Origin of the sequence: uncultured Tenacibaculum sp., from assembly GCF_947494125.1 — a bacterium.
Taxonomy (GTDB): Bacteria; Bacteroidota; Bacteroidia; order Flavobacteriales; family Flavobacteriaceae; genus Polaribacter.
On record NZ_CANLTU010000001.1, the window covers coordinates 1 to 57,671 of the forward strand.

A 57,671-nucleotide genomic window follows, 5' to 3' on the forward strand; every position below is an offset into this window, starting at 1 on the left:
CTCCTTAGCTCAGTTGGTTAGAGCATCTGACTGTTAATCAGAGGGTCTTAGGTTCGAGTCCTAAAGGAGGAGCAAAATAAACAAAGGCAACGTAGAAGCCGATAATTTCTACAACATACATATTTGTTCTACATGAACATTCCTCCTTAGCTCAGTTGGTTAGAGCATCTGACTGTTAATCAGAGGGTCTTAGGTTCGAGTCCTAAAGGAGGAGCAAAAAAGGCTTACATTCGTGTAAGTCTTTTTTTATTTTTATACTATGCAATTTCCAAAAAAACTCTCTACTAAACTAGCGCAACGTAAAGAAAACAACTCTTTAAGAATTCTTGGAGAGCATACTAATTTGATTGATTTCTCGTCAAATGACTATTTAGGCTTTGCTAAATCTGAAGTTGTTTTTGATAAAACTCATCAATTTTTAATTGATAAAAACATAAAAATTAACGGAGCAACAGGCTCTCGATTACTTTCAGGAAATCATAATTTATATACTGAAGTTGAAAAAGAATTATCTGAATTCCACAATTCCGATGCCGCTTTAATTTTTAATTCTGGTTATGATGCTAATATTGGTTTTTTCTCTTCTGTTCCTCAACGCGGAGACATTATTCTATATGACGAATTAATTCATGCTTCTATTCGTGATGGAATTCAACTTTCAAAAGCTAAAGCTTATAAATTTAAACATAATAACCTTTTTGACTTAAAAGAAAAGATTGTTCGCTTTAAACCAAATGAAAACAACGATGTTTATGTAATTACAGAATCTATTTTTTCTATGGATGGAGACAGCCCTGATCTTAAGAAAATTGTTCAGGTTTGTGAAAAATATAAAGCTAATTTAATAGTTGATGAAGCTCATGCTATTGGTGTTTTTAACAATGGTTTAATTGAAGAACTAGGTTTAGAAAAAGGTGTTTTCGCTAGGATTATTACCTTTGGAAAAGCACTAGGCTGCCATGGAGCTGCTATTTTATGTTGCAACAGCTTAAAAGAGTACTTAATTAATTTTTCAAGAAGTTTTATTTATACTACTGGGTTATCTCCACACTCTATAGCTACCATTAGCTTTGCTTATAAAGAATTACAATTATCTAACTCAAGAGAAAAACTACAAACAAATATTTGTTTTTTTACTGAAGAAGCTAATCGATTAAATCTTAATTTTATAAAGAGTAAGTCGGCTATTCATTGTTGTATTATTCCTGGCAATGAAAACGTAAAAAATATTGCTAAAAAATTAGAGAAAATTGGATTTGATGTAAAACCTATTTTATCTCCTACTATAAACAAAGGAGAAGAAAGATTACGTTTTTGTTTACATTCTTATAATTCCCATCAAGAAATAACTTTTGTTTTAGAACAACTTGCTACTTTTGTTTCTTAAAAAATACATATGAGAGATGATTATACAATTTTAGCTGTTTTTGAATATTCTACAGAAGCTCAAGTAATAAAATCAAAACTGGATTCTGAAGATATTAGAACGATGTTAATGGATGAAAAAACTATTGATACTGATCCTTTATTAAGTCAAGCAATTGGTGGTGTAAAATTACTTGTTCATAATCAAGATCTAAATAAAGCATCAAATATTTATAATGAAGTAAGAGCTTATGAAAAAGATGAAAACGGAAATGCTTATCAATGTAGTAAATGTAAATCATCAAAAATATTAGTTGCTCCACCTCAACGTAAAAGCTTTTTCTTTATGTTATTTCCTTTTTTTGAAAGCAGAAAATTAATATGTAACGATTGTAAAACAATCTTTTAATGAAAAAATATTTTATAACAGGAATTTCCACTGAAGTAGGAAAAACAATAGCTTCTGCAATTATTACTGAAGCTTTAGAAGCTGACTACTGGAAACCTATACAAGCTGGTGAATTAGAAAATTCAGACGCTCATAAGGTTGAGCAATTAATTTCTAATTCTAAAACCATTATACATCCTAACTCATACGCTTTAAAAACTCCAATGAGTCCACATGCTGCTGCTGAAATAGATAATGTAGCTATAGAATTAACCAACATAACTGAACCAGAAACATCTAACAACTTAGTTATTGAAGGTGCTGGTGGTTTATTAGTTCCTCTGAATAATTCGGATACTATTTTAGATATTATAAAACCCGATTATAAAGTAATAGTAGTTTCTCGCCATTATTTAGGAAGTATTAATCATACTTTACTAACTGTACAGCTTCTAAAAGAAAAAGGATTTGATGTCTCAATACTTTTTTCTGGAGATGAGCATCCAACTACTGAAGCTATTATTAAAAAAATGGCCAATGTTCCTGTTATTGGACGAATTGATGAAGAACCTTATTTTGATCAAAACGTTATACGCGAATATGCCGACCTTTTTAAAGACAAATTATGACATTACAAGAAAGAGATAAAAAACATTTATGGCATCCTTTAAAACAACATCAAACACATCCAAATAGTTTAGGTATTGTAAAAGCAAAAGGCTGTATTTTAACTGATGAAAATGGTAATGAATATATTGATGCTATTTCCTCTTGGTACACCTGTATGTTTGGTCATTGCAATGACTTTATAACAACGAAGGTTTACAAACAAATGCAAACATTAGATCAAATAATGTTTAGCGATTTCACACATGAACCTGCAGTTAAACTATCAGAAGAACTGATTAAAATTCTACCAGAAAATCAGAATAGAATTTTCTTTAACGATAATGGCTCTACTGCTGTTGAAGCTGGAATTAAAATGGCACTTCAATACTATTTTAATAAAGGTGAAAAAAGAAATACGTTTGTTGCTTTTGAAAATGGTTTTCATGGAGATACTTTTGGTGCCATGTCTGTCTCTGGATTGTCTGTTTATAATGGTCCTTTTGAAGATTTTTTAATGGATATTAAACGTATTCCTGTTCCAAATGGAAATAATAGTCAAGTTATTTTGAAACAATTACAGCAAATTGTTTCTGAGAATAGCATTGCTGGATTTATATATGAACCTTTAATACAAGGCGCAGCTGGGATGAAAATTCATAATGCTGAAGATTTAAATCCTGTTTTACAATTTTTCAAAAATCACAATATTTTAACTATTGCTGATGAAGTTATGACTGGTTTTGGTAAAACTGGAAATAATTTTGCTTCAGATGAAATCACCACAAAACCAGATATTATTTGTTTAAGTAAAGCTTTAACTGCTGGTTTAGTCCCTATGGCTATTACATCTTGTACAGAAGATATTTATAATGAGTTTTTAAGCAATGATATTGCTAAAGGTTTTTTTCATTGCCATACATATTCTGCAAATCCGATAGCTTGTAGTGCTGCATTGGCTAGTATTGAATTATTACAAAGTGATGAAATTCAGAAAAACATTCAATACATTTCAGACTCTCATAAGTCGTTTACAAATAAAATAGCTAATCATCCTAAAGTAACAACTACTAGAAGCAAAGGTGTAATTTTAGCAATAGACTTAAAAACTAATGCTGGTAGATATGGAACTTTAAGAGATCAATTATTAAAATCATTTATGGGTAAAGGAGTATTTTTACGTCCGCTTGGAAATACTATTTATATTCAGCCACCTTATGTAATTACAAAACAACAATTACAAAAAATATATACTACTATTGAAGAGGTTTTAGATACTTTCTAAAACCTTTTCTTTTTTCAATAAATTTATCTCTTCTTGCGTTTCTTTTATACGCACATATAAATCTTCATAAATCCATTCACCGTTAGATTTAATTCCTTTTATTATTAAAGTACCTTCTCCTTTATCTCCACGTATTGGAATAGAAAAATCCACATCACCATCATTATTACTTAACGAGATATTTCCTGAAGGAATACCATATTTTTCAATTTCATCACCAAGTAAAAATTTTACTTTTTCATTATCTCTAACCTGCTCCATAGCATATTCTACAGGTGTTGCATTATCTATTAGTTTAGAGACTCCAAAAATAGCAGCTCCAATTCCAAATACAAAGAATAAAATAATTCCTATACAACCACAGCCACAGCCCCCTACAGGAACAGCCCACATCCAATTTCTACTAAACCAACTTTTTTGAGAAGCCTCTTCCATTTTTTTAAAATTTAATGAATACAAAATACAGCTTTTTTTAAATAATTTATCTATTTTTCAATAAGATAACTAATCAAGGGCTGTCTTTTTTTGTTCCTATTCTAAAAAAGTTGAAATTTGCACTTTAAAAGAAATAAAAAGTTGAATACAAGAATTTCTATTACAGCAATGGCTTCTGTTTCTTCTTTAGGGAGTACTCCTAATGAAGTTTGGAAAAACTACCTTAATACTAAACATTATTTAAGTACTAAGAATTTTGACAATTTTAAGGCTTATGTAGCCCAGTTGTCTGATGATATTAAAAATGAAATCAATCAACTAAAATATTCAGATAATAAGTATAAAAATCTAGATGAAACTGTTTTATACACCATCTATGTAGCTCGTAAAGCTATAAAAAACACAAACTGGAAACCTCAAGACAACTTTGGTATTAACATTGGTTCTTCTCGAGGAGCTACATCTTTATTTGAAAAATATTATAAAGAATTTTTAGAAACAGGTAAATCGTCAACATTAAGTTCTCCAACAACTACTTTAGGTAATATTTCATCGTGGATTGCTCACGATTTACAAACCAATGGCCCGGAAATTTCTCATTCAATTACTTGTTCTACAGGTTTACATTCTTTATTAAATGGAATTGCTTGGTTACAATCTGGAATGACTAATAAGTTTATGATTGGTGCCAGTGAAGCTTCTTTGACAGATTTTACTATTGCTCAAATGCAAGCTTTAAAAGTATATTCAAATGAAACTGAGGAATATCCTTGTAAAGCTTTTGACATGACAAAAACAAAAAACACCATGGTTTTAGGTGAAGGTGCAGCTGTTTTTTGTTTAGAAAATGATATTCAAGAAAACGCAATTGCTTTTATAGATGGTATTGGTTATGCTACCGAAGTTCTAAAACATAATACTTCGGTAACTGCAGATGCAGAATGTTTTCAAAAATCAATGAAAATGGCACTAAAAAACACATCTGTTAAAGAAGTAGATGCCATAGTTATGCATGCACCAGGAACCATAAAAGGTGACCAATCTGAAATAAATGCTATAAATGCAGTTTTTGGAAATCACACCCCATTTTTAACAACTAACAAATGGAAAGTGGGTCATACTTTTGCTACTTCTGGCTTATTAAGTTTAGAGCTAGCTATATTAATGTTGCAACATCAAAAAGCAATAGAAGTTCCTTTTGCAAGCAAGCAAGATCTTCCTAAAAAAATAAATAAAATATTAGTTAATGCAGTAGGTTTTGGAGGAAATGCAGTTTCTGTATTACTATCTAAATAATATCCTTATTTTTACCCCAACAAACAACTCGAATTTATGAGCGAAGTAAGACATAACTGGACGAAAGAAGAAATTCTAGAAATATATAACAAACCTATGATGGAGCTTTTATACGAAGCTGCTACAATTCATAGAAAAAGTCACGACCCCAACGTAGTACAAGTTTCTACATTACTATCTATAAAAACTGGTGGATGCTCTGAAGATTGTGGATATTGCCCACAAGCTGCACGTTACCACACGAATGTTGATGGAAATGATTTAATGTCTGTACAACAAGTAAAAGCACAAGCTTTAAGAGCAAAATCTGGTGGAAGTTCTCGCGTATGTATGGGTGCTGCTTGGAGAAATGTAAAAGACGGACCTGAATTTGATCAAGTATTAGAAATGGTTAGAACCATTAATAAACTAGACATGGAAGTTTGCTGTACTTTAGGTATGGTTACTGAAAATCAAGCACAACGTTTAGCTGAAGCAGGATTGTATGCTTATAACCACAATTTAGATTCTTCTGAAGAATATTATAAAGAAGTAATTTCTACTCGTGGGTACCAAGATAGATTAGATACCATTGATAATGTTCGTAAAACGAATGTGACAGTTTGTTCTGGAGGAATTATTGGTATGGGAGAATCTGCAGAAGATAGAGCTGGAATGTTAGTTGCTTTATCTACCCTAGATCCTCAACCTGAATCTACTCCAATTAACGCTTTAGTTGCAGTAGAAGGAACTCCATTAGAAGATGAGAAACCTGTTGAAATTTGGGATATGGTTCGTATGGTAGCAACCACTCGTATTGTATTACCTGAAACACAAGTGCGTTTATCCGCTGGTAGAACTCAAATGAGTAGAGAAGGGCAAGCAATGTGTTTTTTTGCTGGTGCTAACTCTATTTTTGCTGGTGATAAATTATTAACGACACCTAATCCTGATGTAGACGAAGACATGAAAATGTTTAAACTATTAGGATTAAATCCACAAAAACCTTTTACTAAAAAAGTTCAACCACAATCTGTTGAAGCAAAAGATTCTGAATTTGAAACTTTAGGTGAAAAGCCAAAATGGAGTCGACCTGATCATAAAATTGATCGTAACGAACAAAAGAAACAAGAGGCTAAAGAAATAAAAAAACAAACTCTTAATGTTAAGAGAATGCTTACAGAAGAACCTCAGAAAGAATCTGTAAAATAACACTAAAAAGAACTACTAAAAAGTAGTTCTTTTTTTTATTACATAATGTGCAAATTCTTATTTTTAAATCTAACTCATTTCTAAATATTTTTTAACAAGAATCTATCTAAATAATTTGGAAACGTTTTATTAACTTTGCTTCTTGAAAAAAAGGGTGCATGGGATTACAGTTACAACAAATAGACAGGGTTGAAACCATAACAAAAGAAGATTTTATTAAAAACTACTTCAAACCTCAAAAGCCAGTAGTTATTGAGCGTTTTATTGAAGATTGGCCTGCTTATGATAAATGGTCTTTAGAATACATGAAAGAAGTTGCGGGCGACAAAACCGTTCCTTTATATGATGATAGACCTGTAGATTACAAAGATGGTTTTAATGAACCGCATGCCACTATGAAAATGAGTGAGTATGTTGATTTATTAAAAAGAGAACCAACAAAATTTCGTATTTTTTTATGGAATGTATTAAAAGAAGTTCCTATTCTTCAAAAAGATTTTAAATTTCCTGATTTTGGTTTACGTTTAATGAAAGGGTTACCAATGTTGTTTTTTGGAGGTACAGATTCTTATACCTTTATGCATTACGATATTGATTTAGCTAACATTTTTCATTTTCATTTTGAAGGAAAAAAGAAGTGCATTTTATTTGACCAGAAACAAAATAAATTCTTATATAAAATACCACATTCTTTAATTACAAGAGAAGATATTGATTTTAATAATCCTGATTTTGATAAATGGCCTGCTCTTAAAAAAGCCCAAGGTCATGTTGCTGAGTTAGAACACGGTAATGTTTTATATATGCCTGAAGGTTATTGGCATTATATGCGTTATATAACTCCTGGTTTTTCTATGAGTTTACGTGCAATAGCTCGTAACCCTAAAAATTTAGGTAAAGCTATTTACAATGTATTTATTATGCGTACTGTTGATAATATAATGCGAAGGATAAAAGGTCAGAAATGGATTGATTGGAAGAACGAACAGGCTCTTGTAAGAACAAAAAAATAAAAAAAGCACCTTATTGGTGCCTTTTTTATTCTATTTCCCAAACAAACGTTGAAAGAAATTTTTTGTTTTTGTTGTAGCTTCCTTTAATTCTTCTTGTGCATCTTCTGCTAAATCTACTATGTGTTCAGTTGCTTCTCCTGCCAACTCAGATGCTTTTTCTGTTACGTTATCCAAAACTTCTTTTGCATCTTCTGCTAATTCAATTGCAGTTTCTTTCATTTTCTGCATTGACTCTTCTGATATTATTTCACTAGCTCTATCTTTAATACTTTCTACTGCATCAACAATATGCTCTCCTGTTTCTCCTGCTAGTTCTGACGCTTTTTCTGTTACTTTATCCATAACATCCTTTGCTTTATCTAAACCTTCATCTAAATTGTCTTTAAACTTCTTATTATCTTCTTCCATTTCTTATAAAATTAACTTAAAACCAACCTCTATCGTTTGTTTGATATGTATAAATAAATTCTTCATCTGATTTTGTTAGATAAATAATTCCTTCTACCAAACCTATTACAGCTACAACCCAAGCAGCTATACCACACGTAATAATACCTAATATAAAAGTACCTACTAACATTATTATTCCTTCTTTAGTATAACCTAATATAAATTTATGAATTCCTAAACCTCCTAAAACAATAGCTAAAATTCCAGCTAAAACTCGTTTACTTTCTTGATTTGGAATAGTATTTCCATTTTCATCAATTACATTCATTTTTTTGGTTTTAATTGTTAATTGCTATAAATTTATAAAAAAGCTTCGTCTTTTGGTTCCCATAGTTCAATTTTATTTCCATCTAAATCTACAATCCATCCAAACTTGCCATAATCATACTCTTCTACTTTATCCAATACGGTAACTCCTTTTGTTTTAAGCTCTTCTAATAACTCAACTAAATTTTCGACACGATAATTAAACATAAACTCCTTTTTTGAGGGTTCAAAATAATTTGTATTTTTTGTAAATGGACTCCATTGAGTTGAAGCTTTTTTTCCTTCTTTATCTTTCCACCAAAATGTACAACCCCAATCATCCGTATTAAATCCTAAATTGTTTTTGTACCAATCTTTCGTTTCTTTTGGGTTTTCTGTTTTAAAAAAAACACCCCCTATACCTGTTACTTTACCTTTCTTTTTCATTTATTTTCTTTTTACATTAGTTTCGTAAATATCAATCCATTCTTCAATTGACATTTTAGTAGTTAATTCAGCTATTAAATCAAAAGGGATTTCTTCTATTTTTTTAAATCGAATACAGCTTTTCCCCATATCCAGTTTTCTCTTAGAATACTTAGGGTATTCAGCAACAAACCAATCTAGCAATTCTTTCTTAGCGTAAATTCCACTATGGTATAAATTAATTGAATTCTTTTGTGAAGCAATATTCATAAAAGGTAAAGGTAAATTTGTATCGCAATGATATCCTTTTGGATATATTGAATGTGGTACATAATAACCAATCATATTATAATTCATCCCCTCTTCAAAACCTTTGGGAAGATTCTCTTTAATTGTTTTTCGTAACTTTTGCATAATTGCTTGTCGCTCTTCGGGAATTTGAGCAATATATTCTTCTGGTGAATTTGCTTTGTACTGCATACTAGTTTTATTTACGTTGTAAAAATAATCCTGATAATAAAGATATAATAAATCCAATAACACTAACTAAAACTACCATAAATAAAGCAGCTGTAGTACTAGTCATTTCAATTATTTCATCTTCTCTACCTTTTTCTATTAACATTTGCTCATAGTTTTTAAAAAAGTCAGGATCTATAAATTCCGTATAAATAAAATCTGCTATTCCAATACCAACTCCAACCATTAATGAAATAAGTGTACCTATAATTATAGCTTTACCTAATGATATTATTCCTTCATTTATATTATCTCTATAATGTTTGATTCCGAAATAAATAAACGATAATGAAATGAATATTGAAATATACCCTAATATCTCATTTGTAGAATAATCTAAGTTTTTTATTCCTAAAACAAGATGTAATATAAAAATTATAAAACCTGTAAAAAAACCATAAACACCATACCTTGTTATTGTGTTTTTCATTTGAGAATAATTTTAAAAATTAATGTAAGTTAAAACTAAAAAAAGTATCCTAAAAAGAAGTCATACTAAAGTACCAAAAGTATATTTCTATAAAATTTGTAGAGATTTTGCTATTTGAACAGCTTGTGTTCTTCGTTTAGAATCTAATTTCATTAGAATATTTGATACATGAGTTTTTATAGTGCTTTCAGATAAAAACAAAGATTCTGCTATTTCCTTATTCGATAAACCTTCAGCTATTTTTTGAAGAACTTCATACTCTCTTTTAGTTATATTAAGTTCTGCTATTTTTTTATAATTTATTTCTACTGATAAAACTTTTGGTTTACTTAAACTTTTTTTATTGATGTATATTCCTATAAAAAAGAAAATTACAGCAATAATTCCAATAACAATTTCTATTCTTAAATCATTAAAAACTAAAGCATATTTACTAATTTTAAAAAGAAAAAATAATGCTAAAATAAGTGCACTAAAAATGAAAATTGTTTTTCTCATTTTGAAAAATTAACAAAATTTTGCTTTAATTTTATCTACTATAGTTTGAGCCAATTTCTCTTTACTTTCAATTGTCCATCCTGCTACATGTGGTGAAAGAATTACATTTTTTGCATTAATTAAATATTTAAAAGCTTCTGGCATTTCTATATCATTTGATACACCTTTTTTTTGAAACAAATTTTCAAACGATTTTTTTTCATACTCTAAAACATCTAATCCTGCTCCTAAAACTTTTCCTTTTTTTAAAGCTTCAACTAAATCTGAAGTAATTACTGATTTTCCTCTCGCTGTATTAAGCATCCAAAAAGGCTTAGAAAAGCCATTAATAAATTCTGAACTTATCATATTCATCGTTAATTCAGTTTGTGGTGTATGCAAACTTAAAACATCTGCTTTTTCTTGTAATTCTTTTAAAGGTACTTGCTTACAGTTTTCATCTCCAACATTTGGTTGTATGTCATAACAAATAACTTCTACATCAAATCCTCGTAACTTTTTAGCAAAAGCCTTTCCCATGTTACCATAACCTATTAAACCAATGGTTTTACCATCTAACTCAACTCCTCGGTTATCTTCACGTAACCACTTTCCACTTCTAACTTCGGCACCTGCTTTATTAAGTTTATTAAATAAGGATAGTAACATACCCAATGTATGCTCTCCTACAGCATTCCTATTCCCTTCTGGTGCAGAAATTAAATAAACACCTTTTTTTGTAGCATAATCACAATCTATATTTTCTAAACCCGCACCTACTCTACCTATAAATTTCAGGTTTACTGCTTTATCTAAAAATTGTTGATCAATTGTAAATCTACTACGAATAATTACTCCATCATACTGATGAATTTTTGCCTCGATTTCTGTTTTTGTTGAAGTATAATCTTCTTCATTAGTAAATCCTAAATCTTTTAATCGATTTAGAAGTAATGAATGATTTGAATCTAAGTGAAGTATTTTCATTTTGAATATAAAAAAACCTTCTTATTTAGAAGGTTTATAATAATTAATATTGTTCTTTTTCGCTAGGAAAATCTTGCGATTTAACATCTGCTATATAATTTTGAAAAGCATCTGTCATTTCAGCGTATAAATCTAGATATCTACGTAAAAAACGAGGGTTAAATTCATGTGTCATCCCAAGCATATCGTGCGTTACTAAAACTTGACCATCAACTCCTCCTCCTGCTCCTATTCCAATAACAGGTATTGTTAAACTTTTAGCTACTCTTTCTGCTAAAACTGCTGGAACCTTTTCTAAAACTAGTGCAAAACAACCTAATTCTTCTAATAATTTTGCATCTTCTAATAATTTCTCAGCCTCTTCTTCTTCTTTAGCTCTTACAGTATAAGTTCCAAATTTATAAATAGATTGTGGAGTTAATCCTAAATGTCCCATAACAGGAATTCCTGCTGTTAATATTCTTGATATTGACTCAGCTATTTCACTTCCTCCTTCAAGTTTTACTGCATGTCCTCCTGACTCCTTCATTACTTTAATAGCTGACTCTAAAGCACTTTTAGAATTACCTTGATAAGTTCCAAAAGGTAAGTCAACAACTACTAAACAACGTTCAACAGCTCTTATTACAGAACTTGCATGATAAATCATTTGGTCTAATGTAATAGGTAAAGTAGTTTCGTGACCTGCCATTACATTCGATGCTGAATCTCCTACTAAAATGACGTCAATTCCTGCTCCATCAACAATCTTTGCCATGGTATAATCATATGCAGTTAGCATAGAGATTTTTTCTCCATTAGCTTTCATTTCTACTAATGATTTTGTGGTAATCCTTTTATATTGTTTTTTAGCTACTGACATTATTTTTAATTTTCTAGTTTGTAAAAATACACAATTATTCTGTTGATTAATTACTTAAATAAAGTTCAATCTCTACTTTTTAATCTTCCTAAAAGTCGTTAATCTTCTGTTAATTATCTTTTCTTCATTTACTTTTTTTATAGTTTTACTATTCATAACCAAACTAATATGCATAAAATAACCACTATTCTAATAGTTTTTATTCTCACGAGTATTTCTCATGCTCAAAACAAAAAAGAACATCCAATTATTAAGAAAACTATTACTACTTTTTTTGAAGGACTTCATAAAGGAGATAGTGCTATTGTTAGTGCAACTTTACACCCTTCTGTTAAAATACAAACAACTTTTACCAATAAAGAAGGTAAAAGAAAATTACTAACAGAAAGTAAAGAAAATCTTTTAACTAAGATTGCTGGTAAAAAACCTGAACATACATATTTTGAGAAACTTTTGTCTTATAACATTGAGGTTGATGGCAATTTAGCTTCTGTTTGGACACCTTATGAATTTTATTTTAATGATAAGTTTAGTCATTGTGGTGCCAACTCCTTTCAACTATTTAATAATAATGGAAAGTGGGAAATTATTTATTTAGTAGACATGAGGCGTAGAAATAATTGTAAAACGATAAAAAAATAACTCTATGAAAAAATATTTTCTGTTTTTTATATTAATAGCTAATATAAGTTTTGCTCAAAACCCAAAAATGTTTTTGCCTGAATTGTTTAAAGGACTACCTAATGTAAGAGACTTTTCAATGAATCAAGAAGGTGATGAGTTTTACTTTACTATAGAAAGTTTTGCAAAAAAGTATTCATTTATAGCTTTTTCAAAAAAAATAAATGGTGTTTGGACTACTCCAAAAGCAGTAAAGTTTTCTGGGCAGTATAAAGATTTAGAACCTTTTTTATCTCCAGATGGTTTAAAACTATTCTTTGCTTCAAACAGAAAAAACAACACCTCTTCCGAGATAAAAAAAGACATGGATATATGGTATGTTACAAGAAACAAAACATCTGATAGTTGGTCTGAACCTAAAAACGTTGGTCTTATTATAAACACTTCTAAGGATGAGTTTTATCCTTCTGTTACTAATAAAGGTGATTTATATTTTACCGCAGAATATGAAAACTCAAAAGGAAAAGAAGATATATATGTTAGCAGATTTATTAATAACACATATACCAAACCTATTTCTTTAAGTAATAATGTTAATTCAGAAAAATATGAGTTTAATGCTTTTGTTTCTCCTGATGAAAACTTTATCATATTTACATCTTATGGTAGAAAAGATGGTTTAGGACGTGGCGATTTATACATAAGCAAGAAAGACAAAAATAACAACTGGTTACCTGCTGAACATTTAAAAAATGGTATTAATTCTAAAAAATTAGATTACTGTCCATTTGTTGACATAAAACATAAGAAACTTTATTTTACCACAAATAAAAACACAATACCTAAAAGTTTTAAAAACAGAAAAGATTTAACAGAAATCATAGAATTTATAAATAGCAACCCTAATGGATTAAGTAGAATTTATCAGACATCTTTTAAATAAAAAATAGCTTATATTTGACGCGATGAACCGAACTGATAAATCCAACACTTTATCTCCAAACAAATGGGTAGATGACTATGCAGATTATTTATTTAATTATGCTATAGCTCGTGTAAATGATTCTAATATTGCTAAAGATTTAGTCCAAGAAACTTTTTTTGCTGGACTTAAATCTGCTAAAAACTTTGAAGGAAAATCAACCGAAAGAACGTGGTTAGTTTCTATTCTAAAGAGAAAAATAATTGATTATTATCGAAAGATTAATTCTAAAAAAGGTCAAGCTGAAGTAAGAATGAATTTTTATGATAATGGTGAAAATGAAGGTAATTGGATTGAAGAACGAGTACCCCAATCGTGGAATAATGAAGCTGAAAAGAGTATTGAGAATAAAGAATTGAAATCTCAAATAGATGAATGTATAGGTCATCTTCCTAAAAAATATGCTATGGTTTTTAGAATGAAAACTATTCAAGAGTTTGAGACTGAAGAAATTTGTAAGGAATTAGACATCACTCCGTCGAACCTATGGGTTATCATCCATAGAGCGAGAACTCAGCTGAGAAATTGTATGGAAAAGAACTGGTTTAATAAGTAAGAAACAATGTTTAAAAATTTTAAAATAACATGCGATGAAGCTACTGCTATTTGTGATAAAGCACAATATGGTGAAGCTTCATTTTACGAAAAATTACAACTTAATTGGCATATATTAATTTGCAAAATTTGTGCTTTGTATTCTAAACAGAATAAAAAGATGTCACATATTTTTAAAATGAAAGCTAGTGATTGTAAGAACGAAACAAAGTGTTTATCAAACAAAGATAAAGATGCTTTAAAAGAACAATTAAGTCAATTTAATTAACAAGTTTGGTCTGTTTAAGATCAATTTTTGATTTTTTGTTAGATTGAAACGGAATTTATTTAATAATAGATTCCGTTTTTTTATACCTTTGATTTAAAAATATATTCATGCATTTTCTTCCTGAAAAAATCGATGATTACGCAGTTAGTCATTCACAAAAAGAACCTAAAATACTTCAAGAATTAACAAAAGAAACTTGGCAAAAAATATTAAATCCAAGAATGTTAAGTGGTGCTTTTCAAGGTAGAGTACTATCTATGATATCTAAATTGATTCAACCGCAATCAATTTTAGAAATTGGGACCTATACAGGTTATTCTGCATTATGTTTAGCTGAAGGCTTGAAGAAAGATGGTATACTTTATACCCTTGATAAAAATGAAGAGTTAGAAGAACTTCAATATAAATACTTTCAAAAATCAGAATACGCTAATCAAATTAAACAAATTATAGGAAATGCTATAGATATTATTCCTTCTATAGATAATAAGTTCGATTTAGTATTTATTGATGCTGATAAATCTAATTACTTAAATTATTTTGATTTAATTATTAATAAAATGAATCCAGGTGGGGTTATCTTATCTGATAATGTACTATGGAGTGGAAAGGTAGTAGAGGCTCTAAATCCTAAAGATATTGACACTAAAATCCTTTTAGAATATAACAGGAAACTGAATGAAGATAATCGCTTAGAAACTGTTTTATTACCCATAAGAGATGGGTTGACTATCAGTAGAGTAAAATAAAATTACTATTTTCTTTTTATTGGCCCAGTAAAGTCATCAATATTATCTTTAACTTCATTAACTTCTTTATTAATGTCTCTTACAAAGTCGGTATCTATACCTTGATTTTTAGCACTATCGTTTATTTCTTTTTTAATATCATTAGTTGCATCCTTAATTTGTCGCATTCCTTTACCTAAGCCTCTTGCTATTTCTGGAATTTTGTCTGCTCCAAATAGCATAACAACTATTAGTAAGATTATAAAAATCTCTGGTCCTCCAATAAATAAAAATGTTCCATTCATAGGTACAAAGATAATTAAAATAGGTAGTTAAATTCTTTATATAATAAAAAAAGCCAAACGTTATGTTTGGCTTTTCAATATAATTTAAATCAATTAGTCTGCAAGAATAATTGCTTTATTATCTTTCATTTCTAAAGTACCAGATTTAATTGCTAAAGTTAAAACCTTATCATCTTCTGGTAAACTTACAATACTTCCATGTAAATCATCAAAAACTAAATGATCTTGAGTATGAACATGAACTTTTACTGTTCCTTTGTTTAAAATAGATACAACTGGTGCGTGATTATTTAAAATCTGAAATTCACCATTAATACCTGGTACAGTAACAGAATCTACTTTTGATGAAAACAAAATCGCTTCTGGTGTTACAATTTCTAAATACATAATTTCAATAGAATTAATTATTGTTAATTGTTATTTGAACTATGCTTCAGCTAACATTTTCTCACCAGCGTCAATTGCTTCCTGAATAGAACCTCTTAAGTTAAAAGCTGCTTCTGGATATTTATCCAATTCACCATCCATAATCATATTAAACCCTTTAATAGTGTCTTTAATATCTACTAAACATCCTGGTATCCCAGTAAATTGTTCAGCTACGTGGAATGGTTGCGATAAGAAACGTTGTACACGACGCGCTCTGTGAACTACTAATTTATCTTCTTCAGATAATTCTTCCATACCTAAAATTGCGATAATATCTTGTAATTCTTTATATCGTTGTAAAATTTCTTTTACTTTTTGTGCTGTATTATAATGCTCATCACCTAATACTTCAGCAGATAAAATTCTTGAAGTAGAATCTAAAGGATCTACTGCAGGATAAATACCTAACTCAGCAATCTTACGAGACAATACTGTAGTTGCATCTAAGTGAGCAAACGTTGTTGCCGGTGCTGGATCCGTTAGATCATCTGCAGGTACATAAACTGCTTGTACAGATGTAATAGAACCTTTTTTAGTAGAAGTAATACGCTCTTGCATTGCTCCCATCTCTGTTGCTAATGTTGGTTGATAACCTACTGCAGATGGCATACGACCTAATAATGCCGATACTTCAGAACCTGCTTGTGTAAAACGGAAAATATTATCTACGAAGAATAATACATCTTTCCCTTGTGCTTCCCCTGCTCCATCACGGAAATATTCAGCAATTGTTAAACCAGATAAGGCAACACGCGCACGTGCTCCAGGTGGTTCATTCATTTGACCAAATACAAATGTAGCTTTAGAGTTTCTCATTCCTGGTTTATCAACTTTTGATAAATCCCATCCTCCTTCTTCCATAGAGTGCATAAAATCATCTCCATATTTGATAATTCCAGACTCTAACATCTCTCTTAATAAATCGTTTCCTTCACGAGTTCTTTCACCAACTCCTGCAAATACAGATAAACCTCCGTGTCCTTTTGCAATGTTGTTAATTAATTCCTGAATTAATACCGTTTTACCTACTCCTGCTCCACCAAATAAACCAATTTTACCTCCTTTTGCATAAGGCTCAATTAAATCAATTACTTTAATACCAGTAAATAATACTTCTGTTGAAGTTGATAATTCGTCAAATTTTGGTGCTTGACGGTGAATAGACAATCCTGAATCACCAGTTTTAGGTAAATCTCCTAATCCATCAATAGCATCACCAGTTACGTTGAATAAACGACCGTAAATATCATTACCTATTGGCATCTGAATTGGATTCCCTGTAGCTACTACTTCTGTACCTCTACTTAATCCATCAGTTGCATCCATAGAGATTGTACGTACCGTATCTTCTCCAACATGCTGTTGTACTTCTAAAACTAAAATAGAACCATCAGCTTTTTTAATTTCTAATGAATCGTAAATTTTTGGTAATTCAGCATTTTCTGTATTAAACTCAACATCGATAACTGGACCAATAATTTGAGAAACTTTACCTGTTATTGTAGACATTACTATATGTAATTAAAGTTATTTAATTTGCTATGTGAGCTTTAGCTCCTTTTTTCAAGGTGCAAAGGTAATTTTTTTAAAGGAATTTAAAAAACGTTTTGCGCTATTTTTCATAAAAATATTATATAAAAAAAGCCTCGCAAACGCGAGGCTTTTAATATGTATGTTTTTGATAAATTATTTTACTAATTTAATCTCTACACGTCTGTTTTGAGCTCTACCAGCTCTAGTTTTGTTGTTTGCAATTGGATAGTCTTCACCAAATCCTTGAGATGATAATCTGTTTGCAGCAACTCCAGCTTTAGAAACTAAATAGTCTAGAACAGCTTTAGCTCTTCTTTCAGATAATTTCATGTTGTTAGCAGCTCTACCTTGACTATCTGTATGTCCTTGAATACTAAATTTAGCTTTAGGATAGTTCTTCATGATACCAGCAATTCTATCTAAATTATCAGTAACTCCAGCTTTAAAAGAAGTTCTTCCTGAATTAAAGTAAATAGCTCTTGCGAAATCATTTAATTGCTTCACAGCTTCTTCTTTAATAATAACTTCAGGACATCCGTTGTTAGATGCAACACCTGCAACTTTAGGACACTTATCGTCTTTGTCTAATACTCCGTCTCCGTCAGTATCAGGCCAAGGACATCCATTGTTTGCAGCAGGTCCTGCAGTGTTAGGACATTTATCTTTACTATCTACAACACCATCTCCGTCAGCATCAGGACATCCGTTGTTAGCTTTAGTTCCTTTTTCAGTTGGACAAGCATCATCTTTATCAGCAATACCATCTCCATCTGTATCAGGACATCCGTTTAATGCAGCTAAACCAGCAACTTCTGGACAAGCATCATCAGAATCTTTAATACCATCTCCATCAGTATCAGGACATCCATTAAATTCTTTTAATCCAGCAACTTCTGGACAAGCATCATCTTTGTCATAAACACCATCTCCATCAGTATCTTTTCCTCCAAATCTGAAAACTAATCCAGCAGAGTGTTGGAAGTGATCTTGTACTTTATCACCAAATTCTTTCTTAGCACCAGATTGGAAGTTTAATCCTAAGTTTTCATTAAACCAAGTATTAAAACCAACACCAGCATTTAACATACCTTCGCTGTTATCTCCTAAAGAAGTATAACCTCCACCTAAATATACATAAGGATCAAACCAAGAAGTGTCTCCAAATAAATTATTTAAGTCATATTTTACGTTTGCATCGATAGCCCAGTAAAGCTCATCCATATCATTTTTAGCAGCAAAATGCTCAATCTTGTTTATAGATCCAGCTAACTGTAACGTAAAACCATCGTTTAAATATCTATCAACAGTTATTCTTGATATTGAAGGTAAGACATTCCAGTCACTAGTACCGATATAATCTTTTGCATAATCTCCAAATTCAGTTGGGATTCTAACGTCAACAGCGTTAACTCCAAATCCAACCGCCCATGGGTTGTCTGAATCCTGTGCGTTTATCGTTCCTACAGTAGCGAACGTAAACAAAGCTATCACAGCTAATTTGATTTGTTTCATTATTAAAAATTTAAATTAAAAGTTCGTTTATATATAGCGCAAATGTAAGTTGTTAAAACTTATTTACAAAAGCAAATCTACAAAAACTTATAAGAATTCCAAGTTTTTGACTTAATATCTTTATATGACATTTAACTCTTTTCCTACTCTAATAAAAGCATTTACAGCTTTATCTATGTGTTCTTTTTCATGTGCTGCTGACAATTGCACTCGAATCCTAGCTTTCTCTTTTGGTACTACCGGGAAGAAAAAACCAATTACGTAAATTCCTTCTTCTAATAATTTATTAGCCATTATTTGCGATAATTTTGCATCATATAGCATTACTGGTACTATTGCAGCATCTGCTCCTACCAAATCAAAACCTGCTTTTTCCATTTCCTCTCTGAAATAATTGGTATTCCATTCCAATTTATCTCTTAGTGTGGTATCATTAGACAGTAAGTCAAATACTTTTAAGGATGCTCCAACAATTGCTGGTGCTAATGAGTTTGAAAATAAATAAGGACGTGAACGTTGACGTAGTATTTCAATAATTTCTTTTTTACCTGTAGTATAACCTCCCATTGCTCCTCCTAAAGCTTTCCCTAGAGTTCCTGTTACAATATCTACACGATCCATTACATTTTTAAGTTCCACGGTACCTCTTCCTGTCTTTCCTATAAATCCAGCTGCATGACACTCATCTACCATTACCAATGCATCGTATTTATCCGCTAAATCACAAATTTCATCAAGCTTAGCTACAATTCCATCCATAGAGAAAACTCCATCTGTTACTATAACTTTAAATCGATGATTCTGTTTATTTGCCTCTATTAATTGTTCTTCTAATGCTGCCATATCATTATTAGCGTAACGATATCTTGCTGCTTTACACAAACGAACACCATCTATAATTGATGCGTGGTTTAAACTATCTGAGATTATTGCATCCTCTTTTGTTAATAATGGTTCAAAAACACCTCCATTAGCATCGAAAGCTGCTGCATACAAAATAGTATCTTCTGTTGTATAGAAGTTGGCTATTTTCTGCTCTAAACTCTTATGTATATCTTGAGTACCACAAATAAAACGCACTGATGACATTCCAAAACCATGAGTATCCATAGTATCTTTTGCTGCTTGTATTACTTCTGGATGATTTGATAATCCTAAATAATTATTTGCGCAAAAATTGATTACCTCTTCTCCTGTTGAAACTTTAATTACCGCGTCTTGCGATGATGTTATAATTCTTTCTGATTTATACAACCCAGCATCTTTAATATCCTGAATTTCTTGTTGCAATTGATCTTTTATTTTTCCGTACATAATTTATGTTTGAAAGTTGTTTGCTTTTTAAAAAGCCAAAGTTAATTTTTAAACCTCTTCAATCAAATTTTTTTCATTAATATATATGAGCAGTTTTTTATTAACAACAAAATTCATAGACTTTAATACTCGTTCATATCTTAATAACTGTTGATGATAACTCTTAGATGGTTTTCCGGTTTTATAATCAATTATTATAATTTCTCCTTGCTTGTTAAAAACAAGTCGATCTGGAATCATAATTTGATTATCTACATCTACTATTTCTCTTTCATTATATACCACTACTTCTTTTGAATAATACTTTTCTAATTCTGGATGGCTTACAATTCTATTAATATCTTCCTTTATAAATTGTGACTCTTTATTATCTATAATTCCTTGTTGTGTATATTGTTTTATTATTTTTTCAACATCTGCTTTTGTTATTATTTTCGACATAATCTCATGAATAAGATTTCCGAATTTAATTGCTTTTTCTTGCTCTGTATTCCATAATCTAGAAGCACTTGCTAACATTTTTATATTATGTTCTTGCCAGGGTGTTGATATAAAAGCTTCTTGAATACTTGTTAAAGACTCTACCTCTTCTTTTTTTGAAATTCTTTCTTTATTTCCAAAACAATACTCCAAAACCTCATCTTCCCATTTATCAATTTTCTTTAAGTAATTAATAAAAATACCTGAATAGTAATTTGTATTCTCACCTGCTTTTGAAATTCTTTTTTCTGTTATAATATAAAGTTGCTCTACAGCTCTTGTTAAAGCAACATACAATAAGTTTAAATTATCTAATTCTAATTCTTCTCGTTGATTTCTATATATTTCTGCTCCTCTATCATTTAAATAATTGAGATCTTTATTAAACGGAACTAACAATTCTTTAAAATCTTTAAAGTTTTCTGGCAACTCATTTAACCAAACTTTTGGATTTAATTGTCGATAAATATCCAAATCATATGGAAAAATAACCACTGGAAATTCCAACCCTTTTGATTTGTGAATAGTCATTATTTGTACTGCATTTCCACTTTCTGGAACTACAATACTTAAATTATTTTTTTTCTCTTCCCAAAACTCTAAAAATTCTTGAATACTTGTACCTTTTCTTTGTTGCTCTAAAACTACATCTAAAAAAAATTGCACATAAGCATCCGAAGAATTTATCAATTTAAAACTTCGAATTATTTCTTCTACTTTTTCATAAAATGGTAATTGATGAAAGGTTGATAATTCAAACGATATTCCGTATTTTTTTAGCTCTTGAAATATTATTTCATTTGATTGATGAATAAACTCTGAAATAAATGAATGCCTATCTGTCTTTAATTGTAAATGGTTGTGTAAAAAATATAATACTTCTAACAATGTTTCCTTATCATTGGAATGTTGAAGCACTTGCAAAACGTTTATTACCAAATTAACTTTGGTACTATTTTGTAATAATAGTGTTTCTGAGGAAATAATGTTAATTCCATTTTCAGACAAATAATTTGCTACTGCTATTCCATCTTTTCTTTTTCTTACCAATACACAAATTTCATTCAACAAAAAATCATCTTGCAATCCTTTAATAGTTTCTAAAACTTTCTGAGGATACTTTACTAATTCATCTTCTTTCTCTTCTTCTTTTTCTAAAAAAGATATCGAAACAACTCCTCCTTTTTTTGCATTCACTATTTGTTTATTTCCTTCTATAAACAGTTGCTTATAGTTTTCATTTTGAAGGAAATTAGCTGTATGCTGAAAGAATGAATTATTAAAATTAATTACTTCAGAGAAGCTTCTGTAATTTGTTTCTAATGTTTTTATTTCTTTAGGTATATAAAATGGATTTTCCACTTCCGAACCTAAATTTATAAACTGTTCTGCTTTACCTCCTCTCCAACGATATATAGCCTGTTTACCATCTCCAACCAATAACAAATTAGCGTTTTCTTGCGACAATGCATTATCTATTAACGGAATAAGATTTTGCCATTGTAATACTGAAGTATCTTGCATTTCATCAATAAAATAATGCATAAATCGCTGTCCTATGCGCTCATAAATAAACGGTGCTGGCTGATCTTTTATATTATCTGATATCAATTGATTGAACTCTGCATTTAATCGAAGGTTATTTTCTTCTTTTATTTCTGTGAGTTCTATGTTTATATAATTTAAAACTGCTAATGGAATAATACTCTTTAACACCAGTTTGTTCATTAAATGCTGCTGATACATTTTTTCAGATTTCATGTACAGATTTAACAAATCTGGCAAAACTCCTTCTATAGCCATTTTTATAGCATCAGATTTTGATTTTGAATAGAAATTATTTTCTTCTATTCTTTCTCTAAGTTTTGAATCTTCAAAAAACTTTGCTTTCTCTGGAGTTTGAGACAATGCTACAAAATGATTTGGCAGCATTGATCTATAAAAATCTTTATGATTTAACTGAGCTTCTTCAATAATTTGCAATCCTTTATTGCCTATTTCTTGTAAACGTTCTTTTATTTCTTTTTGATGCTTGGACAACTTTACTTTTAACCCCGTGAAGTCTTCTAATTTTTTATTTGCTAATTCTCTAAAATGTTTGGTGTCATCTTCATTTAATAAAATTCTAGAAAATTCACTTAACTCTCTCGAAATATCCCAAGATTTATCATCATCAGCTTTATCTAAAGAAAAATCAATTAATAATTTCGTTAAATCTTTATCTGTTCCTATTTTAGAAATTAAAATATCCACTGCCTCATTCAATAAAGAAATTGCATCCATTTCGACTTCAAAATTTAAAGACAAACCTAAATCGTATGCAAAACTTTTAATTATTTTATGTGTAAAACTGTCAATAGTAGTAATTGAAAAAGCCGAGTAGTTTTGTAGTATTACTTCTATAATTTTTTTACTACGTTCTTGAATAACTGTTTTTTCAACTGGTATTTCTTTAATTATGAGTTTAAGCAAATCGTTTTCTAATCCTTCTGAAAAATCATGCAAATTTTCTAAGACACGTTCCTTCATTTCTCCAGCTGCTTTATTAGTAAAAGTTATTGCTAATACTTTTTGAAAACGAAAAATATCACTAGAGTTTAATAGCACTTTTAAATACTCTTTAACTAACGTAAAGGTCTTTCCGCTTCCAGCTGATGCGTTATATACTTGAAATGTTGACGTTTGTTGCACAATTATTTTTTTGATACTAATTGTACGAATTTACATAAAGTTACCTTGTTTTTATCCTCTAAATAAAAAGAAATCTTTTTTCATTGACTCTATCTTAGAGTCATCATTTGTAATAATATAATCTATTGCTTTCTCTGTAAAAACTTTCCCTTTTTGGGTTAATGATATTATTTGATCTTCTATAAATATCATATTATTTTTCTCGGCTAAATCTACAATCGATTTTGCTTTGACTTTATGCCAATTAATATGCTCATTTAAATGATTAATATGTCTTTCGTTTTCTTCTTTGTGATTATTTAAATGCAATAAAAAAGTAAGCAACTGTACTTCTTTTTGTTGTTGGTTATTACGGTAAAGAACAGAAAACAATCCTCTGTTAGGAGCAAACAAATACACCAAAAAGAATACGACTCCAAGCACCGTAATCATAGAACCAGAAATAGAAGCATCTAACCAGTGTGCTACCCAATAACCTGAAACCGCTGAAAACACTCCAAAAACCACTGAGAAAATCAACATTTTCTTCAAATCATTGGTTAATAAATATGCCGTAGCCGCTGGAGCTATCATTAACGCAACTACTAGAATTGCTCCTACAGCATCAAACGCTCCCACTGTTGTTATTGATGCGACACTCATTAATCCATAATGAATTACTACTGGAGAAAAACCTAAAGCTGTTGCCAAACCTGCATCGAATGTACTCACTTTTAACTCTTTAAAGAAAGCTATTAAAAGACTTAAAGTAATTAATAAAATTGTTCCGATAATCCATAATGATTTTGGTCCAATATCTGTTCCGTTAATCAATAATCTATCAAAAGGAGCAAAAGCTAATTCACCTAATAAAACAGCATCAACATCTAAATGAACATCGTTTGCGTTTTTAGCAATTAAAAGCACACCTATACTAAACAGTGCAGGAAAAACTAAACCAATTGCAGTATCTTCTTTTACTAATTTGGTTTTTTGAATATACTCAACCAACACAACAGTTAAAATTCCTGACAATGCTCCCATTAAAATTAATAATGGAGAATTTAAATCATGCGTAATAAAAAAACCAATTACCAAACCTGGCAAAATTGAATGACTAATTGCATCACTAATTAATGCCATTTTTCGTAACACCAAAAACACACCTGGTATTGCACAAGCTATTGCAACCAAACTCGCTATTAACTGTATTTCTATTTGAGCACTACTCATTTTCTATATTTTGATTATATAAATTACCCGAAAATTGATATCCTTCTTCTGTCATCGACCACATTTTTCCCTGCACCTTTATATATTCTTTCTCTTCTAACTTTTTTAAAGTACCTCTTGTATATCCTTGAAAGTTATTCAAGATTTTTACCGCATGCGGATGTGATTTATCTTCATGTGTCTTAACAAGGTCGAACATAAAAGACAATGTTTTGTGCAATTGTAAATCTCTTCGGTTCTTTAAAAAACGTATTTGACGAAAAAGTAATCCTCTTGAGGGTGAAAAAATAAATGAGAACAACACAAACACAGCTGCCACCAATACAATTACTGGCCCAGTAGATAAATTAGACTGACTTGCACTAATACCTGTACCAACAACACCTGAAAGTGATCCGAATACTGCTGCCAAAACTACCATAGTACTCAAACTATTTGTCCATTGTCGAGCTGCTGCTGCTGGTGCCAATAACATCGCACTCATTAAAACAACTCCTACTGTTTGTAAGCCTAATACAATTGCTAACACAATAAAACTTGTAATTAAAGCGTCTATAAATTTTATATTAAATCCTAACGTTTTTGCATAGTCTGCATCAAATAACAAGAGCTTAAATTCTTTCCAAAAAAGCAATAATACCGCTAAACAAATGGCTGTTACTATAGCCATAAACCATACATCTTTAATCAATAGTGTAGCTGCCTGACCAAACAGAAATTTATCTAAACCTGATTGATTTGCATTTGGCATTTTCTGAATAAACGTTAAAAGCAACATTCCGAATCCGAAGAAAACAGATAGAATAAGACCTAAAGCTGTATCTGTTTTTAAATGTGTGTTTTTTACAATTCCTCTAATCCAAAAAGCTCCGATTAATCCACTTATCAAAGCACCTAATAATAAAACATTGGTATCTTTTGTTCCTGTAATTAAAAAAGCAATTGCAATTCCCGGAAGCGATGCATGTGAAATTGCATCACCTAATAAACTTTGTTTTCTTAACACAGCAAAACTACCCAACATACCACAAATAGCACCTAAAATAGCAGTTCCAATTGTAATTGTTCGAAGTGTATAATCTGAAAAAACGAGTTTAAAATATTCTTGTAAATCCATTATTGTTGCACACTTACTTTATAATTAATTCCGTAAGTTTTAGTTAAATTATCATCATTGAAAATTTCTTTAACTGGTCCTGTTGCTATCTTTTTCACATTTAAAAAAGTTACCCAATCGAAATATTCAGGAACCGTTTGTAAATCATGATGTACCACAACCACAGTTTTTCCTGCTTTTCGTAATTCTTTTAAAATATTAATGATTGTTATTTCTGTAGTAGCATCAACTCCTTGAAATGGTTCATCCATAAAATAAATAGATGCATTTTGTGCCAAAGCTCTTGCTAAAAACACTCGTTGTTGTTGTCCTCCTGAAAGTTGGGAAATTTGCCTGTTTTTAAACGGTAACATTCCAACTTTTTCGAGTGCTTCTAACGCTGTTTTTTTCTGCCCACTTCCTGGGCGTTTTACCCAACCTAAACTTCCGTAAGTCCCCATCATAACAACATCTAAAGCTGTTGTAGGAAAATCCCAATCTACACTTCCTTTCTGAGGAACATAAGCTACTAACTTTCTTTGCTTGTCATATGGCTTCCCATATATCGAAACACTTCCTGCAATTGGATTTATGATTCCTAAAATAGATTTTATTAAGGTAGACTTTCCTGCTCCGTTTGGACCAACAATTGCCATTAAAACTCCTTCTGGAATTGCTAAATCAATGTCCCAAAGTACCGGTTTGTAATTATATGCTACCGTTAAATCATCAACAGTTACTGCGTATTTTGTTTCCATGTTATTTTAGTGCGTTAACAATCGTACTAACATTTGCTTTATACATTCCTATATAAGTTCCTTCTTCTGTTCCAGCACTTCCTAATGCATCAGAATATAACGTTCCGCCGATTACAACTTCTTGCCCTTTAGATTTTACTGCTTCCTGCAAAGCTTCAATAGTTCGTTTTGGAACCGAACTTTCTACAAAAATTGCTTTCACTTCATTTTCAATAATAAACTTCGCTAATTTTTGAACATCTTGAACACCCGCTTCAGTTGCTGTAGATAACCCTTGTAAACCAACTACGTTAAACTTATGTTGCCTTCCGAAATAATTGAATGCATCATGTGCTGTTACCAAAATTCTTTTTTCTTCTGGTAATTCATTTATTTTATTTTCAACTTGTTTATTCAATGCACTCAACTTATCTAAATATATTTTAGCATTTTTTTTATAGAAATCAGCGTTTTTTGCATCAATTTCCGCCAATTTACTAGCAACGTATGATGTTATTTTTGTCCAGTTACTAAGATCAAACCAAATATGAGGGTCGTAATTTGAAGCAAACAATTCTGAACTTATTAAGTTGTTCTTATCAATAGCATTAGAAGCTACAATCGTTTTTTTATTTTGATGTTCCATTTTCTCAAACACCTCTTCTAACTTACCTTCTAAATGCAATCCATTATATATAACTACATCGGCATTAAATAACTTCGATACATCTCCTTCGCTTGCTTTATACAAGTGCGGATCTACACCTGCTCCCATTAAACCTTTTACATCTAATTTATCTCCTCCAATATTCTTTACCAAATCGGTAATCATAGTAGTTGTTGTAACTACATTTAATTTTCCATTTGCCTTTTTTGCTTTTTTACCACAGCTTATTGCTAATGAAATTACAAATAGTACTATTACTTTTCTCATTTTAGTTTTTTTGTATATAAATATTGTTAGCTACTTTGTTTGATATTGTCATTTCTTTCCCGTTTATTTTCACTAAAAAAGAATCATCAAAAGGTTCTTTATCTAGGACTTCTATATTTTTTCCTAAGCCTATTTCTTGTTTATCCAAAAAACGTAAAAATTCAGAAGAGGTATCGTTTACTCCAACACACACTCCTTTTTCATTTTTCTCTAGTGTTGACAGTAAGCTCTTTTGTATCTGTGGTAAATTACCTTCTTTATCGGGAATTGGATCTCCGTGAGGATCTCTTTTAGGATGACCCAAAAACGAATCTAATTCATCTATCAGTTTTGGAGATTTTATATGCTCTAACTGTTCAGCTACCTCATGAACTTCATCCCAAGTAAAATTAAGTTTCTCTACTAAGAAAACTTCCCACAGTCTATGTTTACGAATAATATTAGCCGCTGTTCTCTTTCCAAAATCTGTTAAGGTAACTCCTTGATACTTTTTATAAACCAATACTTTTTTATCAGACAATTTTTTAATCATATCTGTTACTGAAGAAGCTTTTGTTGTTAACTTCTTAGCTATAGCATTGGTACTAATTCCTTTGTCGGAAACAGTTGCTAAATGATAAATTGCTTTTATATAGTTTTCTTCTGACTGACTAAACATTTTACTTTTTTGGTTTTACAAAAATACAAATTTTGATTTAGATAAAATAATTTTTAGACTAGACTAAAAATTATTTTATATTTGCATAAATTTTAAATACATATATCACTAAAAATAATTAATTCTAAACAATGAATAAGGTAATTTTATTTACATTTTTGTTTATATCCGCTTTAACAAAAGCACAAACAATTACAGGGAAAATAACTACTTCTAAAGGAGAAACACTTCCTTTTGCTAGTATCACTATTAAAAATAGTGACAAAGGAACCAATGCGGATGAAGATGGGAAATTCTCTTTAGAAGATATTAAAAATAAAAGAGTAACATTAATTGCTTCTTTTACGGGCTTTATTTCTTCTCAAAAACAACTAAATATATCAGCAACTAAAAAAAATATCATTAATTTTTCTTTAACTGAACATGCAGAAATATTAGATCAAGTTACTGTTACTGGTACTCGAACTGATAGAAGAAGCACAAAAAACCCAGTAATTGTAAATGTTATTAATAGCCAAACCTTAGCAGATGTACAAGCATGTAATTTATCTGAAGGTCTAAAATTTCAAACAGGTTTACGTGTTGAAACTGATTGCCAAACTTGCAACTATACTCAATTACGAATGAATGGGCTCTCTGGGGGTTATTCTCAGATATTAATTAATGGACGACCAATTTTTAGTCCTCTAACTGGGTTATATGGCTTAGAACAAATTCCAACTAACATGATAGATCGTATTGAAGTTGTTCGTGGTGGAGGTTCTGCTTTATATGGATCGAGTGCTATTGGTGGCACCGTAAATGTTATAACCAAAATACCTAAAAAAGACGACTATAGTATTGGGTATACTTACCAAAACCTTAAAGGTGCTTCTGATCATATTATTGCAGGTAATGCTACGGTGGTTAATGAAGATAAAAATGCTGGAATCTCATTTTTCATTAATAATAGAGCTCGTGAAATATATGATCATAATGGTGATAATTTCTCCGAACTTCCTCAATTAAAAAACAATTCTTTTGGTACTAATATGTTTTTCTTACCAACTGAAAATCAAAAAATAGAGGTTAATTTTAGTAAAATGAACGAATATCGTTATGGTGGCGAAATGATTAAAAATGCTCCTCACTTTGCATTACAATCTGAAGAAAGAACACATGATGTATATGTTGGTAATGTAGATTATCAAATTAATTTTAATGATAACAAAAGTTCTTTAATTACTTATTTTGCTTCACAATATACAGGAAGAGAGCATTACACAGGAATTCGTCCAGATGTAGGAACTCCAGAAGACACAGCACATTTAGCAAACCCTCCTTATGGAAATTCAGAAACTACAACTTTTCAGGGAGGGCTTCAGTTTAATCATAAATTAGAAGATTTCTTAAAAGGAAATAATGTATTAACAGTTGGGAGTGAATTTGTTCAAGATGATGTTTTTGACGAAATCAAAGCATATCAATATGTCGTAGATCAAGTAACAAAAAATTACGGTTTCTTCTTCCAAAGTGATTGGGAAATTAATGATAAGTGGAATTTATTAGCAGGTATTCGTTACGATCATCATAAACTAAATGCTTTAAAAAAAGATGGAACTAAAAAACTAATAACCAATAATGTTGCAAGTCCTCGAGTATCTTTATTATTTAAACCTTTTGAAAAAACACAATTAAGAGCTACTTGGGGAACCGGTTTTAGAGCACCGCAAGCTTTTGATACCGATTTACATATTGCTTTTGCTGGTGGCGGTATTTCTAGAGTTCTACTTGCTGATGATTTAAAAAGAGAACGTTCTAATAGCTATACTGTTTCTTTTAATTACGATAAACCTACAGAACATTATATTTATGGATTTACTGTTGAAAGTTTTTACACTCAATTAAACGATGCTTTTTATTTAGAATCTATTGGTACAGATCAATTTGGAGAGGTATTTGAAAAAAGAAATGGTGATGGCGCAGTAGTAAAAGGAATTACATTAGAAACTCGTTTAAACTATGATGGAATCTTTCAATTAGACGCCGGGTTTACGTATCAATCAAGTAAATATAATACTGCTATAAACAACTCTAATGAACTTACTCCTAAGAGGGAGTTTTTACGTACACCAAATACTTATGGGTATGCAACTGCTACATACACTCCTAATCAAAAATTTAAAACAGCTTTAAATTTAGTGTATACCGGAGAAATGGATGTATTACACTTAGCTTCTAATCAAAATTTAATTAAAGACGAGTATTTTAAATCTCCTTCATTTTTCAACTTAGGAATGAACGCTAGCTATAAATTTGAATTAGAAAAGCTAAAAACTAATGTTGAGCTTACCGCTGGTATTAAAAATGTTTTTGATAATTATCAAACAAAATTCGATATAGGTAAAGAACGTGATAGTAACTTTATTTATGGTCCTGCTAACCCTAGAACTTATGTTATTGGTTTTAGAATTTTTAAATAAAAAAACTACATTCATTTAATATTATGTAAAAAAGGGAAGCTATATAGGCTTTCCTTTTTTACGTAATATAGAATTAATACCAGCATAACATTACACGATTCAATTAACATTTAAGAAACATTCTAATAAAATAAGCATAATTTATATCTAACATTAGCTTTACAATCTAGTTTCACATTTGCAGGGTATTTAAAGAACTCAAGTAACTAGAATGAAAAAATTAATATTTATTACTCTTTTAAGCCTTTGCAATTTTGCTTTTTCTCAAAACAAAGGAACTGTGTCCGGTACACTTACAGATAAAGAGATGAATGGAGAAGCATTACCTTTTGCTAATGTTTTTATAAAAGGAACTACAATTGGTGCAACTACTGATATGGATGGTAAGTACACTTTAAATGTTCCTGTAGGAAATCAAACAATCGTTTTTAGCTTCATAGGTTATCAAACCATAGAAAAAGCTATTATAATTAAAGCTGGAGAAATTTTAATTGTAAATCATCAATTAGGAGCCAATGAAGGAGTAACTCTTGACGAAGTTGAAATTAAAGCTACTACAAGTAAAGATAAAGCAAGTGCCTTATTATTAGATCAAAAGAAAGCAGTAATTATAAAAGAAAGTATTGGTGCTGAAGAATTATCATCAAAAGGAATTTCAGATGCTGCAGGAGCTGTATCTAAAATATCTGGTGTTTCTAAACAAGAAGGCTCTAACAATGTTTATGTTCGTGGTTTAGGTGATCGCTATTTAAACACAACAATGAACGGTTTATCATTACCGTCTAATAATATTGGTAAGAAGAATATAGATTTAAATTTATTCCCTTCAGATATTATTCAAAATGTATCTATAAGTAAAGCATACTCATCAAATTTTTATGGAGATTTTGCTGCTGGTAATATTGACGTTTCTTCGAAAGAATATAAAGGAGATGGTTTTGTTGAAATCAGCCTTGGTTCTGGAGTAAACTCAAGAGCTATGGGTGAAGACTTTAAGAAAAGTGAAGGTACTGGAAATTTTGGATATTACAATAGATTTAAACATAACCCTTACGCAGTTGTACTTTCTCACGGAGTTGATCCTGTAAATGCTGGTAGCCCAATTAACAACTCAATTGGTATTAATGCTGGTAAGTCTTTTGATTTTAAAGACGGATCTAGATTAAGTCTTTTCGGAACTGCGTCATTTAGTAGAGGTTTTGAGTACAGAGAAGGACCTGTTGTAGATTTTTCTAATGTATTTAAAAAGAGATATCCAAACGCAAAAGAATATTCTTATAGTACTTCTACCACTGCTATGTTAAGCGCTTTATACAGAATTAACAGCGAGCATAAATTAAAATACACATCGCTTTTCTTAAATAATTCAGGAGATGAAGTTGGATATTATGGGTATAGAGGTTTAGGACAAAATAGAGATGCTTTAAAAGATACTGATAAAGGTTTCTACCAAATGAATGTTCAATACAATCAAGATTTAGTTTTTGTAAATCAATTAACTGGTGATCACAGATTTGAAGACAACAAATTAAAATTAACTTGGGGTATTGGTTACAATAATGTTTTTGCACACGAACCAGATAGAAAAAGAATAAGTATAGAAAACTTTCATTATTCTTTAGATAACGACCCAAGTACAAACCCTGTATTTTACACAAATAACTCATTTGACAATCAACGTTATTTTCAAAAAATTATTGATGAAGAGTTAAACAGTAGAGTTAACTTAACATATAAAGCATCGGAAAATTTAAATTTAAACTTTGGGTATAACGGAAGAATTAAAGAAAGAAATTTTGAAAATATTAGATATGGGTATGATATTTTAAATAAACAATATGAGATAACTGATGTAAATAATTTCAATGCAATATTCAATATTAACAATGCTCAAATATTAAAAAACCAAACTGGTAAAATATTTAGATTAGATGTTTTTAGAAAAATACCTGGTTACGAAAATAGTAATATTGCTAGTTTACCTGGTATACATGAAAACACTTATAATGGTGAATTAAGAATACATGCAGGTTATGCTTCTGCTGAAATAAAGGCTGGTGAAAAATGGGTAATCGTACCTGGTATAAGGGTTGAATCTTTTGCTCAAGATATTAGTTATAAAGTAATTAATATTAACCCTAACGATCCTGGCTATAGAAATGCTTCAGAAACGTTTTTCTTACCTAGTTTAAATCTTAAATATTCATTAAACGAAGATCAAAATTTACGTTTTAACTTTAGTCAAACTGTATCTGTACCAGAGTTTAAGGAAGTAGCTCCTTTTATTTACGAAGGTATTGGTCAAAGAGTAGGAGGTAATCCAGATTTATTAGACAATCCATCTTTTTCAAAAGTTTTTAATCTTGATTTAAAATATGAATGGTTTATTTCTAAAGATGAATTATTATCTATAGCTGCCTTTGGAAAACAAATTAACGATCCTGTAAACTTAGTAATAGCAAATAGTGCTGCTGGTAATCAACGTTATTTTAGAACTGGAGACAAAGCCACTGTTTTAGGTGTAGAATTAGAAGCACGTAAAAACCTAATTAAAAATGAAGACGATGATACATTAATTTCTGCGGGTTTCAACTTTACTTATATGCATACAAAACAAGACTTGAAACAAAATATAACAGGTGTTTCTCGTTACAGCACAACATTTAATAGAGATAGTGATGAGCTTCAAGGAGCTTCTCCAATCTTAATAAATGCTAACATTAATTATAGTCCAGTTAATTTCAAAAACTATAAGCCAATTACATCATTAGTTTTTTCATATTTCTCAGACAGAATCGATGCTTTAGGAGCAGGTGCTTTAGGTAATATTATTGAAAAAGGAATACCAACTTTAGACTTCATTTGGAAAAATAAAATTGGAGAACAATGGGAAGTAAATTTAAAAGCTAAAAATTTATTGGACCCGTCAATTAAAAGAATTAGAGAAAATACATCTATTGGAGATGTTATTCTTACAAAATATAAAAGAGGAACTAATATTAGCTTAGGTCTTAAATACAAATTTTAACAACTAAATAAAACATATTAAACTTTAAAAAAATGAAAAATAATTTTTTACTAGGATTAGCTTTAGCAGCTACTTTATTTACTTCATGTGGAGATGATGATACCGCAGATATCATTATAAATGATAATAGTACAACAAATAACAACGGAGGAGGAACAACAAATACAACTTGTGACGTTGAATTAAAAGGAAACTACACTGCTGATTTAACTTTAGATGCATCAAAGTGTTATACTATAACAGGACCAACCATTTTTGAAAACGGTACAACTTTAACAATTCCTGCTGGAACAGTAATTAAAGCTGCTGCAACTGGTGCTGATGTATATTTAGCAATAGGACAAGGAGCAAAAATTATAGCCGAAGGAACTTCAAGTCAACCAATTATTTTTACTTCTAATGCAAATACACCTAATGCTGGTGACTGGGGTGGATTGATTTTATTAGGAAAAGCTCCTATTAATTCAGTAGCGGGAGGAACTGCTACTTCTACATCAGAAATTGCAAGTTTACCTTATGGAGGAAATATTTCTGATGACAATTCTGGTACTTTACGTTATGTAAGAGTTGAATACTCAGGTGGTAAAGCAGATGGTCAATCTGAAAACAATGGTTTTTCTTTCTATGGTGTAGGTAATAAAACTACTATAGAATATATTCAAATGTTTGAAGGTAAAGATGATGGTGTTGAATTTTTTGGAGGAACGGTAAACGTAGACTATGTTTCTGTTGTGAACGCTCAAGATGATTCTATCGACTGGACTGAAGGATATACTGGTACTATTACTAATGCTTACGTAAAACATGGAACTGACCATGATAAAGGTATTGAAGCTGATGGTTATAATACAGATATAGGAAATTTATCTACTCCTAAATACTTCTCTAAGCCTACTGTTACTAATTTAACAATTGAAGGATTAGGTTCTGGTACAGGAAATGAAGCTGTTCGTTTAAGAGCTGGTACTCAAGGAATCTTTACAAACGTTTTATTAATTGGTTTTGCTGAAGGATTTGATCTTGATGGTGATGCTACTGATAATCCTACTGGTACTGGTGTAACTAATGGAGACTTAAAAGCTACAGACGTTAAATTTGATGATGTTACAACTAAAATGAAAAACGATACTGGAGTTACTTTTACAATGGCTGATTTCTTAACTGAAAACGCAGCTGCTGCTGGAACAGATTATACTACTTGGGGAGCTAACTGGACTAGACAATAATAATCTTTTTCTTTTACCCTTAAGAATAAAAAAGCCGAGCATATGCTCGGCTTTTTTATTCTTTTAACTTTATCAAACTATACAAAAGGTCTTCTAGTTTTTTTAATTCCTTTGGTGGGTTACCAGCATCAAAAGTTGAAGATGTATATTTTTTATTCTCAACTACAATTCTAAAATTAGCAATTAATGCTCCATCACTAAACCTTTTATTTGTTGGTGATTCTAACTCCCCAATCTCTTTTAAACTAATACCTTTTATTATCTCATTTAAATGTTTAATTTCTTCTTTAGCTAGCTTAAATTCCTTTTTATTATTGTTTGTCCGATATTTAATCGTATTGTTTTTAACTACAATTTCAACAGCACTACCTCTTGTATGTGCTTTATAGTTTATTTCACTAAAATTTTGAGCTGAGCAACTCGTTATTAATAAAATAAAAAACATAACTACTATTTTAGAATATTTCATTTTTAAATTTTTTATGCTTTATAAATATAAAAAAGACGCTTTTTAATTAAAAAACGTCTTAATATATAAATTTTCTATGTATTCAAATTAATCTGCCATAGTTGCTCTAAAACCTCCAGGAGCAAAAACAGCATCCATTCTTGTCTTTTGACCATCAGTAAACATATACATACAGCTATCATCAGAATAATCCATAAAATTCATTGTCATATTAGCACTTCCACATTCAATTGTTGGATAAGATGGACATCCTCTACTATTTCCATCTGCATCTGGAGTATCAGCAACAAAATCGCTAGCTCCACATCCACCATCACCCCAAATGTGACGTAAGTTTAACCAGTGTCCTACTTCGTGAGTAGCAGTTCTTTGGTTTGCACCAACAAATGGAGCAGCCATAACAACACCATCGGTAGACCAACTACCTCCAGGGAATTGCGCGTATCCTAAAATTTGACCTCCTTGGTATGGCATGTAATTAACAACCCAAATATTTAAAAATTCTTGCGGGTTAACTACATCACTTCCTCCTTTTGAAGAAAATTTCATATCATCATTTGGTCTCCAACTTCTTTTCTTTTTGTTTTGAACTCTAATTACATCTTCGATAACAAAATCAATATCTACATTAGCTTCAACACCTGCAAATTCAGCTGGCATAGCTCCTCTATTTGGATTTTGTAAGTTAAAATCTTCATTCATTGCATCAATCTGACCTTGTAAGTTTGATAATGACACATTCTCGCTAGACCTTTTATAGATAACGTGAAATACAACTGGTATTTGAATTTTACCATTTACTAATCTAGATTGTAACTCTCCTTTTTCAACTTTTGCCACGTAATTTGCAGTAAAAGACTCTATTTCATCCATTCTATCCTTTAATCCTGAATCTTTAGCCATATTTGCATTCAATACATCATTAGCAAAACATTGCTTTTCTGCTCTTGGTAAAGCTGCTAAATCTGCTGACGATTCAAGCCCAGGTTCTAAGTTTGGATTTTGTTCATTTGTTTGACAGCCTACTAATAATCCAGCAGCGATTGCCATTGTTAGAAAAATTCTTTTCATGTTGTGAAAATTTTAAAATTTAGTTAAGTAATAAATCGTTTTATAAACGACATTGGTTTTATTAAAAAACCTAAACAAGTTAAATACTAAAACATGTTAAAATTTTATCACATTAATAATAACTTGAAGGGTTTATTAACGATTTCAAATATATAGATATTTTTTTTAACCAAAAAAACAAATATAACAATACAGAAATCCTTTTATTCATCACTTACTAAGCCTATATTTGATAAAGAAACAAAGAATAAAAAATAAAGGTGAAATCCATAAAAAGATCAATTATAAAAATAAATTTTTATAAACAAAAAAAGACGTCTTAAATATTAAGACGTCTTTTTTATAAAATTTAAGAAAATTTATTTAAGCTTTTTCTTAACTGCTATTTCAGTATAAGCTTCTATACTATCACCTTCTTTAATATCGTTATATCCTTTTATTTGAAGACCACAATCATATCCTTTTGTTACTTCTTTCACATCGTCTTTAAAACGTTTTAATGAAGTTAGTAAACCATCGTGAACAACAATTCCATCTCTAATAATACGAATTTTAGCATCTCTGGTAATCTTACCATTCATTACCATACATCCTGCAATATTACCAACTTTAGAAATTTTATAAACCTCTCTAATTTCAACATTACCAAGAACTTCTTCTTTCATTTCAGGAGATAACATTCCTTCCATTGCATCTTTTAAGTCGTTGATCGCATCATAGATAATTGAGTATGTTCTGATATCAACTTCTTCTCTATCTGCTACCACACGTGCATTTCCTTGTGGACGTACATTAAATCCTACAATAATTGCATCTGAAGCAGTTGCTAATAATACATCCGATTCTGTAATTGCTCCAACTCCTTTATGTAAAATATTTACTTGAATCTCTTCTGTAGATAATTTTTGGAATGAATCTGTTAAGGCTTCTACTGAACCATCTACATCTCCTTTTAAGATAATGTTTAGCTCTTTGAAATCTCCTAACGCAATACGACGACCAATTTCTGCTAATGTTAATGTTTTTTGCGTTCTTACGGATTGCTCACGTTGTAATTGAGAACGTTTTGCTGCAATTTGCTTCGCTTCACGCTCATCTTCAAATACATTAAACTTGTCACCAGCTTGTGGTGCACCGTCTAAACCTAAAATTGATACTGGCGTAGAAGGTCCTGCTGCTAAAACTTTTGCTCCTTTATCATCAAACATAGCTCTTACTTTACCACTATGTTTTCCTGCTAAAATATAGTCTCCAATTTTTAAAGTACCTGCTTGTACTAAAATAGTTGATACATATCCTCTACCTTTATCTAATAAAGCTTCTACTACAGCTCCTGTTGCATTTTTATCTGGGTTAGCTTTTAATTCTAACACCTCTGCTTCTAATAATACTTTTTCAAGTAAATCTTCAACTCCCTGACCTGTTTTAGCAGATATTTCTTGAGATTGAATATTCCCCCCCCAATCTTCTACTAATAAATTCATAGCAGAAAGTTGTGTTTTAATATTATCTGGATTTGCATTTGGTTTATCAATCTTGTTGATTGCAAATATAATTGGAACTCCTGCAGCTTGTGCGTGAGATATTGCCTCTTTTGTTTGTGGCATTACATCATCATCAGCAGCCACTACAATAATTACTAAATCTGTTACTTGAGCTCCACGTGCACGCATCGCTGTAAAGGCCTCGTGACCTGGTGTATCTAAGAATGCTATTTTTTGGTCTCCAACTTTTACTGCATAAGCACCAATATGTTGTGTAATCCCTCCAGATTCTCCTTCAATTACATTCGCTTTACGAATATAATCTAATAACGATGTTTTACCGTGATCTACGTGACCCATTACTGTAATAATAGGTGCACGAGTTTCTAAATCTTCTGGTTTATCTTCAACTTCTTCAATAGATTCCTCTACTTCAGCTCCAACAAATTCTACTGTATAATTAAATTCTTCTGCAACTATAGATAATGTTTCAGCATCTAAACGCTGATTCATTGTTACCATCATTCCTAACATCATACATGAAGAAATAATGTTAGTTACAGGAACATCCATCATCGTAGCAACCTCACTTACAGTAACAAATTCTGTTACTTTTAAAATTTTACTTTCTGCTTGTGCTGCTTGTAAATCTGCTTCAGATTGTTCACGGTGAGCATCTCTTTTATTTCTACGGTACTTAGCTCCTTTTCCTTTTTTAGATTTACCTTGAAGTCTTTCTAAAGTTTCACGCACTTGTTTTTGTACTTCTGCTTCTGTTGGTTCTTCTTTCTTAATAGCTGGTCTTTGCGCCCCTCTACCTCTAAATCCTGGACGATTTCCACCTCGGTTTCCTCCTCCACGGTTTGGCCCTCCTCTATTTTGTCCTGGTTTTGAAGCATTACCAGTTCCTGGTGCTCCAGGTTTACTAATTCTTTTACGCTTCTTCTTGTCCCCATCAGTTTTAGCTTCTGGCTTCTTCTTTTTAGGTCTTTCAAATTGTTTTAAATCAATTTTCTGACCTGTAATTTTAGGACCATCAAGTTTTTTATACTGAGTTTTAATTTTCTCAGCATTTTCAGGTGTAACTTCAACAGGTTTTTCTGCTTTTACCTCCTCTTTTTTCGTTTCCACTACCTTCTTTTTAGTCTCTTTCAATTCGACTTTTTTAGGTGCTTCAGTTTTTACTACTTCAGGTTTCACTATCTTAGGTTTTTCAACCTTTACAGGTTCCTCTTTCTTTTCTTCTACCTTAACAGCTGGCTTTTCAACTTTTGGGGTTTCTTGAACAGGAGCTTCCTTTTTAGGTTCTTCTTTTACCTCTTTTACCTCTTTTGGTTTTTCAACCTTTTTAGGTTCTTCTTTTTTATCTTCAACTGCTTTCCCGGTCTTTACATCAATCTTCCCAACAGTTTTAAGTTCTAATTTTTTAGCTTTGGCCTTTAAAACTTCTTGTCTTTTAGCTTCGTCTTCTAATCTTTTCTTCTCTTGCTCTACTTCTAATTGCTGACGAATTTCCTCTTTTTCTTTACGCTTTTCTTCGCTTACTTCTTTAGAGGCTACTTTCTTTGATTTATCTGTTTGAAATCCATCAAATAATATTTGATACTCCTTATCAGAAATTTTTGTAGTAGGACGCGCTTCTATATCGTGACCATTTTTAGCCAAGTGTTCTACTGCTCTATCTAAAGAAATGTTTAATTCTCTTAATACTTTATTGAGTCTTAATTTGTTGCCTTCAGCCATAAATTATTTTATACTTTATATTCAAAAAACACACTTTATACTATAAGTATAGTTATGTTCTTTTTCTCTATTTGCCAGATTTTGTATTGATTTTCATCAATTTCGCTGGAGACTGACTTCCATATATTTATTTAATCTTCGAATTCTTCTTTCAAAATTCGTTGAACTTCTAAAATCGTCTCTTCTTCTAAATCAGTTCTTTGAACTAACATCGACACGTCTTTTTCTAGTACACTCTTAGCCGTTTCTAAACCTATTTTTTTGAATTCAGCAATTACCCAAGCTTCAATTTCATCTGAAAACTCTGTTAACTCTACATCCTCTTCTTCAAGTCCTTCACGTTGAACATCAATTTCATACCCTGTTAATTCACTTGCTAAACGAATATTAACTCCTGAACGTCCAATTGCTTTTGATACTTCTTCTGGTTTTAATAAAACGTTTACACGTCCTTTTTTACCATTCTTTTCCTCTTCGTAAGGCTTAATATCAACAGAAGTTACTTTTGCTGGACTTAATGCTCTAGCAACAAATAACTGCTCATTTTTAGTGTAATTTATTACATCAATATTCTCATTTCCAAGTTCACGAACTATACCGTGAATACGAGATCCCTTTACTCCAACACAAGCTCCTACTGGATCGATTCTATCATCATAAGAATCTACAGCTATTTTAGCTTTATCTCCAGGGATTCTAGCTACTCCTTCTATAGTAATTAATCCGTCAAAAACTTCTGGAATTTCTTGTTCGAATAACTTTACTAGGAAAGCTGGTGATGTTCTTGATAATATAATAGCAGGTTTGTTACCTCTTAATTCTACTGATTTTATTACTCCACGAACGGCATCTCCTTTTCTAAAAAAATCTGAACGAATTTGTTCACTCTTTGGTAAAACAATTTCATTTCCTTCATCATCTAATAAAATCACTGCATTGTGACGAATATGATGTACTTCTGCACTATAAATCTCTCCTTCTAATTCTTTAAATTGCTTGAAGATATTTGTGCTATCATGTTCGTGAATTTTTGATATTAGGTTTTGACGTAATGCTAAAATTGCTCGTCTTCCTAAATCAATTAACTTCACTTCTTCAGAAACATCTTCTCCTATTTCAAAATCTGGCTCAATTCTTCTTGCTTCTGCAAGTTCAATTTCCTCATTATCGTCTTCAGAAAATCCATCAGCTACCACCACACGATTTCTCCAAATTTCTAAATCTCCCTTATCAGGATTTATAATAATATCAAAGTTTTCATCTGAACCAAACCTACGTTTTAGTGCAGCACGAAATACTTCTTCTAATATAGACATTAGTGTTACCCTGTCTATACTTTTATTGTCTTTAAACTCTGAAAATGACTCTATTAATGCAATATTTTCCATTTCATTCTCTTATTAAAATATGATCTTCACTTTTGCTTCTTTAATATCTTCATACACTAGTGTTACTGTTTTCTCTACTGTATGTTTTCCTTTACCTATTGGCTTAGGCTCTCTTGCTTTCCAATGTAACGTAATATTTTCATCCGTTACTTCAGTTAATGTACCTTCAATCTCTTCTATTTCAGTTTTAACCTTTAGAATTCTATTAACATTCTTTACATATTGGCGTTTTACCATAAGCGGATGAGAAATGTCTGGAGTAGTAACTTCTAATGAAAAATCTTCTTCTTCTCTATCTAAATTATGTTCTATTTTTCTACTAATCCGAACACATTCATTTAATTGAACTCCTGAATCTCCATCAACAATTACTTTAATTTTACTATTAGCTAAAAACTGCAAATCTATCAAATACAACGATTCGTTTTCTTGCAAAGCTTCTTGTAATAATTCTCTTACTTTTTCTTGATTCATCCTAAGGTATAAAAAGAGGGGACTTACGTCCCCTTCATCCATCTAATTAATAAATTCGCTGCAAAGATAGTAAGTTATTCATTAACACACAAGTGTCATTCACCTTTCTGATTTAAAATGTTTTTCGTAAATTTAAAACAATATCCACCTTAAATTTTTTATTATGAAAAAAATATTAGTTCCTACTGATTTCTCTATACCCTCTGAACATGCATTAAAATTAGCTTCAAGCATCTCAAAAAAATCCGAAAGTGAGGTTCACTTACTTCACATGGTGGAATTACCTACTGGCATTATAGACATGGGTAGTGGAAGCAATTTTAGCATACCTGAGAGCATGCTCTATATTAGAAAAGTACGTGATAAATTAATCAATTATAAGAAACAGTTTTTTCCTAAAAATGAAAACGTTAAACATGCAATTCGTTTTCAAAACCCATATGAAGGTATTCGCGATTATTCTAAAAAAATTAGCGCTGATTTAATTACAATGGGTACAAAAGGCCATACTGATTTAGAGGAAATGTTAATTGGATCTAATACAGAAAAAGTTGTAAGAAATTCTGAAATACCAGTGTTAGTGACTAAAAAAAATGGCGAAAATTTCAAACCTAAAAATTTAGTATTTGCATCTAGTTTTAAACCTAGTAAAAACCAAGCTTTTGAAAAATTTTTAGATTTTGCCAGTAATTTTAAAAGCAAAATTCATTTATTAAAAATTAATACTCCTCAAAAATTTGAAAACACTCAACTATCCAAACAAAAAATAAAAGACTTCGCTGATAAACATAATATTTCAGACTATTCTATTAATATTTACAATGATTCTTCTGTTGAGAATGGCATTTTAAATTTCTCTAATGAAAAAAATGCTGACATTATAGCACTTGCTACACATGGAAGAAGTGGTTTATCTCATATTTTTAATGGAAGCATTACAAAAAACCTATCTAAAAACTCCATTAAACCTATGCTTACTTTTAAAATATAAAAAATAAAAGCACTTGATTATCCTTGTGCTTTTTTTTAAAAATATAATTGTTTATATAAATTCGCTAAACCTTTAGCCTCTTTTTTAGCGCTCCAATTATTCTCTATTTCCTTTCTCCCTTTCTCTCCTATAAATGAAAGCTCATTTTTTATAAGTTTCACTACCAAATCCCTCAACTCCTCTGTATTACCTGCTTCAAATAAATAACCAGATTTCCCATGAGTTATTAATTCAGAATGTACTCCCACATTCTTTGTTGCAATGGTTGTATTCCCACAAGACATCGCTTCAGCACATACTAATGAAAAACCTTCTGAAAAAGATGGCACTATGGCTATTTTTGAAGATTGATAATAAGTTACAATATCTGTTGTTTCATTAATAAAGTACACTTGACTTCCTGTATTACTCCTACGAACAAGCTCTTTTAACTCAACTAAAAACTCTGGTTTATCTACCTTCCCTACAATAACCACTGCCCAATCCTTATGATTTTTAAGCTCTTTTGTTAATGCCTCCAATAAAACCTTTTGTCCTTTAGCTTCCCTAACTCTTCCTGCACAAAGAATTATATTTCCTTGTAAAACATTTGGTAAACCTTCTTTTTCTTCAGAAATAAAAACATCTGTATTTACTCCATGGGAAACCTTTGTATTCTTTACACCAAGTTTCTCATGCATTGATGTAGTTAATGTAACAACAGCATCAGACTTTCTTAATAAAAGCCTCGTTAAACTTGACGGATTAGTTTCGGCATGTCTAGTTAAAACTAATTTAAATTCAGCTCCTAAAAACCGGTACCAAAACATTTTTAATACTTCATTATTTCTATGACAATGAACAACAACTTTTTTATTTGAAAACAACAACTTTTTCAATTCTTTCGTTGTTATTTTCTCTCCATCTATTCCATAACCGTATAAATATGTTTTACATATTTTTTTTAAATCAGGAATTACATTTTCAACACTTCTTGTAACTCCTGTTCTTCTTTTATGAAAATGAGTATGTACAATTATTAAATCAGAACCCATTTAAACAAATCTTCTTTCAATAATTTCAAATAGTCTTGTTTCATACTCCTCTTTATCTGACCAATTATAATCTGGCTTAATCATTTTACTGATAAATTTTTTTGCTTCTTTTTCTGTTTTGAATGTATTCAATTGAGAGACTACTCTATTAAAATCGTTCTGATTCCCATCAAAAAGGTGTTTTACAAAAGCTATCCTGTCATTTAATCCAATTTGAATTGCATTTTGTAAATGATCATTTAGCGATTTTTTATGATCTACTTTTTCAAATAAATCTGCCATTACATCTACAGAAATAGTGTCTTTTAATTCATCTTCTAAAGTTGGTGTTTTTATCTCCCCTACATCTGTTACATCATTTTTAACGTCATCTTCTTTATTAAATAATAAATTTTCAATTTCATCAAAAGGCTGTTCAATAATTTCTTCTATCTCTTTTTCATCAATTATATCATCAATAATTTTTTGCGCAATTTCATCAGCTTCCTGCTCTAGCTCATCTTCTAATTCTTCTTCTAATTGATGAACAATTCTACTTTCTTCTGCTAAAGGCTCCTCTATGTTTTTACTTTCTTTTACTTCTTCTTTTTCTACTAAAGAAATCTCTTCAAGTAACTCTTCTTTTGTTTTTGATGGATTAGGTGTATGATTTATATACTCTTCTACATATGCTAAAACCGAAAGTTTCTCATAAATCTCATGTGCTTTTTGCTTTAACTCAAACACATTTTCTTTATTTTTCATTTGTAAAATACTGTGTGCTAAACTGGTTAAATCTGATGCGAGCTTTTTGTGCATAAGTTGTTCTTTGATTTTGATTTTTGCTTTTAAATTTTAATAAATTTGTTCCTTGTTCGAAAGTAACACAAAAATCAATAATTAGAGCTTAAAATTACAAAATGTTTCTTGAAAATACGGTAAATCATACAGAACAATTTGGTTGGATTGAGGTAATTTGTGGCTCAATGTTTTCGGGTAAAACCGAAGAATTAATACGCAGATTAAAACGTGCACAGTTTGCAAAACAACGTGTAGAAATATTTAAACCCGCAGTCGACACTCGTTATGACGATGAAGAAGTAGTGTCTCATAATTCAAACAGAATTCGTTCTACGCCTGTTCCAGCATCTTCTAATATTCGTTTATTAGCAAACGATGTTGATGTTGTTGGTATTGACGAAGCTCAGTTTTTTGATGACGAAATCGTTACTGTTTGTAATGATTTAGCAAATAGAGGAATTCGAGTTATAGTAGCTGGTTTAGATATGGACTTTAAAGGAAAACCTTTTGGACCTATGCCTGCACTTATGGCTACTGCTGAATACGTAACTAAAGTGCACGCTGTTTGCACTCATACTGGTAACTTAGCTCATTATAGCTATAGAAAAGCATTAAGTGATGATCTTGTTCTCTTAGGAGAAACACAAGAGTACGAACCACTAAGTAGAGCTGCATATTATAAAGCTATACGAGACCAAAACAATAAGAAAGAAAATTTATCAGATGAATAATCATGTTACCGTTTTAGAAATTGATGCAGCATCTCTACAACATAATCTTGCCTATTTTAAGCAAAAATTAAGTCCTACAACTAAAATTTTAGCTGTGGTTAAAGCTTTTGGTTATGGTAGTGAATCTAAAGAAATAGCTAAATTATTAGAAGATAAAGTAGATTATTTTGCGGTAGCCTACTCAAATGAAGGTGTAATTTTACGTGAAGCAGGAATTAAAACTCCTATTTTAGTTTTACATCCCCAAATTCAAAACCTTAAAGAAATTGCCAAGTATAGGTTAGAACCTAACCTATATAATTTTAAAATACTTGATGCATTTCTTAAATTAGCTGACGAAGAACCTTTAATGAACTACCCTGTTCATATAAAATTTAATACTGGTTTAAATAGATTAGGTTTTTGGCATACAGATGTGCCAACTATTATTACTGAATTAAAAAAATCTAACAACATAAAAGTTGAGTCAATATTTTCACATCTAGCAGCTAGTGATGATGTTAATGAACAAAATTTTACGGTTGAACAAATTAATAACTTTGCATATATAGTAAAGCAAATTTATGAGCATTTAGGATATGAGCCCATGATTCATATTTTAAATACATCTGGTGTTGTAAATTACCCTCAAGCACAATTTGATATGGTTCGTATTGGAATTGGATTATACGGTTTTGGCAACAACGAAGAAGAAACTAATCAATTAAGGAACACACATACTTTAAAATCAATCATTTCGCAAATACATTTAATTCAACCTGGTGAAACAGTTGGATATAATAGAGCTTTTGTTGCTAACCAACCTACTCGAAGTGCAACTATTCCAATTGGACATGCCGATGGTATTTCGAGAAAATTAGGAAATAAAGAAGGTTTTGTATTTATTAATAATCAACCTGCACCAATCATAGGAAATGTTTGTATGGATATGATTATGGTTGATGTTACAAAAATTGAATGTAAAGAAGGTGATGAAGTTATTATTTTCAATCTCCAAAAACATGTAGAATATATTGCACATAAGTGTGAAACAATACCTTATGAAATATTAACTGCCATATCTCAACGTGTAAAAAGATTGGTTAAGAATTAATTTTTTTTTATTTTACAAGTCAATTAACTATAAAAACAAAAAAACACATGGGAATGCTTAAAGAGTTTAAGGACTTTGCAATGAAAGGCAACTTAGTTGACATTGCAGTAGGTTTTGTTATGGGTGCAGCTTTTAATAAAGTTGTAGCTTCTTTTACAGGAGGAATTGTATCTCCACTAATTGGATTATTATTTAATGCCGATTTTAAAGATTTAAAATACGTTTTAAAAGATGGCGTTGCTGACGAAGCTGGAAAAATAACCGGAGAAGTAGCTGTACTTTATGGTAATTTCTTAACAAACTTAATAGACTTTATTATTGTTGCTTTTGTAATGTTTATGATTATTAAAGCAGTTAATAAATTAAAGAAAAAAGAAGAGCCTGCTCCTGAAGCTTCAAAAGGACCAAGTCAAGAAGAGTTATTAGCACAAATTAGAGATTTGTTAAAAAATAAATAAGCAAAAATTCTTAAGAAAACAAAAGCATCTGGAATTATTTACAGGTGCTTTTGTTATATAAATGACATTAATGCTCTTGAGTTTATCTGATGTTTTAATTGTTCTATTTTCTCATACATTAACGTAAAAAACATCCTCCTTTCTACTTCTGCACTTCCGGATATCTTTTGCGAAAACTGTAATTGCTTTTGAAAATACACATCCACTTCATCACAAATTATCTTATCTTCAATTCTCATGTAAGAAAGAGAGGTATAAGGAACTAATAATCCTTTTTTAGCATCTGATTTTAAAAACAAAACATGATTGATATTAACTAGCTTATTATAATACAACTCATACTTTAAATCTTTTTTTGAATTCCAAATTTTAGTTTTTGCTTTTTCTTCAATCCCTTCTATTAGCAGTAATATTTCATCACATAATTGCAAAGCTTCACCTCTAGTTATTAGCTTTGTTTTATAAAAATAATATATTGTATGCAAACAACTATTAATTGTAGTATCGCTCCAAACATCAGTAACAGAAACTTCTTTAAACATTTCTCTAAAACGCTTAGAGTCATTTGAAAAAAATTGTTTTTCAATAAATTCACTAAATGTTTCTATTTTACTTTCATCTTTTTTAGATAAAAAGTTCAAATAAACATAAACCCTAAATTTACTATATAATGTATCTACAGGAATATGATAAATAGGGATGTTTTTAGCCGTGTAAAAGACTCTAGAATTTTTATCTGAGGCGTAAGACGCTACATAAAAAGCTACATCTTTATAAAAATCATTTACACCATCATAAGTATTAACATAATTATTTTTAATAATACTTTTAGATAAAGGGCTACTTAAATCATATAATTCATTTAATGAAATTTCATAATATTTGGCCAGCTCTAGCGCGTCTTTAAACGACAAGGATGTTTTTCCGTTTATTCGCCTATAGGCTGCATCGTAACTAATATCAAGAACATCAGCTATTTCTTCGGTGAACAAAACATTATTTGGTAACTTTTCCTTTATAAGATTGAAAAGTTTATCTTTTTCTACACTCATACTTTTTACTCAATAGATTTTTCTTAAAAACCGCAAAAAGAAAATTTTTCTTTTGCATTTTTCACAACCACACTTTACATAAAAACTTATTAATTTGTTTAACAAGCTTATGCTAGGTGATCAGGGGGGAACATCTATTTAAGTAAAAAGAAAGTCTTCTCTTTCCAGAGAGAAGACTTTTGTTTTGCTCTAATGTACGTATTTTTTAAAGTTAAGTCAAGTATAGTTTAAATATGTTTACCTTTTTCCCAACCGTGTTTTCCTAAATACTGCTCTCCACTTTCTACAGCACCTCCTTCAATAGAAGTTCCCATAGAATCGTTCCATCGATTTAAATATCCAAATAAAGAAATAACACCTAACATTTCCACTATTTCTCCTTCATCCCAATACTTATACAATTCAGTTTTTATTTTTTCATCAACCATATTTGGGACCAAAGATGCTGCCAAAGAAAAATCTAATGCAGCTCTTTCAGCATCAGAAAATGCTGGATGCGTCTTATACTCCCAAATATTATCTAATTGTTCTTGTTCAGCTCCATAACGCTCAGCTGCACGAATTGCATGTGCTTGACAATATCTACATCCAGTAGCATTACTTGAAACCCAAGCGATCATTCTTTTTAAAGCTGAAGTTACTTTTCCTTCATTAGCCATAACCGCTTTATTCAAATTAATAAATGCTTTTGAAATGGCTGGCCTACGTTGCATTGTTAAAACCGAATTTGGACAAAAACCTAAAGTTTCATTAAAAAACTCAGCTAATTCTTTTGTTTCGATGTCATGTTCTGCTGATAATGGTGTTACTAGTGGCATATATTTTTATTTTTGTTTTTATTAATAACTTTTTGCACTACGTTTGTGTTATAATTCGGCTATATAAGTCGATTAATACACAAAACAACTTACGCAAGAAACAAAAAAATAATCAAATTATGGCATCACATACAGTCACAACAGTTTGGAAAGAAAATATGCAATTTGAAACTGACAATCCAAGCGGTCATAAAGTTTTAATTGATACTTCAGAAGAAAATGGAGGAAACAATTCTGGTTTGGGTCCAAAAGCAATGATGCTATCATCATTAGCTGGTTGTTCTGGTTTAGACGTAGTTTCTTTATTAAAAAAAATGAGAACTTCTATAACCGACTTTAAAATGGAAGTAACTGGTGAATTAACAGAAGAACACCCTAAATATTATGATAAAGTTTCTGTAGATTATCATTTTTATGGAGAGAATTTAGATGAAGATAAAATCAACAAAGCCGTTACATTATCTATAGATAAATATTGTGGTGTAATGGAAATGTTTAGAAAATTTGCTAAAGTAAAAACAGCTACTCATTTTCATAACCAATAAAAAATCAACAAATTGCTATGCGTTGGAAATTAAAACCAGAACCTAATTCTGAAAAAACAAATCAACTAGCTAAAGAACTTGGTGTAAATAAAGTATTGGCTAAAATTTTGGCTCAACGTAATATCGACACCTTTGATAAGGCTAAGTTATTTTTCCGCCCAACGCTCAATGACCTCCATGATCCTTTTTTAATGAAGGACATGAGCATTGCTGTTCAACGAATTGAGAAAGCCATTAGTAAAAATGAAAACATATTAGTTTATGGCGATTATGATGTTGATGGAACTACAGCAGTTTCCTTAATGTCATCTTATCTAAAAACTATTCACCCTAATATTTCAACTTATATTCCAGATAGGTATAAAGAAGGGTATGGAGTTTCTTATGATGGTATTGATTTTGCTGAAGACAATGATTTTTCTTTAATTATTGCTTTAGATTGTGGAATTAAAGCAATTGACAAAGTTGACTACGCTACTAATAAAAATATAGATTTTATTATATGTGATCATCACAAACCAGGAAATAAAATCCCTAAAGCTATAGCTATTTTAAACCCAAAACAAGTAGATTGCAATTATCCTTATAATGAATTATGTGGTTGTGGTGTTGGTTTTAAATTAATTCAAGCATTAGCTTCCAAAAGAGGACAAACTATTGAAGATTTAATTCCTTATTTAGATTTAGTTGCTACTGCTATTGCGGCCGACATTGTTCCTATGACTGGAGAAAACAGAACCTTAACTTATTTTGGATTACAAGTTATAAATTCTCAACCTAGAAATGGAATTAAAGCAATTATTCAACAAACTCAAAAGCAAGAACTAACAATTACTGATGTTGTTTTTATTATTGCTCCAAGAATAAATGCAGCTGGTAGGATGAAGCATGGTAATTATGCTGTTGAATTACTTACTGAAATGAATCTTGACTCTGCAATTGAATTTGCTTCAGCTATTGAAAAGTTTAATTCCGATAGAAAAGATTTGGATAAAAAAATTACACAGGAGGCTTTAATTCAAATTGAAAACAACAATGAAGAAGAAAATTTCACAACCGTAGTTTTTAACGAAACATGGCATAAAGGAGTAATTGGTATTGTAGCTTCTCGACTAATTGAAACCTACTATAGACCCACTTTAGTATTTACCAAAAGTGGTGAGAAACTAGCAGCTTCTGCACGTTCAGTTAAAGGTTTTGACGTTTATAATGCTCTAGAACAATGTTCAGAATTCATTGAACAATTTGGTGGTCATAAATATGCTGCAGGTTTAACCTTACTTCCAGAACAATATGAAAACTTTAAAGCTAAATTTGAAGAAGTAGTTTCTAAAACCATTGACAAAAATTTATTAACTCCAGAAATTACTATTGACGCAGAAATAGATTTATCTGAAATTACTCCAAAATTTTATCGAATCATTCAACAAATGGCTCCTTTTGGCCCCTTAAATATGAAACCAGTTTTTTCGACATCTTCAGTTCGAGACAATGGATACGGAAAACAAGTAGGAGCAGATAAAGATCATTTAAAATTGAATATAATTTATGGCTCTGATAAAAAAACATACAATGCTATTGGTTTTAACTTAGGCAAAAAAATAGCCTCTATTCAAAACGATTTTGACATTACTTATACACTAGATGAAAACACCTGGAACAATTACACATCAATTCAATTAGTTCTAAAAGATTTAAAATAAATTTATTTAGATTAAATCTAAATAAATTATATATTTGTTTCCATAATAAGTTTTAATATGGAAAACATTGTAAAAATATACGACAATAAAATTGGCATTTCATTTCGTTGGAAAGAAACAAATTCTAATCTAACTCAAATAATATTTAATGATACTGGTTTTCATTTAACCGAAAATGAAATTGAAGCCTTTTTAGAAAAAGTAACAGATTCTAAGCTACAAAAAAATTGCGCTACTTGCATTAAAGGAGAGAATTGTAAATCTATATTATTACAAACTCCTTCAGAAAAAGTAAGCATGGCTGTTTCACAAGTTGAACTTGGACAAATTGATGATTTACTAAAAGGTACGCTTTTTCAACTTCGCTTAAATAACTACTTAATTGATATATGTAAAAATTAAAAGAGCTTGCAAATTTGCAAGCTCTTTTAATTTTATTTTTCTTTAATCAAATACATATAAACCGGAAAATGATCACTGTACCCTCCAGTATATTTTCCATTTGCAAAACTTCTTTTTGGATATCCTTTATAACGTCCTTTTTTTCTCGTTAAAAAGCGTTTATTAAAAATTCCTGATTTAAACATTTTAAAAGAAGAAAAATCTTTTTTTCCTTTATCTAACAATGGAGAAGTTATTAAAATTTGATCAAATAAATTGATATTATCTCTATATGCTAATGTGTTAAATCCACGACGAAACATGTCTTCATAAGGATTATAAAGATCACCTTTCTTTACATTTTTCTTTTTAGTTTTTGTTTTTAGAACCGTTTTAAAACTAGAATTTATCGGATCATCATTAAAATCTCCCATAACTATTATCTTTGCTTTAGGATCATTCTTTTTTATTTTTTCAATTACCTGAGTTACTTTATAAGCTGCTTTTTCACGTAATGGTCTACTCTTAGCTTCACCACCACTTCTAGATGGCCAGTGATTTACTATTACATGTACTAGTTCATCATCTAAATATCCAGAAACTAAAAGAATATCTCTAGTATAAACTTTTCTATTATTAGCATAAATATTAGGATTAAATGCCTCAAAATGGATAGGTTTAAAATAACGCTTTTGATATAATAAAGCTACATCTATTCCACGTTTATCAGGTGAATCGAAATGAATAATTCCGTAATTTTTTTTCTTTAGTTTTTCAGTCTTTATTAAATCTTCTAATACTTTTTTATTTTCTACCTCTGCAACTCCTAAAAGTGTAGGACTTGTTTTTGCCTTTTCCGCTCCTAATTGATTAATAACATCAGAAAGTTTTTCTAATTTATCTTTATAAACGGCCTCTCTATTACCATTGAGCTCCATCATTGGACTAGCTTCATCATTCTTTTCAAGATCATTAACAGTATCGAAAAGGTTTTCAAGATTATAAAACCCGACTGTTCTGATTTTGTATTTCTTTTGACTTTGTTGGGCAAAAGATGAAAATGTTATAAGGAATATAACTAAAACTGATATTATTTTTCTCATTTTATAAAATTTACGCGGCAAAAATAATACAAATTTTAAGCCAATAAGGTTTTTATAGAATAATAATAAATTTAATAATGTTAACTTAACATTAACGTTATCTTAAATTTGTTAATTTTGCGTCCCTTTTATTGAATAGTGTTATAAAAGGGGTTAACATATTTAAATATTTTATAAACAAACATTTATGAGAAATTTTACGGTAACAATGTTATTAGTCCTCTCTAGTTTTTTAACTATGAATGCGCAGAACATTGTAAAAGGAATCGTAATAAACAATGATTCCGAAAAACCTCTACAAGGTGTTTCTATAAATGTAAAAGAAACTAACATTAGTACTACTACTGATGCTAATGGAGCTTTTACATTGAATGGTTTACCAGATGGACAACAAATTGTAGTTGTATCTTTTAATGGGTTTGAAACCCAAAACTTCCCTGTTAGATTATCTGGAAAGGTAATTGATTTAGGTACTGTTATGATGTATGAAGATATATCAGAAGATCAAGATTTAAGCACCATTACTATTACTGATGATGAATTAAATGATGATTCTAGCTCGGCAGATAATATTTCTGGGCTATTACAATCTTCAAGAGATGTATATTTACGTACAGCAGCTTTTGAGTGGAGTTCATCTTTTTACAGAATTAAAGGTTTAGATTCTGAAAACGGTAAAGTTCTTATCAATGGTATTGAAATGAACAAACTATACAACGGTCGTCCACAATGGAGTAACTGGGGTGGTTTAAATGATGTTTTACGTAATCAAGAGTTTAGCACAGGTTTAACACCTTCTAATTATACCTTTGGTGGAGCATTAGGTTCAACAAACATTAACACAAGAGCTTCTGAATACAGAAAAGGTGCAAGAATTTCTTATGCTTCTTCTAATAGAAGTTACTCACATCGTTTAATGGCAACTTATGCTTCTGGTTTATTAGAAAACGGATGGGCTATTACTGCTTCTGGTAGTAAAAGGTATGCTGAAGAAGGGTTTGTTGATGGTACTTTATATAATGCTCATTCAATTTTCGTTTCTCTTGAAAAGCAAATTAATGATAACCATAGCTTAAACTTAACTGTTATTCAAGCTCAAAATAGAAGAGGTAAATCTGCTCCTAACACACAAGAAGTATTTGATATAAAAGGGATTAAATACAACTCATACTGGGGATACCAAGCTGGTGAATTGAGAAACTCTCGTATTAAAAGAGTTGATGAGCCAATAATTATGTTAAACCATTACTGGAACATAGGTGAGAATACTACCTTAAATACTGGTGTTGCATATCAATTTGGAGAAATAGGTAACAGCCGTTTAGATTTTAATGGAGGAAATAACCCAGACCCTACCTACTATAGAAAATTACCTAGTTATTATTTATCTAATCCAAATGGAGCTGATTTTGAAGGAGCTTATAAAGCTTTAACAAATTTCCAAAATAATGGTCAAATCAATTGGGATGATTTATATTTTGGTAATGAAGGTGATAAAAACGATGCTCGTTTTGTTTTATATGAAGACAGAAATGATGATAAACAATTTACAGCTAATACAATTCTTAATACTGAATTAACTGACAATATTACTTTAAACGCTAATTTGGAATATCGTAGATTAAAGTCTGAAAACTTTGCGTCAATTATCGATATGTTAGGAGCTAATTTTTATAAAGATGTAAATAATTTTGGTAATAGTTTCGCCCAACAGCAAAGTAATATACTAACTCCTGAGAGATTCGTTACTAAAGGAGATCGTTTTAAATACAACTATAACTTAGAATCTCAAGTTTATGGTGGTTTTGCTCAATTACAGTTTAAGTATAACAAAGTAGATTTTTATGTTGCAGGTTCTGCTCATAATACATCTCACCAAAGAGAAGGTCTATATCAAAACGGTTACCGTCCTTTAAACTCTTTAGGTAAATCTAAAAAATTAGACTTCTTTAACTTTGGTGCTAAAGCAGGAGTTACTTATAAAATTTCTGGACGTCATTTATTAGATTTCAATGGGGGGTATATTACAAAAGCTCCTTCAATAAGAAATTCTTTTGCTAATTCAAGAATTAGTAACGAAACAGTAGCTGATGTTAGCTCTTTAGAAAGTGAAAAAATAATGTCTTTTGATGCTTCTTATATTTTAAGAACTCCATTCATCACATCTAAATTAACAGGGTATTACACAGATATTAAAGATGCTACTGAAATTTCTTTTTTCTTTGCTGATGGTTTAAATGGTGATTCTTCAGCATTTATTCAAGAAATTTTAACTGGAATTAACAAACGTCATATGGGTGTTGAATTCGGTATAGAAGCTCAAGTTACTCCTACTATTAAATTAAGAGGTGCTGCAAACTATGGACAATATACATACAACAACAATCCTGACATTATTGCTAAATCGGACGATCCAAGTTTTTCTTTTGATAAAAGAAAAGCTTTATTAAAAGATTATAAAATAGCAGCAGGACCACAAACTGCTTACTCTTTAGGTTTTGATTATAGAGACCCAGATTATTGGTTTGTAGGCGTTACTGCTAACTACTTTGATAGAGCATATGTTGATGTATCTCCTATTAGAAGAACTGATAACTTCTCTAATGATATAGATGGACAAGTTTTTGCTGATTACGATCCTGTATTAGCAAGACAATTATTAACTCAAGAGAGATTTGATGATTACTTTACATTAAATGCTATTGGAGGTAAATCATGGAAAATTGGAAATAATAAATTCATCAGTGTTTTTGCTAGCGTAAGTAACATTTTAGGTGAAGAATATAAAACTGGTGGTTTCGAACAAGGAAGAAATGCTAATTATCGTGAATTAAGAGACGATAATGCTAATGGTGCTCCAACTTTTGGAAATAAATATTGGTTTGGTAGAGGTACAACTTACTTCTTAAATGTAAATTATAGATTTTAATAAAAACAACATAACAAAATGAAAAATTTAACCTTATATAGAATATTTGCAATTTTATTTGTTGCAATTTCTTTTTCATCATGTGTTAAGGATGGTGATTTCGTTATCCCTACTGCTGGAGAAGATAAACAATACACAAACTTAAAGTCGTTAAAAGAAATAACTGACTTATATACTGGTGGTGTATTAGATTTTAATGAATACACAACTACTTCTGGAGAAACAGAAATTAATACTTACGGGTATGTTATTTCTAATGATAGAGCTGGAAATTTCTACAAAACTTTGATTATTCAAGATAAAATTGAAAACCCAACTGTTGGTTTAGAAATTAGAATTGATGCTACAAACTTAAACGCAATGTATAATGTTGGAAGAAAAGTTTACATTAAACTTAATGGTTTAGCTTTAAGTAAATACTTTACTACTTTCCAAATTGGTGTTAAAAATGCTGCTGGAACAGGTACAGATAGAATTAAAGATACTGACTTTGTAAATTATATAGATAGATCTTCTGAAATAGCTGAATTAGTTCCAACTAATTTAACTATTAATGAAATCACTGATAATCATATTAATACACTTGTAAAGATTGATAACTTACAATCTAAGCAAAAAGGATTAACTTATGCTGACCCTAATAGTACTTTTTCTGTAAATAGAGATTTTACTAGCTGTGCTACTTTTGAGTCTATAATCATGAGAACTAGTGGTTTCTCTGATTTCAAAGCTTTACCTATTCCTGACAAAAAAGGTAGTATTACTGCAATCTTAAACAAATTCAGTAGTGATTACCAATTATTTATTAGAGATCCTAAAGATGTTGATTTCACACAAGAATATGGTTGTTTTAATAACCCAACTTCAAAATCTTTAGCAGATATTAAAGCTTTATTTACAGGAAGCGAAACTACAATTACTGAAAGCTTCAAAATAAAAGTTGTTATTACTTCAGATCTTGCAAAAAAGAATATTTCAAATAGAAATGCTTTTGCTCAGGACGGAACAGCAGCTATCGCTTTACGTTTTAGTGAGGCATATAACTTAAACATTGGAGATGAAGTAGAAATCTCTGTTGGTGGTTTAAAATTAAGTGAGTACAATGGTTTATTACAATTAAACTTATCTAACTCAAATATTACTAATAAAACTACTGGAACGCTACCAGCTCCAGAAGTAATTACTCTTACTCAGGCTTTAACAGGAAATTACGAAAGTAAGTTAGTAACCATTGAAGGTGTTCAATTTAAAGATATCGCAAAAACATATTCAGGTTCTAATCTTTTAACTTCAGACTGTACAGATGAATTAACTACGTATGTTAGAACTGATGCTGCATTTGCTACAACAAATGTAAGTGATAAAAAAGGTTCTTTTACTGGTATTATGTCTGATTTTAATGGACCTCAAATTTATTTAAGAGATGCATCTGATGTAAACTTTACTGAAGCCTATGCTTGTGGAAATACTGGTGGAGGAACTGGTACTGGAGACGATTTATTCTTTTCTGAATATGTTGAAGGTTCAAGCAACAACAAATATGTTGAGATTTATAATGGTACTGGTGCTGCTGTAGATTTATCGAAATACCAAGTTTGGGGTTCTTCAAACGGAGGTGGATGGAAAGCTGCTAGACAATTAGATTTAACTGGAACTTTAGCTGCTGGCGAAGTTTATGTTATTTCAACTAACCAAGCAGTTGCTGAAATTCAAAATGAAGCAGATTTAAAATTACCATATGAAAGTCCAGTTCACCATAACGGTGATGATGCTATTGCTTTAGCAAAAAACAATGGCTCTGGAACATATGAAATAATTGATATTATTGGAGACCCAGATAACGACCCTGGTTCTGGTTGGGAAGTTGCTGGTGTTGCTAATGCTACTAAAGATCATACTTTAATTAGAAAAGCATCAGTTACTAAAGGAAGTACAAACTGGGCTGCTAGTGCAGGTACAGATACTTCTAATTCTGAATGGGAAGTAAAGACTAAAGATGATTTTTCTTCAGTAGGGAAAAAATAATTTCTTTAAATAAATAAAAGAAAAACCCAAGTTTAAAACTTGGGTTTTTTTATTTCTAAAATTTACACCTTCTCATTCTTTTACAAACTGTTGCGTGTACTTCTTACCTGTTTTTCCTAAAGTTATAAAGTAAATTCCGGTAGTTAAATCTGAAATATCTATTACTCTTTCTTCAGTAGTCATTTTAATTTCTTTCAATAATCTTCCATTAGAGCTATAAATCTTCACTTTTTTATACTCCCATAATTCATTGTAAATTTTCACATTAAATGAATTTCCTTTTACTGGGTTAGGAGAAAATAAAATTACCTCTTTATCATTCACCAAAAACTTGTTTGAATTTTTAATTGCCATTTTACTACTAGTACAACTTCCTATATTTTTCCAACCTGTAGCTGTTCTCTCATATAAACTATTAGAATAAATAACTTTATCTCCAGTTTGATAATTTACAGAAGCATTATAAGTAGCAATACCATTACAAACATCTACAACGGTAGCTTCTGTTAAAACAACTGAATAATCTTCCGCTTCACCATAATTAAAAGAACCACATGAGTTTGGAACAGCATTATAACTCATAGCAATTCTCATTCTTGTTTTTCCTAGTTTTGCAGTTGTAGGGATGGTAAAAGATCCGCTTACAGGACTA

General features: G+C 30.5%; 55 protein-coding genes and 2 tRNA genes (1 of these 57 running past the window's edge). 26 read left to right on the forward strand and 31 right to left on the reverse strand.

What is annotated here, in order from left to right; translation table 11 throughout:
* Nucleotide 1: 1 nt before the first annotated feature.
* From Q0881_RS00005 to bioA, 6 genes are all read left to right on the forward strand, one after another.
* Nucleotides 2–72: transfer RNA gene (locus tag Q0881_RS00005), tRNA-Asn, on the forward strand.
* 68 nt (nucleotides 73–140) lie between these two features.
* Nucleotides 141–214, forward strand: a tRNA-Asn gene (locus tag Q0881_RS00010).
* Between the two features lie 45 nt (nucleotides 215–259).
* The gene (locus Q0881_RS00015; RefSeq protein WP_299155764.1) at nucleotides 260–1,387 is read left to right on the forward strand and encodes a pyridoxal phosphate-dependent aminotransferase family protein; all 1,128 of its coding nucleotides are present in this window, start codon (nucleotides 260–262) and stop codon (nucleotides 1,385–1,387) included.
* 9 nt (nucleotides 1,388–1,396) lie between these two features.
* Nucleotides 1,397–1,774: a DUF2007 domain-containing protein gene (locus Q0881_RS00020; RefSeq protein WP_299155766.1), complete on the forward strand. Its 378-nt coding sequence runs from the start codon at nucleotides 1,397–1,399 to the stop codon at nucleotides 1,772–1,774.
* Nucleotides 1,774–2,382 (forward strand): dethiobiotin synthase, encoded by a 609-nt coding sequence (gene bioD, locus Q0881_RS00025; protein WP_299155767.1) that lies wholly within the window; start codon nucleotides 1,774–1,776, stop codon nucleotides 2,380–2,382. The genes Q0881_RS00020 and bioD overlap by 1 nt, the downstream gene beginning before the upstream one ends.
* Nucleotides 2,379–3,644: an adenosylmethionine--8-amino-7-oxononanoate transaminase gene (gene bioA, locus Q0881_RS00030; protein ID WP_299155768.1), complete on the forward strand. Its 1,266-nt coding sequence runs from the start codon at nucleotides 2,379–2,381 to the stop codon at nucleotides 3,642–3,644. Before bioD ends, bioA begins: the two co-directional genes overlap by 4 nt.
* Here the strand turns inward: bioA and Q0881_RS00035 are convergent.
* Nucleotides 3,630–4,079 carry a cytochrome c oxidase assembly factor Coa1 family protein gene (locus tag Q0881_RS00035; RefSeq protein WP_299155769.1) on the reverse strand — a complete coding sequence of 150 codons (450 nt, stop codon included), beginning with the start codon at nucleotides 4,077–4,079 and terminating at the stop codon, nucleotides 3,630–3,632. The two genes, bioA and Q0881_RS00035, sit on opposite strands and share 15 nt — an antisense overlap.
* 141 nt (nucleotides 4,080–4,220) lie before the next feature.
* Here Q0881_RS00035 and Q0881_RS00040 point away from each other — a divergent pair, with 141 nt between their 5' ends.
* The 3 genes from Q0881_RS00040 (at nucleotide 4,221) to Q0881_RS00050 (ending at nucleotide 7,579) form a co-directional block, all read left to right on the forward strand.
* Complete coding sequence (locus tag Q0881_RS00040) at nucleotides 4,221–5,375, forward strand: beta-ketoacyl synthase N-terminal-like domain-containing protein (protein WP_299155771.1); 1,155 nt, start codon at nucleotides 4,221–4,223, stop codon at nucleotides 5,373–5,375.
* Between the two features lie 36 nt (nucleotides 5,376–5,411).
* Nucleotides 5,412–6,566 (forward strand): biotin synthase BioB, encoded by a 1,155-nt coding sequence (gene bioB / locus Q0881_RS00045; protein ID WP_299155773.1) that lies wholly within the window; start codon nucleotides 5,412–5,414, stop codon nucleotides 6,564–6,566.
* 158 nt (nucleotides 6,567–6,724) lie between these two features.
* Nucleotides 6,725–7,579 (forward strand): cupin-like domain-containing protein, encoded by an 855-nt coding sequence (locus Q0881_RS00050; RefSeq protein WP_299155775.1) that lies wholly within the window; start codon nucleotides 6,725–6,727, stop codon nucleotides 7,577–7,579.
* A 30-nt stretch (nucleotides 7,580–7,609) separates the two neighbouring features.
* Here Q0881_RS00050 and Q0881_RS00055 read toward each other — a convergent pair whose 3' ends face one another.
* From Q0881_RS00055 to panB, 8 genes are all read right to left on the reverse strand, one after another.
* Nucleotides 7,610–7,987, reverse strand: coding sequence for a hypothetical protein (locus Q0881_RS00055; RefSeq protein ID WP_299155776.1), 378 nt, complete (start codon nucleotides 7,985–7,987; stop codon nucleotides 7,610–7,612).
* 16 nt (nucleotides 7,988–8,003) lie between these two features.
* Nucleotides 8,004–8,297: an NINE protein gene (locus Q0881_RS00060; RefSeq protein WP_299155778.1), complete on the reverse strand. Its 294-nt coding sequence runs from the start codon at nucleotides 8,295–8,297 to the stop codon at nucleotides 8,004–8,006.
* Nucleotides 8,298–8,329: 32 nt separating this feature from the next.
* Nucleotides 8,330–8,722, reverse strand: coding sequence for a VOC family protein (locus Q0881_RS00065; RefSeq protein ID WP_299155780.1), 393 nt, complete (start codon nucleotides 8,720–8,722; stop codon nucleotides 8,330–8,332).
* Nucleotides 8,723–9,181 carry a DUF1801 domain-containing protein gene (locus Q0881_RS00070; RefSeq protein ID WP_299155781.1) on the reverse strand — a complete coding sequence of 153 codons (459 nt, stop codon included), beginning with the start codon at nucleotides 9,179–9,181 and terminating at the stop codon, nucleotides 8,723–8,725.
* Between the two features lie 7 nt (nucleotides 9,182–9,188).
* A complete protein-coding gene (locus Q0881_RS00075; protein ID WP_299155782.1) occupies nucleotides 9,189–9,650 on the reverse strand; it encodes a DUF4199 domain-containing protein in 462 nt (153 codons plus the stop codon).
* Nucleotides 9,651–9,737: 87 nt separating this feature from the next.
* Complete coding sequence (locus Q0881_RS00080; RefSeq protein ID WP_299155784.1) at nucleotides 9,738–10,148, reverse strand: response regulator transcription factor; 411 nt, start codon at nucleotides 10,146–10,148, stop codon at nucleotides 9,738–9,740.
* A 9-nt stretch (nucleotides 10,149–10,157) separates the two neighbouring features.
* Nucleotides 10,158–11,114, reverse strand: a complete 957-nt coding sequence (locus tag Q0881_RS00085) for a 2-hydroxyacid dehydrogenase (protein WP_299155786.1) — start codon at nucleotides 11,112–11,114, stop codon at nucleotides 10,158–10,160.
* A 43-nt stretch (nucleotides 11,115–11,157) separates the two neighbouring features.
* On the reverse strand, nucleotides 11,158–11,976 hold the full coding sequence (gene panB, locus Q0881_RS00090; RefSeq protein WP_299155788.1) for a 3-methyl-2-oxobutanoate hydroxymethyltransferase: 819 nt from the start codon (nucleotides 11,974–11,976) through the stop codon (nucleotides 11,158–11,160).
* Between the two features lie 168 nt (nucleotides 11,977–12,144).
* On the opposite strand from panB, the gene Q0881_RS00095 reads away from it, so the two are divergent.
* The 5 genes from Q0881_RS00095 (at nucleotide 12,145) to Q0881_RS00115 (ending at nucleotide 15,151) form a co-directional block, all read left to right on the forward strand.
* On the forward strand, nucleotides 12,145–12,618 hold the full coding sequence (locus tag Q0881_RS00095; RefSeq protein WP_299155789.1) for a nuclear transport factor 2 family protein: 474 nt from the start codon (nucleotides 12,145–12,147) through the stop codon (nucleotides 12,616–12,618).
* Between the two features lie 4 nt (nucleotides 12,619–12,622).
* Nucleotides 12,623–13,540: a hypothetical protein gene (locus Q0881_RS00100; protein ID WP_299155793.1), complete on the forward strand. Its 918-nt coding sequence runs from the start codon at nucleotides 12,623–12,625 to the stop codon at nucleotides 13,538–13,540.
* A gap of 22 nt (nucleotides 13,541–13,562) precedes the next feature.
* Nucleotides 13,563–14,135 carry a sigma-70 family RNA polymerase sigma factor gene (locus Q0881_RS00105; protein ID WP_299155795.1) on the forward strand — a complete coding sequence of 191 codons (573 nt, stop codon included), beginning with the start codon at nucleotides 13,563–13,565 and terminating at the stop codon, nucleotides 14,133–14,135.
* Between the two features lie 6 nt (nucleotides 14,136–14,141).
* Nucleotides 14,142–14,402: a hypothetical protein gene (locus Q0881_RS00110; protein ID WP_299155797.1), complete on the forward strand. Its 261-nt coding sequence runs from the start codon at nucleotides 14,142–14,144 to the stop codon at nucleotides 14,400–14,402.
* Between the two features lie 107 nt (nucleotides 14,403–14,509).
* On the forward strand, nucleotides 14,510–15,151 hold the full coding sequence (locus Q0881_RS00115) for an O-methyltransferase (RefSeq protein WP_299155799.1): 642 nt from the start codon (nucleotides 14,510–14,512) through the stop codon (nucleotides 15,149–15,151).
* Nucleotides 15,152–15,156: 5 nt separating this feature from the next.
* Here Q0881_RS00115 and Q0881_RS00120 read toward each other — a convergent pair whose 3' ends face one another.
* The 11 genes from Q0881_RS00120 to Q0881_RS00170 all read right to left on the reverse strand — a co-directional run bounded on the left by Q0881_RS00120 (nucleotide 15,157) and on the right by Q0881_RS00170 (nucleotide 28,031).
* Entirely contained in the window at nucleotides 15,157–15,435 is a 279-nt protein-coding gene (locus Q0881_RS00120; protein WP_299155801.1) for a twin-arginine translocase TatA/TatE family subunit, read from the reverse strand.
* A 93-nt stretch (nucleotides 15,436–15,528) separates the two neighbouring features.
* The gene (locus Q0881_RS00125; protein WP_299155803.1) at nucleotides 15,529–15,822 is read right to left on the reverse strand and encodes a F0F1 ATP synthase subunit epsilon; all 294 of its coding nucleotides are present in this window, start codon (nucleotides 15,820–15,822) and stop codon (nucleotides 15,529–15,531) included.
* Nucleotides 15,823–15,861: 39 nt separating this feature from the next.
* Nucleotides 15,862–17,373, reverse strand: coding sequence for a F0F1 ATP synthase subunit beta (gene atpD / locus Q0881_RS00130; RefSeq protein ID WP_299155805.1), 1,512 nt, complete (start codon nucleotides 17,371–17,373; stop codon nucleotides 15,862–15,864).
* Between the two features lie 177 nt (nucleotides 17,374–17,550).
* On the reverse strand, nucleotides 17,551–18,909 hold the full coding sequence (locus Q0881_RS00135) for an OmpA family protein (protein WP_299155807.1): 1,359 nt from the start codon (nucleotides 18,907–18,909) through the stop codon (nucleotides 17,551–17,553).
* A 120-nt stretch (nucleotides 18,910–19,029) separates the two neighbouring features.
* Nucleotides 19,030–20,223 (reverse strand): glycine C-acetyltransferase, encoded by a 1,194-nt coding sequence (gene kbl, locus Q0881_RS00140; protein ID WP_299155809.1) that lies wholly within the window; start codon nucleotides 20,221–20,223, stop codon nucleotides 19,030–19,032.
* Nucleotides 20,224–20,271: 48 nt separating this feature from the next.
* Nucleotides 20,272–23,394, reverse strand: coding sequence for a UvrD-helicase domain-containing protein (locus Q0881_RS00145; RefSeq protein WP_299155811.1), 3,123 nt, complete (start codon nucleotides 23,392–23,394; stop codon nucleotides 20,272–20,274).
* Between the two features lie 51 nt (nucleotides 23,395–23,445).
* Nucleotides 23,446–24,606: a metal ABC transporter permease gene (locus tag Q0881_RS00150; RefSeq protein WP_299155813.1), complete on the reverse strand. Its 1,161-nt coding sequence runs from the start codon at nucleotides 24,604–24,606 to the stop codon at nucleotides 23,446–23,448.
* Nucleotides 24,599–25,723 carry a metal ABC transporter permease gene (locus Q0881_RS00155; RefSeq protein WP_299155815.1) on the reverse strand — a complete coding sequence of 375 codons (1,125 nt, stop codon included), beginning with the start codon at nucleotides 25,721–25,723 and terminating at the stop codon, nucleotides 24,599–24,601. The genes Q0881_RS00150 and Q0881_RS00155 overlap by 8 nt, the downstream gene beginning before the upstream one ends.
* Nucleotides 25,723–26,460, reverse strand: a complete 738-nt coding sequence (locus Q0881_RS00160; RefSeq protein ID WP_299155817.1) for a metal ABC transporter ATP-binding protein — start codon at nucleotides 26,458–26,460, stop codon at nucleotides 25,723–25,725. The genes Q0881_RS00155 and Q0881_RS00160 overlap by 1 nt, the downstream gene beginning before the upstream one ends.
* Nucleotide 26,461: 1 nt before the next feature.
* Entirely contained in the window at nucleotides 26,462–27,373 is a 912-nt protein-coding gene (locus tag Q0881_RS00165; RefSeq protein WP_299155818.1) for a zinc ABC transporter substrate-binding protein, read from the reverse strand.
* 1 nt (nucleotide 27,374) lies between these two features.
* The gene (locus tag Q0881_RS00170) at nucleotides 27,375–28,031 is read right to left on the reverse strand and encodes a metal-dependent transcriptional regulator (RefSeq protein ID WP_299155820.1); all 657 of its coding nucleotides are present in this window, start codon (nucleotides 28,029–28,031) and stop codon (nucleotides 27,375–27,377) included.
* Between the two features lie 131 nt (nucleotides 28,032–28,162).
* On the opposite strand from Q0881_RS00170, the gene Q0881_RS00175 reads away from it, so the two are divergent.
* The 3 genes from Q0881_RS00175 to Q0881_RS00185 all read left to right on the forward strand — a co-directional run bounded on the left by Q0881_RS00175 (nucleotide 28,163) and on the right by Q0881_RS00185 (nucleotide 34,747).
* Entirely contained in the window at nucleotides 28,163–30,493 is a 2,331-nt protein-coding gene (locus tag Q0881_RS00175) for a TonB-dependent receptor (protein WP_299155821.1), read from the forward strand.
* Between the two features lie 211 nt (nucleotides 30,494–30,704).
* Complete coding sequence (locus tag Q0881_RS00180; protein WP_299155823.1) at nucleotides 30,705–33,521, forward strand: TonB-dependent receptor; 2,817 nt, start codon at nucleotides 30,705–30,707, stop codon at nucleotides 33,519–33,521.
* 32 nt (nucleotides 33,522–33,553) lie between these two features.
* Nucleotides 33,554–34,747: a multidrug transporter gene (locus tag Q0881_RS00185; protein ID WP_299155825.1), complete on the forward strand. Its 1,194-nt coding sequence runs from the start codon at nucleotides 33,554–33,556 to the stop codon at nucleotides 34,745–34,747.
* A 55-nt stretch (nucleotides 34,748–34,802) separates the two neighbouring features.
* On the opposite strand, the gene Q0881_RS00190 is transcribed toward Q0881_RS00185, so the two are convergent.
* The 5 genes from Q0881_RS00190 to rimP form a co-directional block, all read right to left on the reverse strand.
* Nucleotides 34,803–35,216 (reverse strand): hypothetical protein, encoded by a 414-nt coding sequence (locus tag Q0881_RS00190; protein WP_299155826.1) that lies wholly within the window; start codon nucleotides 35,214–35,216, stop codon nucleotides 34,803–34,805.
* Between the two features lie 87 nt (nucleotides 35,217–35,303).
* The gene (locus tag Q0881_RS00195) at nucleotides 35,304–36,287 is read right to left on the reverse strand and encodes a zinc metalloprotease (RefSeq protein WP_299155828.1); all 984 of its coding nucleotides are present in this window, start codon (nucleotides 36,285–36,287) and stop codon (nucleotides 35,304–35,306) included.
* Nucleotides 36,288–36,646: 359 nt separating this feature from the next.
* Complete coding sequence (gene infB / locus Q0881_RS00200) at nucleotides 36,647–39,514, reverse strand: translation initiation factor IF-2 (protein ID WP_299155830.1); 2,868 nt, start codon at nucleotides 39,512–39,514, stop codon at nucleotides 36,647–36,649.
* Nucleotides 39,515–39,645: 131 nt separating this feature from the next.
* Nucleotides 39,646–40,902 carry a transcription termination factor NusA gene (gene nusA / locus Q0881_RS00205; protein WP_299155831.1) on the reverse strand — a complete coding sequence of 419 codons (1,257 nt, stop codon included), beginning with the start codon at nucleotides 40,900–40,902 and terminating at the stop codon, nucleotides 39,646–39,648.
* 12 nt (nucleotides 40,903–40,914) lie between these two features.
* Nucleotides 40,915–41,376, reverse strand: a complete 462-nt coding sequence (gene rimP, locus Q0881_RS00210; RefSeq protein WP_299155833.1) for a ribosome assembly cofactor RimP — start codon at nucleotides 41,374–41,376, stop codon at nucleotides 40,915–40,917.
* 163 nt (nucleotides 41,377–41,539) lie between these two features.
* On the opposite strand from rimP, the gene Q0881_RS00215 reads away from it, so the two are divergent.
* Complete coding sequence (locus Q0881_RS00215) at nucleotides 41,540–42,367, forward strand: universal stress protein (protein ID WP_299155835.1); 828 nt, start codon at nucleotides 41,540–41,542, stop codon at nucleotides 42,365–42,367.
* Between the two features lie 35 nt (nucleotides 42,368–42,402).
* Here the strand turns inward: Q0881_RS00215 and Q0881_RS00220 are convergent, their stop codons facing one another.
* Complete coding sequence (locus Q0881_RS00220; protein WP_299155838.1) at nucleotides 42,403–43,401, reverse strand: glycosyltransferase family 4 protein; 999 nt, start codon at nucleotides 43,399–43,401, stop codon at nucleotides 42,403–42,405.
* Nucleotides 43,402–44,199 carry a hypothetical protein gene (locus tag Q0881_RS00225; protein ID WP_299155840.1) on the reverse strand — a complete coding sequence of 266 codons (798 nt, stop codon included), beginning with the start codon at nucleotides 44,197–44,199 and terminating at the stop codon, nucleotides 43,402–43,404. It lies immediately after the preceding gene.
* A 101-nt stretch (nucleotides 44,200–44,300) separates the two neighbouring features.
* Here Q0881_RS00225 and Q0881_RS00230 point away from each other — a divergent pair, with 101 nt between their 5' ends.
* The 3 genes from Q0881_RS00230 to mscL are packed head-to-tail and all read left to right on the forward strand — an operon-like array spanning nucleotide 44,301 to nucleotide 46,463.
* On the forward strand, nucleotides 44,301–44,912 hold the full coding sequence (locus Q0881_RS00230) for a thymidine kinase (protein WP_299155842.1): 612 nt from the start codon (nucleotides 44,301–44,303) through the stop codon (nucleotides 44,910–44,912).
* Nucleotides 44,905–46,005 carry an alanine racemase gene (gene alr, locus Q0881_RS00235; protein WP_299155844.1) on the forward strand — a complete coding sequence of 367 codons (1,101 nt, stop codon included), beginning with the start codon at nucleotides 44,905–44,907 and terminating at the stop codon, nucleotides 46,003–46,005. The genes Q0881_RS00230 and alr overlap by 8 nt, the downstream gene beginning before the upstream one ends.
* Nucleotides 46,006–46,058: 53 nt before the next feature.
* Nucleotides 46,059–46,463: a large-conductance mechanosensitive channel protein MscL gene (mscL, locus tag Q0881_RS00240; protein WP_299157000.1), complete on the forward strand. Its 405-nt coding sequence runs from the start codon at nucleotides 46,059–46,061 to the stop codon at nucleotides 46,461–46,463.
* Between the two features lie 53 nt (nucleotides 46,464–46,516).
* On the opposite strand, the gene Q0881_RS00245 is transcribed toward mscL, so the two are convergent.
* Nucleotides 46,517–47,515 (reverse strand): helix-turn-helix transcriptional regulator, encoded by a 999-nt coding sequence (locus tag Q0881_RS00245; RefSeq protein WP_299155846.1) that lies wholly within the window; start codon nucleotides 47,513–47,515, stop codon nucleotides 46,517–46,519.
* Between the two features lie 227 nt (nucleotides 47,516–47,742).
* Nucleotides 47,743–48,333: a carboxymuconolactone decarboxylase family protein gene (locus tag Q0881_RS00250; protein WP_299155848.1), complete on the reverse strand. Its 591-nt coding sequence runs from the start codon at nucleotides 48,331–48,333 to the stop codon at nucleotides 47,743–47,745.
* Nucleotides 48,334–48,452: 119 nt separating this feature from the next.
* On the opposite strand from Q0881_RS00250, the gene Q0881_RS00255 reads away from it, so the two are divergent.
* Genes Q0881_RS00255 through Q0881_RS00265 form a run of 3 tightly spaced genes read left to right on the forward strand, consistent with a single transcriptional unit; the run spans nucleotide 48,453 to nucleotide 50,983 of the window.
* The gene (locus tag Q0881_RS00255) at nucleotides 48,453–48,878 is read left to right on the forward strand and encodes an OsmC family protein (RefSeq protein WP_299155850.1); all 426 of its coding nucleotides are present in this window, start codon (nucleotides 48,453–48,455) and stop codon (nucleotides 48,876–48,878) included.
* 17 nt (nucleotides 48,879–48,895) lie between these two features.
* The gene (recJ, locus tag Q0881_RS00260; RefSeq protein ID WP_299155851.1) at nucleotides 48,896–50,581 is read left to right on the forward strand and encodes a single-stranded-DNA-specific exonuclease RecJ; all 1,686 of its coding nucleotides are present in this window, start codon (nucleotides 48,896–48,898) and stop codon (nucleotides 50,579–50,581) included.
* Nucleotides 50,582–50,638: 57 nt separating this feature from the next.
* A complete protein-coding gene (locus Q0881_RS00265; RefSeq protein WP_299155852.1) occupies nucleotides 50,639–50,983 on the forward strand; it encodes a hypothetical protein in 345 nt (114 codons plus the stop codon).
* Between the two features lie 32 nt (nucleotides 50,984–51,015).
* Here Q0881_RS00265 and Q0881_RS00270 read toward each other — a convergent pair whose 3' ends face one another.
* Nucleotides 51,016–52,065 carry an endonuclease/exonuclease/phosphatase family protein gene (locus Q0881_RS00270; RefSeq protein WP_299155853.1) on the reverse strand — a complete coding sequence of 350 codons (1,050 nt, stop codon included), beginning with the start codon at nucleotides 52,063–52,065 and terminating at the stop codon, nucleotides 51,016–51,018.
* A gap of 187 nt (nucleotides 52,066–52,252) precedes the next feature.
* Here Q0881_RS00270 and Q0881_RS00275 point away from each other — a divergent pair, with 187 nt between their 5' ends.
* The gene (locus Q0881_RS00275; RefSeq protein ID WP_299155855.1) at nucleotides 52,253–54,994 is read left to right on the forward strand and encodes a TonB-dependent receptor; all 2,742 of its coding nucleotides are present in this window, start codon (nucleotides 52,253–52,255) and stop codon (nucleotides 54,992–54,994) included.
* Nucleotides 54,995–55,012: 18 nt separating this feature from the next.
* Nucleotides 55,013–57,019, forward strand: coding sequence for a DUF5689 domain-containing protein (locus Q0881_RS00280; RefSeq protein ID WP_299155856.1), 2,007 nt, complete (start codon nucleotides 55,013–55,015; stop codon nucleotides 57,017–57,019).
* A 72-nt stretch (nucleotides 57,020–57,091) separates the two neighbouring features.
* Here Q0881_RS00280 and Q0881_RS00285 read toward each other — a convergent pair whose 3' ends face one another.
* On the reverse strand, nucleotides 57,092–57,671 hold the 3' portion of the coding sequence (locus tag Q0881_RS00285; RefSeq protein WP_299155857.1) for a M20/M25/M40 family metallo-hydrolase. It continues 1,493 nt past the right edge of the window; the window shows 580 of its 2,073 coding nt (coding positions 1,494–2,073); its start codon lies beyond the right edge, outside the window — the gene reads right to left on this strand; it ends in the stop codon at nucleotides 57,092–57,094.

Coding starts and splice junctions, on each gene's coding strand:
- Q0881_RS00165 (WP_299155818.1), bottom strand. CDS start 27,373: ATGAGAAAAGTAATAGTACTATTTGTAATTTCATTAGCAATAAGCTGT.
- Q0881_RS00015 (WP_299155764.1), top strand. CDS start 260: ATGCAATTTCCAAAAAAACTCTCTACTAAACTAGCGCAACGTAAAGAA.
- bioD (WP_299155767.1), top strand. CDS start 1,774: ATGAAAAAATATTTTATAACAGGAATTTCCACTGAAGTAGGAAAAACA.
- nusA (WP_299155831.1), bottom strand. CDS start 40,902: ATGGAAAATATTGCATTAATAGAGTCATTTTCAGAGTTTAAAGACAAT.
- Q0881_RS00110 (WP_299155797.1), top strand. CDS start 14,142: ATGTTTAAAAATTTTAAAATAACATGCGATGAAGCTACTGCTATTTGT.
- Q0881_RS00085 (WP_299155786.1), bottom strand. CDS start 11,114: ATGAAAATACTTCACTTAGATTCAAATCATTCATTACTTCTAAATCGA.
- Q0881_RS00055 (WP_299155776.1), bottom strand. CDS start 7,987: ATGGAAGAAGATAATAAGAAGTTTAAAGACAATTTAGATGAAGGTTTA.
- Q0881_RS00265 (WP_299155852.1), top strand. CDS start 50,639: ATGGAAAACATTGTAAAAATATACGACAATAAAATTGGCATTTCATTT.
- Q0881_RS00255 (WP_299155850.1), top strand. CDS start 48,453: ATGGCATCACATACAGTCACAACAGTTTGGAAAGAAAATATGCAATTT.
- Q0881_RS00170 (WP_299155820.1), bottom strand. CDS start 28,031: ATGTTTAGTCAGTCAGAAGAAAACTATATAAAAGCAATTTATCATTTA.
- Q0881_RS00060 (WP_299155778.1), bottom strand. CDS start 8,297: ATGAATGTAATTGATGAAAATGGAAATACTATTCCAAATCAAGAAAGT.
- atpD (WP_299155805.1), bottom strand. CDS start 17,373: ATGTCTACAATAACAGGTAAAGTTTCTCAAATTATTGGTCCAGTTATC.
- Q0881_RS00125 (WP_299155803.1), bottom strand. CDS start 15,822: ATGTATTTAGAAATTGTAACACCAGAAGCGATTTTGTTTTCATCAAAA.
- Q0881_RS00245 (WP_299155846.1), bottom strand. CDS start 47,515: ATGAGTGTAGAAAAAGATAAACTTTTCAATCTTATAAAGGAAAAGTTA.
- Q0881_RS00070 (WP_299155781.1), bottom strand. CDS start 9,181: ATGCAGTACAAAGCAAATTCACCAGAAGAATATATTGCTCAAATTCCC.
- Q0881_RS00270 (WP_299155853.1), bottom strand. CDS start 52,065: ATGAGAAAAATAATATCAGTTTTAGTTATATTCCTTATAACATTTTCA.
- infB (WP_299155830.1), bottom strand. CDS start 39,514: ATGGCTGAAGGCAACAAATTAAGACTCAATAAAGTATTAAGAGAATTA.
- rimP (WP_299155833.1), bottom strand. CDS start 41,376: ATGAATCAAGAAAAAGTAAGAGAATTATTACAAGAAGCTTTGCAAGAA.
- alr (WP_299155844.1), top strand. CDS start 44,905: ATGAATAATCATGTTACCGTTTTAGAAATTGATGCAGCATCTCTACAA.
- Q0881_RS00020 (WP_299155766.1), top strand. CDS start 1,397: ATGAGAGATGATTATACAATTTTAGCTGTTTTTGAATATTCTACAGAA.
- Q0881_RS00075 (WP_299155782.1), bottom strand. CDS start 9,650: ATGAAAAACACAATAACAAGGTATGGTGTTTATGGTTTTTTTACAGGT.
- Q0881_RS00065 (WP_299155780.1), bottom strand. CDS start 8,722: ATGAAAAAGAAAGGTAAAGTAACAGGTATAGGGGGTGTTTTTTTTAAA.
- Q0881_RS00195 (WP_299155828.1), bottom strand. CDS start 36,287: ATGAAAAGAATTTTTCTAACAATGGCAATCGCTGCTGGATTATTAGTA.
- Q0881_RS00160 (WP_299155817.1), bottom strand. CDS start 26,460: ATGGAAACAAAATACGCAGTAACTGTTGATGATTTAACGGTAGCATAT.
- bioB (WP_299155773.1), top strand. CDS start 5,412: ATGAGCGAAGTAAGACATAACTGGACGAAAGAAGAAATTCTAGAAATA.
- Q0881_RS00115 (WP_299155799.1), top strand. CDS start 14,510: ATGCATTTTCTTCCTGAAAAAATCGATGATTACGCAGTTAGTCATTCA.
- Q0881_RS00280 (WP_299155856.1), top strand. CDS start 55,013: ATGAAAAATTTAACCTTATATAGAATATTTGCAATTTTATTTGTTGCA.
- mscL (WP_299157000.1), top strand. CDS start 46,059: ATGCTTAAAGAGTTTAAGGACTTTGCAATGAAAGGCAACTTAGTTGAC.
- Q0881_RS00050 (WP_299155775.1), top strand. CDS start 6,725: ATGGGATTACAGTTACAACAAATAGACAGGGTTGAAACCATAACAAAA.
- Q0881_RS00250 (WP_299155848.1), bottom strand. CDS start 48,333: ATGCCACTAGTAACACCATTATCAGCAGAACATGACATCGAAACAAAA.
- Q0881_RS00230 (WP_299155842.1), top strand. CDS start 44,301: ATGTTTCTTGAAAATACGGTAAATCATACAGAACAATTTGGTTGGATT.
- Q0881_RS00080 (WP_299155784.1), bottom strand. CDS start 10,148: ATGAGAAAAACAATTTTCATTTTTAGTGCACTTATTTTAGCATTATTT.
- Q0881_RS00185 (WP_299155825.1), top strand. CDS start 33,554: ATGAAAAATAATTTTTTACTAGGATTAGCTTTAGCAGCTACTTTATTT.
- Q0881_RS00225 (WP_299155840.1), bottom strand. CDS start 44,199: ATGCACAAAAAGCTCGCATCAGATTTAACCAGTTTAGCACACAGTATT.
- recJ (WP_299155851.1), top strand. CDS start 48,896: ATGCGTTGGAAATTAAAACCAGAACCTAATTCTGAAAAAACAAATCAA.
- Q0881_RS00220 (WP_299155838.1), bottom strand. CDS start 43,401: ATGGGTTCTGATTTAATAATTGTACATACTCATTTTCATAAAAGAAGA.
- Q0881_RS00120 (WP_299155801.1), bottom strand. CDS start 15,435: ATGAATGGAACATTTTTATTTATTGGAGGACCAGAGATTTTTATAATC.
- Q0881_RS00175 (WP_299155821.1), top strand. CDS start 28,163: ATGAATAAGGTAATTTTATTTACATTTTTGTTTATATCCGCTTTAACA.
- Q0881_RS00180 (WP_299155823.1), top strand. CDS start 30,705: ATGAAAAAATTAATATTTATTACTCTTTTAAGCCTTTGCAATTTTGCT.
- Q0881_RS00215 (WP_299155835.1), top strand. CDS start 41,540: ATGAAAAAAATATTAGTTCCTACTGATTTCTCTATACCCTCTGAACAT.
- bioA (WP_299155768.1), top strand. CDS start 2,379: ATGACATTACAAGAAAGAGATAAAAAACATTTATGGCATCCTTTAAAA.
- Q0881_RS00135 (WP_299155807.1), bottom strand. CDS start 18,909: ATGAAACAAATCAAATTAGCTGTGATAGCTTTGTTTACGTTCGCTACT.
- Q0881_RS00095 (WP_299155789.1), top strand. CDS start 12,145: ATGCATAAAATAACCACTATTCTAATAGTTTTTATTCTCACGAGTATT.
- Q0881_RS00150 (WP_299155813.1), bottom strand. CDS start 24,606: ATGAGTAGTGCTCAAATAGAAATACAGTTAATAGCGAGTTTGGTTGCA.
- Q0881_RS00105 (WP_299155795.1), top strand. CDS start 13,563: ATGAACCGAACTGATAAATCCAACACTTTATCTCCAAACAAATGGGTA.
- Q0881_RS00190 (WP_299155826.1), bottom strand. CDS start 35,216: ATGAAATATTCTAAAATAGTAGTTATGTTTTTTATTTTATTAATAACG.
- Q0881_RS00035 (WP_299155769.1), bottom strand. CDS start 4,079: ATGGAAGAGGCTTCTCAAAAAAGTTGGTTTAGTAGAAATTGGATGTGG.
- Q0881_RS00155 (WP_299155815.1), bottom strand. CDS start 25,723: ATGGATTTACAAGAATATTTTAAACTCGTTTTTTCAGATTATACACTT.
- kbl (WP_299155809.1), bottom strand. CDS start 20,223: ATGTACGGAAAAATAAAAGATCAATTGCAACAAGAAATTCAGGATATT.
- Q0881_RS00100 (WP_299155793.1), top strand. CDS start 12,623: ATGAAAAAATATTTTCTGTTTTTTATATTAATAGCTAATATAAGTTTT.
- Q0881_RS00275 (WP_299155855.1), top strand. CDS start 52,253: ATGAGAAATTTTACGGTAACAATGTTATTAGTCCTCTCTAGTTTTTTA.
- panB (WP_299155788.1), bottom strand. CDS start 11,976: ATGTCAGTAGCTAAAAAACAATATAAAAGGATTACCACAAAATCATTA.